Annotated in this window: 49 protein-coding genes and 2 pseudogenes (1 of these 51 only partly in view); 10 read left to right on the forward strand and 41 right to left on the reverse strand. The window is 42.5% G+C overall.

Annotated elements, in window-relative coordinates; all coding sequences use genetic code 11:
- The 6 genes from T357_RS0106485 to T357_RS0106510 form a co-directional block, all read right to left on the reverse strand.
- Positions 1 to 398 carry the beginning of an SLC13 family permease gene (locus T357_RS0106485; protein WP_049962314.1) on the reverse strand. The gene continues 925 nt to the left of window position 1, outside the view, so 398 of the gene's 1,323 nt are visible here — the first part of the coding sequence; the start codon lies at positions 396 to 398; its stop codon lies beyond the left edge, outside the window.
- Positions 399 to 640: 242 nt separating this feature from the next.
- Positions 641 to 1,555, reverse strand: a complete 915-nt coding sequence (locus T357_RS0106490) for a LysR family transcriptional regulator (RefSeq protein WP_031549932.1) — start codon at positions 1,553 to 1,555, stop codon at positions 641 to 643.
- 198 nt (positions 1,556 to 1,753) lie between these two features.
- Complete coding sequence (locus T357_RS0106495; protein ID WP_031549934.1) at positions 1,754 to 2,686, reverse strand: alpha/beta hydrolase; 933 nt, start codon at positions 2,684 to 2,686, stop codon at positions 1,754 to 1,756.
- 105 nt (positions 2,687 to 2,791) lie between these two features.
- The gene (locus T357_RS0106500) at positions 2,792 to 4,282 is read right to left on the reverse strand and encodes a tripartite tricarboxylate transporter permease (protein ID WP_031549936.1); all 1,491 of its coding nucleotides are present in this window, start codon (positions 4,280 to 4,282) and stop codon (positions 2,792 to 2,794) included.
- 99 nt (positions 4,283 to 4,381) lie between these two features.
- Entirely contained in the window at positions 4,382 to 4,867 is a 486-nt protein-coding gene (locus T357_RS0106505; RefSeq protein ID WP_031549938.1) for a tripartite tricarboxylate transporter TctB family protein, read from the reverse strand.
- Between the two features lie 102 nt (positions 4,868 to 4,969).
- Complete coding sequence (locus tag T357_RS0106510) at positions 4,970 to 6,103, reverse strand: Bug family tripartite tricarboxylate transporter substrate binding protein (RefSeq protein WP_031549940.1); 1,134 nt, start codon at positions 6,101 to 6,103, stop codon at positions 4,970 to 4,972.
- A 330-nt stretch (positions 6,104 to 6,433) separates the two neighbouring features.
- Here T357_RS0106510 and T357_RS0106515 point away from each other — a divergent pair, with 330 nt between their 5' ends.
- Positions 6,434 to 7,417 (forward strand): LysR family transcriptional regulator, encoded by a 984-nt coding sequence (locus T357_RS0106515; protein ID WP_049962315.1) that lies wholly within the window; start codon positions 6,434 to 6,436, stop codon positions 7,415 to 7,417.
- A 151-nt stretch (positions 7,418 to 7,568) separates the two neighbouring features.
- Here the strand turns inward: T357_RS0106515 and T357_RS0106520 are convergent, their stop codons facing one another.
- From T357_RS0106520 to T357_RS0106550, 7 genes and pseudogenes are all read right to left on the reverse strand, one after another.
- Positions 7,569 to 8,492: a LysR family transcriptional regulator gene (locus tag T357_RS0106520; protein ID WP_031549944.1), complete on the reverse strand. Its 924-nt coding sequence runs from the start codon at positions 8,490 to 8,492 to the stop codon at positions 7,569 to 7,571.
- Positions 8,493 to 8,808: 316 nt separating this feature from the next.
- Complete coding sequence (locus T357_RS0106525; protein WP_081828077.1) at positions 8,809 to 9,957, reverse strand: Fic family protein; 1,149 nt, start codon at positions 9,955 to 9,957, stop codon at positions 8,809 to 8,811.
- Between the two features lie 32 nt (positions 9,958 to 9,989).
- Complete coding sequence (locus T357_RS0106530) at positions 9,990 to 10,766, reverse strand: MmcQ/YjbR family DNA-binding protein (protein ID WP_334290920.1); 777 nt, start codon at positions 10,764 to 10,766, stop codon at positions 9,990 to 9,992.
- Positions 10,743 to 11,138 (reverse strand): annotated as a pseudogene (locus T357_RS22145) (DUF1349 domain-containing protein); the annotation flags it as partial. The pseudogene T357_RS22145 and the gene T357_RS0106530, both read right to left, overlap by 24 nt.
- 33 nt (positions 11,139 to 11,171) lie before the next feature.
- The gene (locus tag T357_RS21125; protein ID WP_155991283.1) at positions 11,172 to 11,309 is read right to left on the reverse strand and encodes a hypothetical protein; all 138 of its coding nucleotides are present in this window, start codon (positions 11,307 to 11,309) and stop codon (positions 11,172 to 11,174) included.
- Positions 11,310 to 11,391: 82 nt separating this feature from the next.
- Complete coding sequence (locus T357_RS0106545; RefSeq protein WP_031549948.1) at positions 11,392 to 11,598, reverse strand: helix-turn-helix domain-containing protein; 207 nt, start codon at positions 11,596 to 11,598, stop codon at positions 11,392 to 11,394.
- A gap of 386 nt (positions 11,599 to 11,984) precedes the next feature.
- Positions 11,985 to 12,389 carry a hypothetical protein gene (locus T357_RS0106550; RefSeq protein WP_155991286.1) on the reverse strand — a complete coding sequence of 135 codons (405 nt, stop codon included), beginning with the start codon at positions 12,387 to 12,389 and terminating at the stop codon, positions 11,985 to 11,987.
- A gap of 105 nt (positions 12,390 to 12,494) precedes the next feature.
- Here T357_RS0106550 and T357_RS20110 point away from each other — a divergent pair, with 105 nt between their 5' ends.
- From T357_RS20110 to T357_RS20115, 3 genes are all read left to right on the forward strand, one after another.
- Entirely contained in the window at positions 12,495 to 13,217 is a 723-nt protein-coding gene (locus T357_RS20110) for a hypothetical protein (RefSeq protein WP_049962316.1), read from the forward strand.
- Between the two features lie 124 nt (positions 13,218 to 13,341).
- On the forward strand, positions 13,342 to 14,472 hold the full coding sequence (locus tag T357_RS22000; RefSeq protein ID WP_031549954.1) for a transglutaminase domain-containing protein: 1,131 nt from the start codon (positions 13,342 to 13,344) through the stop codon (positions 14,470 to 14,472).
- 320 nt (positions 14,473 to 14,792) lie between these two features.
- Complete coding sequence (locus T357_RS20115) at positions 14,793 to 15,515, forward strand: hypothetical protein (RefSeq protein ID WP_049962317.1); 723 nt, start codon at positions 14,793 to 14,795, stop codon at positions 15,513 to 15,515.
- Between the two features lie 79 nt (positions 15,516 to 15,594).
- On the opposite strand, the gene T357_RS0106570 is transcribed toward T357_RS20115, so the two are convergent.
- The 7 genes from T357_RS0106570 to T357_RS0106600 all read right to left on the reverse strand — a co-directional run bounded on the left by T357_RS0106570 (position 15,595) and on the right by T357_RS0106600 (position 23,159).
- A complete protein-coding gene (locus tag T357_RS0106570) occupies positions 15,595 to 16,449 on the reverse strand; it encodes an aldo/keto reductase (RefSeq protein WP_031549959.1) in 855 nt (284 codons plus the stop codon).
- A 279-nt stretch (positions 16,450 to 16,728) separates the two neighbouring features.
- Entirely contained in the window at positions 16,729 to 17,628 is a 900-nt protein-coding gene (locus T357_RS0106575) for a dihydrodipicolinate synthase family protein (RefSeq protein ID WP_031549961.1), read from the reverse strand.
- A 70-nt stretch (positions 17,629 to 17,698) separates the two neighbouring features.
- Positions 17,699 to 18,586 (reverse strand): 2-hydroxy-3-oxopropionate reductase, encoded by an 888-nt coding sequence (gene garR, locus T357_RS0106580; protein WP_031549963.1) that lies wholly within the window; start codon positions 18,584 to 18,586, stop codon positions 17,699 to 17,701.
- A 437-nt stretch (positions 18,587 to 19,023) separates the two neighbouring features.
- Positions 19,024 to 19,860, reverse strand: a complete 837-nt coding sequence (locus tag T357_RS0106585) for an MBL fold metallo-hydrolase (RefSeq protein WP_031549965.1) — start codon at positions 19,858 to 19,860, stop codon at positions 19,024 to 19,026.
- Positions 19,861 to 20,053: 193 nt separating this feature from the next.
- The gene (locus tag T357_RS0106590; protein ID WP_031549967.1) at positions 20,054 to 21,547 is read right to left on the reverse strand and encodes a tripartite tricarboxylate transporter permease; all 1,494 of its coding nucleotides are present in this window, start codon (positions 21,545 to 21,547) and stop codon (positions 20,054 to 20,056) included.
- A 13-nt stretch (positions 21,548 to 21,560) separates the two neighbouring features.
- Complete coding sequence (locus T357_RS20120) at positions 21,561 to 22,019, reverse strand: tripartite tricarboxylate transporter TctB family protein (RefSeq protein ID WP_049962318.1); 459 nt, start codon at positions 22,017 to 22,019, stop codon at positions 21,561 to 21,563.
- A gap of 144 nt (positions 22,020 to 22,163) precedes the next feature.
- On the reverse strand, positions 22,164 to 23,159 hold the full coding sequence (locus tag T357_RS0106600; RefSeq protein ID WP_031549972.1) for a Bug family tripartite tricarboxylate transporter substrate binding protein: 996 nt from the start codon (positions 23,157 to 23,159) through the stop codon (positions 22,164 to 22,166).
- A gap of 410 nt (positions 23,160 to 23,569) precedes the next feature.
- On the opposite strand from T357_RS0106600, the gene T357_RS0106605 reads away from it, so the two are divergent.
- A complete protein-coding gene (locus tag T357_RS0106605) occupies positions 23,570 to 24,499 on the forward strand; it encodes a LysR family transcriptional regulator (protein ID WP_031549973.1) in 930 nt (309 codons plus the stop codon).
- Positions 24,500 to 24,644: 145 nt separating this feature from the next.
- Here T357_RS0106605 and T357_RS0106610 read toward each other — a convergent pair whose 3' ends face one another.
- Entirely contained in the window at positions 24,645 to 25,904 is a 1,260-nt protein-coding gene (locus T357_RS0106610; protein WP_031549974.1) for a 6-phosphofructokinase, read from the reverse strand.
- A gap of 238 nt (positions 25,905 to 26,142) precedes the next feature.
- On the reverse strand, positions 26,143 to 27,078 hold the full coding sequence (locus T357_RS0106615; RefSeq protein WP_031549975.1) for a phosphatase PAP2 family protein: 936 nt from the start codon (positions 27,076 to 27,078) through the stop codon (positions 26,143 to 26,145).
- 190 nt (positions 27,079 to 27,268) lie between these two features.
- On the opposite strand from T357_RS0106615, the gene T357_RS0106620 reads away from it, so the two are divergent.
- A complete protein-coding gene (locus T357_RS0106620) occupies positions 27,269 to 27,841 on the forward strand; it encodes a hypothetical protein (protein ID WP_031549977.1) in 573 nt (190 codons plus the stop codon).
- A gap of 50 nt (positions 27,842 to 27,891) precedes the next feature.
- On the opposite strand, the gene T357_RS0106625 is transcribed toward T357_RS0106620, so the two are convergent.
- From T357_RS0106625 to T357_RS0106650, 6 genes and pseudogenes are all read right to left on the reverse strand, one after another.
- Positions 27,892 to 29,241: an enolase C-terminal domain-like protein gene (locus T357_RS0106625; protein WP_031549978.1), complete on the reverse strand. Its 1,350-nt coding sequence runs from the start codon at positions 29,239 to 29,241 to the stop codon at positions 27,892 to 27,894.
- Positions 29,242 to 29,461: 220 nt separating this feature from the next.
- Positions 29,462 to 30,445 carry a hypothetical protein gene (locus tag T357_RS0106630; protein WP_031549980.1) on the reverse strand — a complete coding sequence of 328 codons (984 nt, stop codon included), beginning with the start codon at positions 30,443 to 30,445 and terminating at the stop codon, positions 29,462 to 29,464.
- Positions 30,446 to 30,784: 339 nt separating this feature from the next.
- Positions 30,785 to 32,260, reverse strand: a pseudogene (locus tag T357_RS19095) (tripartite tricarboxylate transporter permease).
- A 14-nt stretch (positions 32,261 to 32,274) separates the two neighbouring features.
- Positions 32,275 to 32,712 carry a tripartite tricarboxylate transporter TctB family protein gene (locus T357_RS0106640; RefSeq protein WP_031549982.1) on the reverse strand — a complete coding sequence of 146 codons (438 nt, stop codon included), beginning with the start codon at positions 32,710 to 32,712 and terminating at the stop codon, positions 32,275 to 32,277.
- 117 nt (positions 32,713 to 32,829) lie between these two features.
- Positions 32,830 to 33,933 (reverse strand): type 2 periplasmic-binding domain-containing protein, encoded by a 1,104-nt coding sequence (locus T357_RS0106645; RefSeq protein WP_242840070.1) that lies wholly within the window; start codon positions 33,931 to 33,933, stop codon positions 32,830 to 32,832.
- A gap of 164 nt (positions 33,934 to 34,097) precedes the next feature.
- A complete protein-coding gene (locus T357_RS0106650; RefSeq protein ID WP_031549985.1) occupies positions 34,098 to 35,429 on the reverse strand; it encodes an enolase C-terminal domain-like protein in 1,332 nt (443 codons plus the stop codon).
- Between the two features lie 457 nt (positions 35,430 to 35,886).
- Here T357_RS0106650 and T357_RS0106655 point away from each other — a divergent pair, with 457 nt between their 5' ends.
- Positions 35,887 to 36,816, forward strand: coding sequence for a LysR family transcriptional regulator (locus T357_RS0106655; RefSeq protein ID WP_031549987.1), 930 nt, complete (start codon positions 35,887 to 35,889; stop codon positions 36,814 to 36,816).
- 190 nt (positions 36,817 to 37,006) lie between these two features.
- On the opposite strand, the gene T357_RS0106660 is transcribed toward T357_RS0106655, so the two are convergent.
- Complete coding sequence (locus tag T357_RS0106660) at positions 37,007 to 38,530, reverse strand: UxaA family hydrolase (RefSeq protein ID WP_029201983.1); 1,524 nt, start codon at positions 38,528 to 38,530, stop codon at positions 37,007 to 37,009.
- Between the two features lie 192 nt (positions 38,531 to 38,722).
- On the opposite strand from T357_RS0106660, the gene T357_RS0106665 reads away from it, so the two are divergent.
- Positions 38,723 to 39,631, forward strand: a complete 909-nt coding sequence (locus T357_RS0106665) for a LysR family transcriptional regulator (RefSeq protein ID WP_031549989.1) — start codon at positions 38,723 to 38,725, stop codon at positions 39,629 to 39,631.
- Between the two features lie 110 nt (positions 39,632 to 39,741).
- On the opposite strand, the gene T357_RS0106670 is transcribed toward T357_RS0106665, so the two are convergent.
- The 3 genes from T357_RS0106670 to T357_RS0106680 all read right to left on the reverse strand — a co-directional run bounded on the left by T357_RS0106670 (position 39,742) and on the right by T357_RS0106680 (position 44,280).
- Positions 39,742 to 40,170, reverse strand: a complete 429-nt coding sequence (locus tag T357_RS0106670; protein WP_044916329.1) for a DUF3237 family protein — start codon at positions 40,168 to 40,170, stop codon at positions 39,742 to 39,744.
- 197 nt (positions 40,171 to 40,367) lie between these two features.
- Positions 40,368 to 42,104: an ABC-F family ATP-binding cassette domain-containing protein gene (locus T357_RS0106675; protein ID WP_031549993.1), complete on the reverse strand. Its 1,737-nt coding sequence runs from the start codon at positions 42,102 to 42,104 to the stop codon at positions 40,368 to 40,370.
- A 1-nt stretch (position 42,105) separates the two neighbouring features.
- Positions 42,106 to 44,280 carry a Tex family protein gene (locus T357_RS0106680; RefSeq protein WP_031549995.1) on the reverse strand — a complete coding sequence of 725 codons (2,175 nt, stop codon included), beginning with the start codon at positions 44,278 to 44,280 and terminating at the stop codon, positions 42,106 to 42,108.
- A 91-nt stretch (positions 44,281 to 44,371) separates the two neighbouring features.
- Here T357_RS0106680 and T357_RS0106685 point away from each other — a divergent pair, with 91 nt between their 5' ends.
- Positions 44,372 to 44,992 (forward strand): nucleoside/nucleotide kinase family protein, encoded by a 621-nt coding sequence (locus T357_RS0106685; RefSeq protein ID WP_044916331.1) that lies wholly within the window; start codon positions 44,372 to 44,374, stop codon positions 44,990 to 44,992.
- Between the two features lie 65 nt (positions 44,993 to 45,057).
- Here the strand turns inward: T357_RS0106685 and T357_RS0106690 are convergent, their stop codons facing one another.
- Both T357_RS0106690 and T357_RS0106695 read right to left on the reverse strand, forming a co-directional pair.
- Entirely contained in the window at positions 45,058 to 45,285 is a 228-nt protein-coding gene (locus T357_RS0106690; RefSeq protein ID WP_029201977.1) for a hypothetical protein, read from the reverse strand.
- A 581-nt stretch (positions 45,286 to 45,866) separates the two neighbouring features.
- Entirely contained in the window at positions 45,867 to 46,184 is a 318-nt protein-coding gene (locus T357_RS0106695; RefSeq protein WP_031550004.1) for a hypothetical protein, read from the reverse strand.
- Positions 46,185 to 46,480: 296 nt separating this feature from the next.
- Between T357_RS0106695 and T357_RS20125 the strand changes: the two genes are divergently transcribed.
- Positions 46,481 to 47,407 carry a CAP domain-containing protein gene (locus T357_RS20125; protein ID WP_049962319.1) on the forward strand — a complete coding sequence of 309 codons (927 nt, stop codon included), beginning with the start codon at positions 46,481 to 46,483 and terminating at the stop codon, positions 47,405 to 47,407.
- A gap of 179 nt (positions 47,408 to 47,586) precedes the next feature.
- On the opposite strand, the gene T357_RS0106705 is transcribed toward T357_RS20125, so the two are convergent.
- The 7 genes from T357_RS0106705 to scfB form a co-directional block, all read right to left on the reverse strand.
- Positions 47,587 to 47,904, reverse strand: a complete 318-nt coding sequence (locus T357_RS0106705; protein ID WP_031550008.1) for a hypothetical protein — start codon at positions 47,902 to 47,904, stop codon at positions 47,587 to 47,589.
- A 314-nt stretch (positions 47,905 to 48,218) separates the two neighbouring features.
- Positions 48,219 to 50,255: a PTS fructose transporter subunit IIABC gene (locus T357_RS0106710; RefSeq protein ID WP_031550010.1), complete on the reverse strand. Its 2,037-nt coding sequence runs from the start codon at positions 50,253 to 50,255 to the stop codon at positions 48,219 to 48,221.
- 18 nt (positions 50,256 to 50,273) lie between these two features.
- Positions 50,274 to 51,197 (reverse strand): 1-phosphofructokinase, encoded by a 924-nt coding sequence (gene pfkB / locus T357_RS0106715; RefSeq protein ID WP_031550013.1) that lies wholly within the window; start codon positions 51,195 to 51,197, stop codon positions 50,274 to 50,276.
- A gap of 3 nt (positions 51,198 to 51,200) precedes the next feature.
- Complete coding sequence (locus T357_RS0106720) at positions 51,201 to 51,941, reverse strand: DeoR/GlpR family DNA-binding transcription regulator (protein ID WP_031550016.1); 741 nt, start codon at positions 51,939 to 51,941, stop codon at positions 51,201 to 51,203.
- A gap of 409 nt (positions 51,942 to 52,350) precedes the next feature.
- Positions 52,351 to 53,574 (reverse strand): NAD(P)-dependent oxidoreductase, encoded by a 1,224-nt coding sequence (locus T357_RS0106725; RefSeq protein WP_031550019.1) that lies wholly within the window; start codon positions 53,572 to 53,574, stop codon positions 52,351 to 52,353.
- A gap of 747 nt (positions 53,575 to 54,321) precedes the next feature.
- On the reverse strand, positions 54,322 to 56,220 hold the full coding sequence (locus T357_RS0106735) for an aminotransferase class I/II-fold pyridoxal phosphate-dependent enzyme (RefSeq protein ID WP_049962320.1): 1,899 nt from the start codon (positions 56,218 to 56,220) through the stop codon (positions 54,322 to 54,324).
- Complete coding sequence (gene scfB / locus T357_RS0106740; RefSeq protein WP_044916335.1) at positions 56,195 to 57,604, reverse strand: thioether cross-link-forming SCIFF peptide maturase; 1,410 nt, start codon at positions 57,602 to 57,604, stop codon at positions 56,195 to 56,197. Before scfB ends, T357_RS0106735 begins: the two co-directional genes overlap by 26 nt.
- Positions 57,605 to 57,671: the final 67 nt, after the last annotated feature.

Raw genomic sequence — 57,671 nt, forward strand, 5'->3', positions numbered from 1 at the left:
AAATCATCACAACAACATACTGCCAATGGTCCAACGATAGCAAATGCCGTTGTAGGAAGAAGTCCAAGGTTGACAAGCGCAAATGTCAAAATCGCATATCCCGCAAGCATGACAGTAAATCTACCACCACTTACTTTATATACAAGTTGAGTTACTTTCTTTACAGCCTGAGTTCTGCTAAAACCTGCGGCTATAATAAACATACATATGATTTGAATCGAATTAGACGTGAGAATATCCGCCACTATAGTTTTTGACGGCAATATACCAGTTATATCAATCATAAGAATTGCCATCATAGCAACTGCGCCGTTGGATATTTTGAATTTTTTTCCAAACACATAGCCCAACATCATAAATATCAAAATCGCCAGACATAGTATCATTTGAATAGTCATTATTACTTGTTCTCCTTTTTCTTTTTTAATCGCATGCAGGTTTTTGTACAAGTCAAGACTGCCTTTAAATATTATTTTTGGTACCTTTGATGAGATTATTCTAATTAGTCGTACCTCAATGTGTCCAATATCACATAACGTGAAACTCATAGCTATTTGGCATGAGTATGCACCTGATTGTATACATTTTTTGTACCAAAAAGCTCGCTACTTTGTAGCGAGCTTTTCATGTCATCTGGAGTCTACTGCATAAAAACGGCCTTTACCACATTAATGAGACGTATATATGACGCTGTATTGTAAAATTCATTTAAACATACCAAGTATACCTGATAATTTATATTTTGTTCCGGATGTATCAAATAGAGATTCTCTTTCTTGTCAGAACTATTCCAACCATTCTTTTCTACAGGAACAAAAGTACTGGCTATCCCGGACTTAACCATAGCAGCTCGGCTTTGACTGTTTGTAACATCCATTATTTCCAGAGACACCTCATTCTGCTTTAGCATACTTTCAACTATATTTCTGCTGGAACTACCAGGCGCATTAACCGTGAATGTTTCATTCTTGAGATCTTCAAGACGCAATACAGGGTATTTTATCCCATCCACAAAACAAGCTTTTTTAGCCAGTGGACTCCCTGTACGTAGTCTGACTCCAACACAAATGTCTTGCAGAGGCTCATAATGCATATAATCCTCTCTATCTAATGTTGCAAGGATTACTGCATCCAAAGATTGATCCAACAATCCATATTTCAAACTTTGAGTGTCTCTGGTTTGAATTTGTAATATCTGTTGCGGATTTTCTCTGTAGAATTTTTCTAAAATGGTTCCCGCTAAGCATACTGTTCTCTGATATGTCAATCCCAAAACCAACGTATCTCTCTGTTGTTTAAGCCTTCTTAGTTGTTCTTCAAACCTAGAATGAGATATTACTATATCTCTCGCCATTTCCAAAAAAAATTCTCCTTCTTTTGTCAACTTGACTGATACTCCCTTAACACGCTTGAACAACGAAATATCATATTCCTTCTCTACTTTTTTCACACACTTGCTAAGGGATGGCTGCGCAACAAAAAGTTTCTCAGCTGCTTTTCCAATACTGCCTGCTTCTGCAATAGACGTAATATATATAATATCCCTTATGTTCATTGATTAAAATCCTCGTTCTTCAGTAATGGCAAATCCGGAAGCTGAAAAGTCTACCTGTTACTGAAAATATTTTAACACAGAACACTCTGATTTGCAGAATATAACCTACTGAAATATAACTTCAGCGGACTTCCTCCGCAATAGTCCATCCGAGGCATGAGCTATTGCGGAGGAAGTCCGCTGAAGTTATGTTACGATTTATTCACCTTTCAGATGTCTGTCAAAGAACTCCGCGATGAGATCCTTTGTGGAATCCTGGAAGAAATCCTTTGTGCCGTGACCGGCGTTATGAAGGATATAAAGATCTGCCTTGTCACCCTGACCGGCATCAATTATCTTCTGATAAAAATCTTCACTTACATCCACCGGTACCAGCTTGTCAATGTCTCCGTGCATGATCATCACAGGACACATCTTATCACTGATGAGATATGGAGGGCTCACCTTCTTTGAACGCTCTATCATATCTTCATTATACTCTCCACCCATAACGGCTCCGCCATGGGAGGCTGCAACATTTTCCCAACGATAGTTTGCTGGATCAGCTTTATAAAGGCTTTCCTCGAATTTAAGGAGCCAGGGAATGTCTACCGGACCGAACATATCAACGCAGGCCTGCACTTCGTCAGACTCTGATGCCCACTCACTTCCGTGGAAATCATCAACATTCATTCCTGCAAGGGATGCCAGATGTCCGCCTGCTGAGCGGCCGATGATTCCAATACGGTTCGGGTCAATCTCATATTCTGCTGCATGAGCTCTTAAAAATCTTATTGCGGTTTTGACATCGATAATCTGATCCGGCATATGTCCTTCTGCAGAGCTTCTGTAGTAAATGGATGCAACCACATATCCCCGGTCTGCAAGAAATGCCATCTCAGCCACCATGAGATTTTTGTCGCAGCCTCTGTAGCCGCCACCGGGAACCCAAACTATGCAGGGCTTCGGGGTCTTGTCCTCTTCATCTACGATACCTGCCGCAAATCTCATCTCACTGTTTCCGTTCTGCAGCATTACAGACATCTCCAGTTTCATAGGATTTCCGTTAAGGTCTTTCACTTCGCTATAAACTATACTATCCAGGAAATTGATACTCTTTCTTTTCTTTCCGGGTTCTATTACTGTTCTCATACTATACCTGCTTTCATTTCAAAATTGTCACCGATGTCCGGCTGTACTTTCTAAGTCTCATCGATTTTTTCTCAATACTATTTTTCTGAATTTATGCTGCCTTCGCTAATTTCTCTGCGCTGTTTTTTTTAACGCTTTCCGGATCATAGGTCCGAATAAGCTGTAAACAGTTATAAGAATAAAGATAAGTGATATAGGTCTTATGAAGAAAAGTGAGTAATCTCCCTTACCATAAGAAACACCCATTCTGAAGTAGCTCTCAATCTTTCCGCCCAGGATAAATGCAAGCATAAGCGGAGTCATGGGAAGTCCAAAGTAATCCATCACTATACCAACCAGTCCGAAGAAAAGTACCAGATAAACTGAGAACATGGAGGTTGTCGATGAAAATGCTCCCATAAATGCAATCATAAGGATCGCACTGTAAAGGTAGTGATATGGTGCTTTAAGGAGCAATGGGAAATACTTCTTTGTAAGGAGCTCAGTTACAAAAATAAGGATTGCAGAAACAAGTACAGTTGCAAATATAAGATCAGCCAGTACAGGATTTGTTCTTATGAACATAGGTCCCGGCTGAAGACCATGGATGGTCATGGCGGACATAAGTAGTACGGTTGTGGCATCTCCGGGGATACCAAGAGATATCATAGGAATGATAGCACCGCCGACACCGGCATTGTTTGATACCTCTGTGGCCCATACACCCTCATCCACACCGGTTCCGAAAAGCTCCGGATGCTTTGACATTTTCTTAGCCTGACCGTATGCAAGGATGTTCGAAATACCTGAACCCATGCCGGGAAGGAATCCTATCCAGAGCCCGATGAACAATGAAACCACAATTACCTTAATGTTATCTGTAAAGTCCTTAAGTGTAAGTCCGATTCCGCCGAGAGCGCCCTCGTCAACCTTTGGCATCTCCTGATTGCCCTTTGCATAACTTGTAGCCACCTGCTGAAGAGCGAAGGTTCCCATGAGGAGGCAGACAACATTGATACCGCCGAAAAGGTTATAGTTATTGAATGTAAATCTCATCTGGTTTGTAACGGAATCAGTCCCGACGCAGGCAAGCCAGAGGCCAAGGAAAGCTGCTGTCATACCCTTGAAAACCGAACCGTTTGAAAGTCCTACAACCATGGTGATGGCCATGAGGCAGAGGCTGAAATACTCCCATGGTCCCAGTTTTAATGCTATCTCCGCAATGTAGGTGGAGCAGAGAGTTGCAACGATGATGGAAATGAAAGTTCCTATGAAGGAACCTGTGATGCCGATGGAAAGTGCCTTTGCAGCCTTTCCTTTTTTAGTCATGGGATAACCGTCGTAGCAGGTTGCGATGGATGCAGCCGAACCGGGAATTCCAACGAGAACCGCTGCGATAAAGGAACCCGAAACACCACCGACATACATACCGACAAGCATTGAGAAGCTGAGCTCAGTGCTCATTGCAAATGTCAAAGGAAGTATAAGTGTGATACCAAGTCCTCCGGAAAGTCCAGGTATGGCACCGAGAACTGCCCCCACCAGTGTACATAAGTACATCATTATGAAGTTCATGGGCTGGAGCAGTGTCAAAAGCGCTGTCATATAATCTGCCATTTTTAATGTCTCCTTATTTCAATACTAAGTCCCTTTTATAATTCTCTTCGGGACTTGAGTTGTTTTTCTGTCTAATGTAATCAGACTGTATCTTTTGCATCAGATCATCTTGATTCCGAGGCTGCTCCAAAGTGTTCCCTTCGGAAGGGGGATATTGAAGCCCTTTGTAAATCCAAAGTAGCAAATGCTTCCCAGCAGCATGCAGAAAATGATGCAAAATATTACATTGAACTTCTTCTCACCCTTTAGTGTGAATATGAACAGGAAAAGTCCTGCCATGGAAGTGATCCAGAAACCTATGAAGTTCATAAGGAATGCGAACAGAAGACATTCAGCTATGATGATGGCAAGACGTGTGTAACCTGCCTTATCCAGATACTCTTTGTTTTCATCCTTTTTTCCGTCAAACACCATAGAAAGGATAGCGAATACCGCTATGCCTATTGCAGAGATAAACGGAAAGAGTCTGGGACCCGGCTCGTTGGAAACAAGCAATTCAGGGATGTGGGCACTCTCAAATGCGATCCATGCGGAAAACAGCACCATGAAAATCCCCATAACATATGTACGGTTAAGTTTTTTCATAAAAGGTTGCTCCTTTAAATGTTTTATTTAGAGATGATTTTCAGAGAGGTTGTGCCCGGCAGAGTCAACATACCGGGCACTGAAAACTATGAAAAAATATTATTATTTTTTGAGACCCATTGATGTTACAAGAGCATCAAGATTTGACCACTCATCATCGAGACCCTTCTGAGAATCAGCAAGGTTTGTAGGCTCTGCAAAGGTTGCCATCTTGTTCATGCCGTCAACATAGGAAGTCTGCTCTTCTGCCTTTACGATAGCCTGGTTGATAGCCTCAGCAGCTTCATCTGAAACACCTGCAGGAGCAAGTACATAGTAGTTTGAATCCCATGTGGTTTCTACGCCCTGCTCTAAAGTTGAAGCAAACTTCTGATCAAGCTCTGAACCGAGAAGCTTGCCCATAGACTCAAGAGTAGATGCTTTTGGTCCGAGAGTTCCGAGAACTGTAAGCTTTCCGTCAGCGTCATAATCCTGAGCATTAGGAATTGAGCAGTTTGCAATGTTGATTGCATTTGAAGCTACGTTTGTAAGCTTGTCAGCCTCTGATGAGCACTGTACGTAGTTTACAAGTGAAGCATCACCCACAAGTGCATCCATAAATGAAGTGAAAAGGATCTGTGTTGTTCCGCCAAGTGAGCATCCTACAGTAAGCTCGCCCGGATGAGCCTTGATATACTCAGCAAGCTCTGTGAAGTTTGTGTAAGGTGCTCCGGGATTTGTGATGATAGCCTGTGGACCGCCCTGATTGAGAAGACCTACCGCTCTCATATCATCCTTTACGGAAACGCCTGATGCACCTGTCAGGAACTTGATAACAGCACCGCCGTGGCAGGTAAGAAGTGTTGTTCCGTCTGCCTGAGCGTTCTTGGCATGCTGCATTCCGACTTCTTCTGTGTCGTAGTTTGTAACTACGAAATTAACATTAGGACAAACCTCTGTAAGTGCCTGGGTAAGATAACGTGTGTAAAGGTCGGTTCCGCCGCCTGCCTTTGCAGGAACATCTACATAAACTGTGGTTCCATCAGGCCAAACTGAGCTTACATCTACTGCTCCTGCTGATCCTGTATCGGCAGCTGCGGCAGTTGTTTCGCTACCTGCTTCCTGCTTTGCTGCGGCGGTTGTTTCGGCTGCCTTTGCTGCAGTTGTTGCAGCTGTGTTTGATGAAGATCCGCAGCCTGTGAGCAAGCTAAGTGCCATTGCTGCTGTGATTACTGTTGCCATAAACTTCTTTCTCATAAATCCTCCTAACAGACTGTATTTCTCATTAGTACAGGTTATTTTTGAGCAGACCCGTCCCTCTTAATTAAATTTAAATTTTGCGGGTTTATAATTTTCAAAAATCAGGATATACTTATGCAGAAATACATAAATCTTATTGATTTGTCTTGCGACCTTTCTTAATATGGTTCGATTATAGGGATTTTTAAGTTTTGTATCAATCTTGAAATAGTTATCCGATTTATTAGTAAAAGTTATATATAATAGATATGTTGGTTTAATTATCTTATTCGTATTAGTTTAATGAAAAAGCATTATCCTGATGTATAACAACAGGGAGAAATAGTCATGAATATAAAGGCGTGTACCTACCTAGTAACAATAGAAGAATGTAAATCCCTTTCAAAGGCAGCATCGCAGCTTGGCATCTCACAGCCTGCGCTTTCCAAATTTCTGGCAAATATGGAAAGCACCTTGGGACACCGGCTTTTCATTAAAAGTCAGAAATCACTGATACCTACGGATGCCGGAGAAGTATACCTCGAATCCTGTAGAAACATCATAAACATTAAACAGCGAACCTATGCTTCCATTTTGCAGCTTTCCCAGGCGCCTTCAAGTACCATAACCATCGGTCTTACGCCCTACAGAGGCGCACAGTTTTTCAGTGATATTTATCCTGCCTTTTCCGAACGGTTTCCAATCATACAGGTCAAAACCAAAGAAGGATATATGTCTGAACTCAAAGAAGCTGCTAAGAAATCCGAGGTAGATGTAGTTATAGGTACTGTCACTCCCTCCGATGAAAAAGACTTTACTTTTGCATCCGTAAGCTACGAACAATTGTGTCTGGCAGTTCCCCTCTCTCATCCTGCGGCTTCAAAAAGTGATGATTCAGGAAACTACTTTCCGACCATAGACATTAAAGAATTTTCAGATGCTCCGTTTGTTATGTGGGGTTCCAGCACAACCAATGCAAAGAATATAGAAGAATATATGGCGCGCAACAACTTTACTCCTACGGTGGTTCAAAGAAGTAACAATGCTCTCATGATGAACGAAATGCTGAAGACCGGTGTAGGTGTCGGCTTCCTGCCACGCTCTTTCTGCAAGGCTAAACAGGGCAGAGTTTACTTCTCCACCTGGCCTCCTGTCCAGACATTTAACGGAGTTTTCTATCTTAAAGAAAAACAGCTATCAGAAGCAGAACGCTATTTTGTTTATCTCATGATCAGAAATTCTGTCAGGTCTGAAATCCTTACCGGCACCAATGTTTACTTCAACAAAACGTCACGAGCCATAATAAATGAATTTGGTGGGTTTGAGATGTAAGTTCAGTACATAAACAGTTCAGGGCCGGCATGCATACCTTCAAATACAAATCGCTGTATCTTTGAAATCCATAACAGCTGAATGTATCAAAATGGATGTACGTCGGCCCTGAACTATATGCCTTGCTTTTAAAAAACCGGGTTCGATTTAATCAGGCTATAAAATAACGTTTCAGTTCTTTTACTGCCGCATCAATGATCGGAGAGGCAGTTGTTTTTTTATGTATGGCGGTGAGATAAAAATAGCAGGGATCTCTGAAAGACTCTATGCGAAGTCCATCCTCATTTACCAGAGATCTGGGAATGACAGCCTTACACTCACCGTTTTTCACCAGAGACAGGGAAATGTTAAAGTCATTTGTTTCTGTGTATATCTCCGGAATATTGTTTTCCTCTGAAAATATCCTGTCCAGAATTTCTCTTAAATATGAGTCCTCTGTAGGGATTATGACCGGAAGCTTATCAGAAGCACTTGAATGTTCATCTGCTTCTGTTTTAATAACAGCCCCGGAAAATTCCATATTCGAATCAGTACTTATATCCGCTGTCTGATCATTCCCGCCCGGGGAAATCATAACAAGCTCATCCTTAAAGATGTGAATGTAGTCAAAAAAATCCCTCTGCTGATATATATCCGGAATGAATGCCATGTCAATGCTTCCGTTCTCAAGAGCCTCACGGGTATTCATGGTATTGTTGGTATGAACTCTGACAGAAACCTTCGGAAACTGTTTTTTAAGCTTAGGAAGTATATTTATATAAACCACCGATTGAAGATATGGGGCTACAGTAAAATCAAAAACCACCTTATCTTCATCATTCAGACTGTTAAGCTTCTTCTGTGCCAATGCTTCCTCACGAAGTATCGCACGTGCCCCGTTAAGATAAATCTTTCCCGCATCCGTCAGCACCATCTTTTTCTTCTCTTCCCGGAAAAGAGGCGGAACCCCCTCCTGCTTCAGCTTCGCAAGCTGCTGGGAAAGTGCCGACTGGGTGATATACATCTTCTCCGCCGCAAGAGACAGATTCCCAGTCTCCGCAATGGCAACAATATATTCAAGCTGTTTCAGATTCATAACGAATCCCCCTACTGGTAAATATCTCATACATCATATAGCCGAATACATTTTACAGCAAGAATTATTAACAGTTCAGCCAGAGATCTTTAATATTGATTGAGTTCCTTTCAGAAGCCTGCTCCTTCATCATCAGTTTTGCATCCTGAATTTACAAAATTGATAAAAACAATATTGATTATATTTGTGGGAAATTGAATTTACAAATACAAAAAGCACGAGTGGATGTAGGTCCATCTCGTGCTGTAGATCATCTGCTTTGATCAAAGCGATTTAGTCTTTCGCACCGCCCTTATCTTTTATATTAGTTTTAACATCACACAATGAACCGATATTTCCCCTTTCCTGCCCCGGTTATTTTCTCAGTTAATCCCAGAGAATACATCTTTCCAAGCAGTGTAGAAGCAGGTCTTTCAGTTATTCCAAGTACCTCTATCACATCACTTCTTCCAAATATCTTTTCCATCCTAAAAGCTTCATACAACTTTGTAATATTGCTCTTCATCTTAGATGAGATTTCTTTGGTATCCAACAGATTCAAAATGCTGTTTTGTTCTGGAATGTGTTGTCCAATGTGCTGTTCAATGTGCCGTTTTGATGCTGAATGTGTTGTTTCTTCCCATCTGATATGCATATATCTGTTTTTAAGCTCGTTATGCTCCCCCATAAGGAGATTCCTAAGAAATGTCTCCAAAAATGACATATCCTCATATATGCCATTTTTTACATCCCTGTAATTTGCCCTTACAAGTGAATTTCTGAAATACCAGGCATTCTTAGCAAATACATCATTGGTCACATCAAAGCCCATTGACCTTAGGTATTTTATAAAAAAAACGGCTGTTGTCCTCGTATTTCCTTCGCAAAAGATATGAATCTGCCAAAGGCGTGAAACAAAGCGGGCTAAATGCTTTATGATCTCGCTCATAGTCAGATCCACATAGGAAAATTCCTGCTCAGTTTTAAAGTCATACTCTAAAGTCTCACGAAGCTCCAGTGCTCCTCCATACATTACAGATGCACCATCCAACACCCATTCATCTTTACGGATGTTATAGTCTCTGATCTTCCCTGCATGTGAATAAACTCCTGTAAAAAGCCTACGATGAATGGAAATATACTGTGCCGGTGAAAATACAAAGGAACTGTCAGATAAAATCTCTGCAATATGCACTGCTACCTTATCAGCCTCTTCTGTGCCTTCTGGAACATGATTAGCTGATTCACTGTAATAGCTGTCAATCCTCTTTTTTACCTCGTCAATACTGATGTTACCATCAATATTTTCTTTCGCAGTATTCAAAAGATATTCAGATGGTTGTAGTCTATCTACATCCTGCAAACCTACAGCGGTCTGCCACGCATAAGCCTTATCAGCTTTATCCGGTTCCCCTAATCTGATATATTCCTCAAAAGGGTCTTCATTAATCTCATTAATTTTCCCTGTTTTTTTGCTATCTTTCATATATCCAAATGCTCCTTAGGAAATGTGTTTCTTTATTTCAAAGCTGAGCTTAGGCTGTTAGCGATTCCCCTCGGTCCTCGCACAGCATATATTCCATACTCAGATTTCAGTCTGTCAAAAGTAAACTTATCAGGCTTATATCTCTTTTGTAGTTTTATCTTCATAAGTGCCGTAATCTTAAGATTCTTATCCTCATACTCATAAGGAATATCGACCTCTGTAACCTTACACTTATAGAGAATTGCAGATACAGGTGCGCCTACATACATAAACACTGTATCGCCTTTTATAATCCCTGCGCCCTGCTTCCAGTCTATTTCATCAACATTATCAAAGGCATGTTCAATGTCATAGTATTTTGGATTTGCAGGCACTATCCATTCCTTAGGCTGACGGAACTTATCCTTTTTCTTCTTAGATGCAGTATCTAAAAAACTGGCATCAACCATATTGCAGATTTCATCAAGACTAACTGTGCCATCAATCAAAATTGTGATCCAGCTGGTCTTATTCATATGATATCCAGGAAAAAATCCCGGTTGCTGCAAAAGTATATCCCTCAGCATCAAATCATCAATTTTAACATTTATGACATCAGCTTCCTCAGATGATGCCATGCCTAACTTATCCATGCTTATAGTGGCTGTAAGCGCAAACCATTTACGATTATCTTCATGTCTGAATATCGCAAAGCTTGGATATTTTTTCCAAAGATATTCCGGAGATGCTTTGTATTTTTCCTTTATGTATTTGGATACATCATCCCTTATGGATGTCATGACATGCCTCCTACTAAGTCTATACCACATCTGCTTTACATCTGCTGAAATAGCCGTAGTTGCCCAATCAGAATACCCATGATTTGTAACAACAGAGCCAAGATGCTGGAACTTTTCGTTTTCATACTCAACAGAAGCCTTGAGCCAGTTCTCTGAATCAAGATACATGACAATCCCACACTGATCAAAACGATGATGGCTGTTAGTAAAGTCTGTCTTTACCATAAAGGAGAAGAATTTATCATCTGTTTCCATCTGCAATACAGGAGCATTGTCATTCCTAAAATGATAGTAGGTTCTCTGCCACAAATCTGTGTGCGGCATCGTTGTTACCTCAATGCATTTTTCTGTGATTTTATAATCCTCCGGCTCCCTGAGCCATTTCATTTTTTTAATCATCATTATCACCCCTGTATTTTGTATAGTCGCACTCTCTCAAAACTGTAGGTTATTCTTTTCTATATATTCCTGAAGCTTATCATTCACTATATTGATTACAGCATTACACTTACTGCCTAATACATCATTTATTTTCTTTATCATTTGCTCATTTGTACTAATGCTATCTGCCATTGTATAACTCTCCTCGGTCATTAATAATGCTACTCAACCTTATCTGTAATTATAACTAATATGCTGTCCAAAAAAGCGGACTTCAATCATCAAAACTCACTTCTGCTATATCGCTAAGCTGACAATTGAACTCTTTACAGATTTTCTCCAATACATCCATCTGCACATTCTCGCCTTTTTCCAGTTTGGCAATAGTACCATAGCTAAGTCCGGTCTTCTCCTTGAGATCCTTCCTCTTCATGTCGTGGTCAATCATTAGCTTAAACATTTTTTTGTATGAAACTGCCATGCATCGCTCCTATCCGCTTGTTTCCTAACGAAATCAATAACAACAGTTGAAATAAGTATACCCTATTACTACTTCGTTTTAAATAAAAATTCACACGTTCTTGTTAATTTCTGACAATTCCATTTAGCAGCAAAATGACCTATAGCAACTAAGTTTTTTCATTTTCGCAAGCAGGGCACCGAGGACCCTCGTCACGTTTTTGCTTGTTGGTGGTCATTTCCCAATCCCCCTGAACCTCGTTATCACTCGGAGCTATGCATCAGATAAACTGACGCTGAGTGCATTTGCCTATAACGCAAAAAAGAGGGAGACTCCACTATATCATCACAATGAAATCTCCCAAATTTTTATCGAGTCTGTTCAGTTGTCTTCTGCTTTTCAGCCTGCTATTTCTGCTCCTCAAATTTGAGGAACAGATCTACATTGTATTTTGCCATCTGTATATCTTTCATATCCTGCTTAGCCTGCCGGTAGTCGGCATAGGTCTTTTTCTTTTCCTGAAGGACTTCGCTGTATTCCTGATTCAGTTCTTTGATCTTAGGAAGTTTACCCTCGATTTTGGAAAAGGCTTCCTTTGCAGCTTTGCAAAGAGTGATAGCTTCCCTGTGCTCTTCAAAGAACTTTTTGCTATAACCGCTCTTGCGATATTCGGCATAAGTGTCCTTAGTTTTGGAATAGTTTATGATATGCTTTTTCAGCGCAGCTATCTCAACAAGCCTTGCCTCCACATTGGGGTCTGACCCCATTACAGCCGGAAGTTGCACAACAAAGGTTGAAAAAAATCGTATCAAGAATACAATCAATATTATAGTTTATTCCGGAGCATATGAAATTTGGTTTCGATAATAAAAAATGAATCGAGATTTTTGGTCCGGACAATTGAAAAAGGAGAAAAAATGAAAAAGCTTACACTAATCATAGCCGCAGCAGTTATGAGCATCAACATTTGCGCATCAGCATTTGCCGGAAGCTGGCAGGGCAGTAATGAGACAGGATGGATGTGGATCCGGGACGACGGCACATCCATGACAAACGGCTGGACATGGGCAGACGGGGACGGTGACGGAATTGCCGAGAGTTATTATTTTGATGCGGCAGGTATCTGCCTGACAGGCGGAGGCACGGCACCTGACGGATATACGATCAATGAAACAGGCGCCTGGGTGCAAAACGGTGCGGTGATGCACAAGAATCTGGGCACCGGTGAGGTCTATTCGGATAACAGTGCATCGGCAGCCAAAACCGGAAGCAGCACCGGAGCGCCTGTTCCTGCCAATTCCGGCCTAACGCAAAGCATGAACCTGGAGGATTATCAGGGAACGTACGAGGCAAAATTTTCCTATGGTCTGTATGACTCAAGCATAGACTATTTATACGGCTGGCTCGAAATCGATGGGAATCGTGTAACTCTGATCAACTATGATGGAGAGGTAGTAAGAACAGTATCTTTCAATCCTGATGGCTCTTTAGCATCCAAAGGTAAACAGATCGTATGGAAATCCGGCTTAAAAAACGTTTATTTGATAAAAAGATATGTTGAAATAGGCGGAACCGAATATGAAGTGATAGGACTCTTGTTAGATTCAGACATTGATCATTTGCTGTGTTTTATGAAATAGGTATATGCCCCAATCCTTAATTGCAAAGCTTTGACACAATGACTGCTTTGATACATTTCCATTTGCATTCATAGCAATTAAAGATAAATGTCAGATTTTATAAAGGAGATTTCAAACAGAGGGTATGAAAAAGAATATAAAATTAATTGCAGCATCTGTTGCGTTATGTATCATAACCGGTATTTCTGCCTGTCCTGCACACGCAGAAGGAACAGGATGGCAGAATGTTAACGGCGGTTGGTACTATATAAGCCCTGATACTCTGACAAACGCAACCGGTTGGATTAAGGACGATGAAAAGTGGTACTATCTTGATCCCGCTACCGGGCTCATGCAAACCGGATGGACCTATGTAGATGACGGATGGTATTATCTTAACCCGAACGCCGGTGGCAGCGCTGCCATTGGCGGATGGGTTCAGTCGGGCAGTGACTGGTATTATCTGGGTGCTGACGGAAAAATGTTAACCTCCACTACTACCCCTGATGGATATTATGTAGACGACAGAGGTGTCAGACAGGAATATACCGGTGACTCTGCTGAAGATCTGGATGGCGTTGACAACGACCAGTTGAAAAAGAACACATGGTATCAGCCTGAGAATACAAATTTTTCCGGTTCATATAGGTTTGCAGTAACAGATGAGCAGAAAGCCCAGGAAGAACTGGTTGTGAAGAATTTTCTTAAAAAGAATATCAAGGCAGATATGAATGATTTCGAAAAAGAAATGGCTGTCGCAAGATATCTTCAGAAGAAATGTAAGTATGATTATTCCGCTTACAGAGGAAAGTTCGAGAATCATAAACTGTCCTACTGCTCTTACAATGCTCTTGTTAATGGCAAAGCCGTCTGTCAGGGCTATGCAGAGGCATTTCAGGAGCTATGCGAATCTGCAGGTCTTTCAACCCGCATAGTATCAAATTCCAATCATGCTTGGAATCTTGTTAAACTGGACGGACAATGGTATCACGTAGATATAACCTGGGCTGATGATGACACAAAGGGTTACAAAGGTCTTGACAAAGGCTATATCAATCTCACAGATGATCAGGTCTCAAATATTGAGTCTCATCATACCTGGTCAGGAAGCTGCTATGATATACATGGAACAGCCGATATTCCTACAGCAGACGGTGATATGTATGATGTTTATTATACCAATGATTACATAGAGGAAAAAAGCTGGTACAGCGGATATGATGCGACATATAAAAGTGAATCTGAATATGATGACTACGATTATGATTATGACTAATGAAATTCCGTAAGGTTTTTGTACGTGGGTCTGACCCCCTTACACGGACAGCCCAAACTGTCTATTCATAATATAAAAGACAGTATCCAGATTTGATTTGTAATAAGGCATTCCCTTTCATGTTTCATATTGTATCTCCAATAAAAGATGATCAGTTTCTGGCAGAAAAAATCTTTGAGTAAGTGTACGGCAAACGTTGTAAGAAAACCGTATAAAGAGTATACTTATGATTAATTGATACCTCGCAGCATACGGGATTTGGTTCAAAAAAGGCAGAATCGGGATTTTCGATTCTGACATTAAAGAAAAGAGGAATAATCATGAAAAAACTTACTATGATCGCAGCCGCAGCAGTAATGAGTATCGGCATGTGCACAGCGGCATTTGCCGGTAATTGGCAGGGTAGCAATGAGACAGGATGGATGTGGATCCAAGACGATGGCACAGCCAAGACAAACGGCTGGGCCTGGGCAGACAGTGACGGTGACGGAATCGCAGAGAGCTATTATTTTAATGCGGCTGGCATCTGTCAGACAGGCGGAGGCACAACACCGGACGGATATACTATCAATAGCGCAGGCGCCTGGGTACAAAACGGTGCTGTGATGCACAAGAATCTGAGCACAGGAGATATCTATTCTGATAACGGTGCATCAGCAGCTAACACCGGAAGCAGCACCGGATCGTTTGCATATAGCACTTCAGACCGGGCGTCAAGTACTAACTTGGGGGATTATCAGGGAAGGCACCAAGGTGTATTTGTCATGGGTATTACTGACGGAAGCCAGAAAGCTATATCCGCATGGCTCGATATCAGCGGGAATTGTGCATCTTTATATTCTTCAGGGGGAGAGCTTTTAGCGACTCATTATTTCAATCCAAATGGTGAATTGTTATCTGATGGCAAGCAGGTTGCATGGGTAGGGATTTCCGAAGACGCCATAATGACACAAAGATATTTTAATATCGATGGAACCGAGACGGGTGTAATTGGAATTACCATTTCTGAATTACCTGGTTATATGTTGTTCTTTTTAATGTAAGCAATTAACTTTAACACAAGCAGCAAAGTGCCGGCATGCATCTTTTTCAACACAGATGCATACCGGCCCTTTATGACTTTTACTGCATATCCAGATATTCCTTACGTGTTGGCTTCGGATAAGCCATATCGATCATAGCAAGTTCTTCCGCAGTTAATTCAATGCTATCAGCGTTGGCATTGGATAAAGTATGCTCAGGCTTAGAGCTTCTTGGAATTGCAATGGTATGTCCGTTTCTTATATTCCAGGCAAGCATGATCTCAGGGACAGTAACTCCATGCTTGGCTGCCAGCTCCTGAAGAGTCTTATTCTGGAAAAGACCACGTCTCAGAGAACCAGCCTGAGCCAGTGGACAGTATGACATAAGCGCAACGTCATGCTCCACCATCCAGGGAAGAAGTGAAAACTCAATGCCTCTGGAACCTGTGTGATAAAGCACCTGATTCACAAGACAGTTTCTTCCCTCAGGAATCCTCCAAAGCTCCTCCATATCATCGATATCAAAATTGGAAACGCCCCATGCCTTAATGAGGCCCTCAGCCTTTAACTCTTCAAGTCTTGAAACAGTCTCATACAAAGGATATGAACCTCTCCAGTGATAAAGATAAAGGTCAAGATAATCGACTCCCATACGTGAAAGACTGCCCTTCAGAGCCTGACGCATCCGGCTTCCGCCCGCATTATTGGGAAGCACCTTGGAAACAAGATATAGCTCGTTCCTGTCAAGAGTGCTGATAGCTTCACCCAGCATGTCTTCCGCTGCTCCGCTACCGTACATCTCTGCAGTATCGATCAGAGTCATTCCTGCTTCAACGCCCTTTCTGATGCCTTCAATCTCCCTCTTTCTCGTCAGTCTACTCTCCCCCAGATACCAGGTTCCCTGCCCCAGCGCCGGAACCGTCACCCCATTCGCTAACTTCACTTCGTGCTTCATATCAAACCTCCACTAAAGACGAATATTTTTTGCCGTTAATTTCCGATATACTGATACATGTCTAATCGACCCATTGATTTTTACTACAGAATCTGCAAGTAAATTTTACCATAACGTGAGAAAAATCAAGGGACGGGTGCCAAGGCTTGCGAGTTGAAAAGACAGACGGTCAGTTCTGTCCGACCACAGCACACGTCAGTGTGTAGTGGGCGAACAGAACTGACCGTCTGTCTTTTCAATCGAGTGGGCCGGCGCCCATCCCTTGATTTTTCGTATTATTTAAATAAGTCCAGCTTCCTTCATAACCTTCTTGAAAAGATCAAGCGTCGCCGCATTAGTTGTCGGAAGTGACGGCAGGTACGGATCTCCAACATTCTCGCCGCGGATATTAGCCATATCCTTTGCAGCTACAGGGAATGAAGCCTTATCCATAGCAAGTCTTACAGGATTAAGCTTGAACTGAGCCTCACGAGAACCCTCGAAATCACCTGCAACATACTTCTCATAAACTGCACCGATAAGCTCAGGCATGAAGTTTCCTGCTGTACATACACCGCCAACTGCACCAACGCACATTGATGCAAAAAGAAGTGTGTCCTTGCCGCCGAATACCTTGAAGTTTACATCACGGTTTCTGCGAATGCATTCCTCTGTAAGAGTGATATCTCCTGAAGTATCCTTCATACCAACGATGTTGGGAACTGCATGAGCGATCTCTGTTACGAAATCAGCAGTCATACCGTAGCCAACACGGCCAGGGTTATTGTAAAGGAGAACCGGAGTCTCAGGAATAGCCTCAGCTATAGCCTTGAAGTGATTGAAAAGCTCGTCATGTGTCGGCTTCAGAAACATTGGCTGAAGAATAGATACACATGCAGCGCCGTTTGCTACTGCCATCTTTGCAAGACGGATGCACTTCTTTGTATTGATAGCGCCGATACCGAAGTAAACAGGAACTCTTCCTGCGGCCTGATCAACCATGATCTTAAGGCCTCTCTCCATCTCGTCTTCCTCGAGCTGATAGAACTCACCGTTTGAACCGAAAGCAAGAATTCCATGCATTCCACCGTTGATAACATAATCAACCTGCTTACGCATTCCTGCCTCATCGATCTTTTCATCCTTATCGATTACTGTGATGATAGGCACCACTACGCCCTTTATAAAATCTGTATTCATCTATAGACCTTTCCTTAAAAGAATGTCAGCCCATGTTTGTTATTCAAAAGGGCTGACATCAGATATTTATTTACTTAACGATTGATGTTCCTGAGATTCTCTCGTAGTATCTTACGATATCGTCATGATCGCATGAACCCTCATCGTGATTCTTAAGCTCCTGCATAACTTCCATCATCTGAGCTGTCATAGGAACAGGCATGTTGATAGCGTGTGCAGCGTTAAGAGCATTGGTAAGATCCTTAATGTGAAGGTCGATTCTGAAACCGGGCTTGTAGTTACCTGCAAGCATCATAGGAGCCTTTGCATCAAGTACGGTTGAACCTGCAAGACCGCCGCGGATAGCCTGATATACGAGTTCAGGATCTGTTCCGGCCTTCTTTGCAAATGTAAGAGCCTCTGCAACGATACCGATGTTTGCAGCTACAACCATCTGGTTAGCAAGCTTAGCAACGTTTCCGGAACCGATAGGTCCTACATAAACTACTGAACCTGCCATAACCATGAGCATGTCATAGTACTTATCAAATGTCTCCTTCTTGCCACCAACCATTACAGAAAGTGTTCCGTCGATAGCCTTTGGCTCTCCACCTGATACAGGAGCATCAAGCATATCTACGCCAAGCTTCTCAAGATCAGCAGAAATCTTCTTTGACTCAACCGGGTCGATAGATGACATATCGATAAGAACTGACTCACCCTTACGGAAGCCCTCAGCAAGACCCTTCTCGTTAAATACAGCTGCACGAACATGAGGTGAGTTAGGAACCATAGTGATAACTACGTCAGCAAACTCAGCAAGATCCTTACCGCATGTACCGGCCTTAGCACCACAGGCAACAACATCATTTACTGCCTCCTGGTTGAAGTCGAAAACCATAAGCTCGTGACCGGCCTTTACAAGATTCTTTGCCATCGGGCGTCCCATGATACCAAGTCCAAGAAAACCAACTTTCATTACTAAATCCTCCTATAATGTATGATTGTTTCATAAATACCTTTTTTCAATCGAGTTATTTTCAACTCGCAAAGTCATGATATTAAATTGACGAATTATTCTCAATTTGTAAAATGGCCAAAATAATCTTCAATTATATCGCTTTCGTCAATTGCAAAAATCCCAACTCATTCCATTCCATTTCATTTCATTAGTATTCATGACATTTCATTTATATTACTCATAATCGTACCCAATACTCTAAGTTTATACTTTTTTTATATATCAGCTGATAGTTTGGAATATTAGAAGCTCAGAACCGACAGGCATCCATTGTAATCCGTTAAACTACGGCATGAAGTCACATGTTATGAGTCATATTGGCTGTTTTTTTAAGATACCCAGGAAACGTAAAGAAGCCGGTGGAATCCACCGGCTCCGTGTGAAAGGCTTACATATCACTTCATGAGCACCTTAACCTGTCTCACTCTCTCATCAATGAAATCAGCCCAAACCGTATCGTCAAGATATGGCTGGTTCTCATGAGTATAGGTTCCGGCCTTATCAAGAATCTCAATCTGATTCGGATGAGAAGGAAGTGCGATATCCACATGAATCTTCTTAATCTTCTCCGCATCATTCAGGAACCTCTCCCTGTGTGCCGGAGTAAGCATCTTGCTTGTCTTATAGTACTCATCATTCATGGTATTGGCACCAACGCCTCCATGCATGGCTACGGTATAAGTTTCACCTGTCACAGGATTCTTCTCATCCCAGAAGAAGCTGGTACAGCCCAGAGTGTGTCCCGGTGTAAGCAGAGTTCTGATGGAAATGTCTCCGAGTGTGATGGCAACATTATCATCATAATGTCGATCCACCTTTATATGCTGAACGTGCCAGATATCATGTGGCAGCTCAGTTTCCTCCGGATCCTTCTGCATGAATTCATCGTCTTCCTTTGACATGTAGATAGGTGCTCCTGTAAGAGCATGCATGATAGCCGCTCCCCCAAAGTGATCAAGGTGCGCGTGACTTATAAGTATCATCTTGATATCTGTCGGCTTGTGACCAAGCTTATAAATGGAATCCACCAACATATAAGCGCTCTCTGCGATTCCTGTATCAAGAAGTATTAGGCCTGCTCCTGTATCTATGATATATGCACCAACCCAGGTCTGGCCTGCAACATACCAGGTTCTGGGTGACACCTGGAAGGGATCAATGGCAAGCTTCCAGGGTTCCGCACATAGTGTTTCCACAGGATGAGGTATAGATTTTGAAACTCTAAATGGCATTATTCTTCCCGCCTTTCATTTAATGTATTAAATATTTCAAAAAAGATTCGTTCAGACGTTCATTGCTACATTTTTGAATCGTTCAGCTGTTCGTTATTACAATTTTGATTCGTCCAAACATTCATTGCTACATATTTGGATATTTCTTATTTTTTTCCAAATATGTATTTCTGTATTCCGGCCAATGCTTACCTTATGCGCTCTTCTTCACATACTTCGCATAAAGCGCCTTCAGTATCGGTGAGAAAATACATGCTATGGCAATAAGGTTAAATACACAGGAAATAGGACGTGTAAAGAAGGTTGTTACTGTCTCTGTGTTCTGGAAGGCCTTAAGCATGTTACTTTCCATGGTAGGTCCAAGGATAAATGCAAGGATAAGCGGTGACTGTGGAAGTCCGCCGTATGCCATGAGGCATCCTATAACTGCGAAGAAAAGCATCATTCCGCACTTATAAAGGCTTGAAGAATCAACGTAAGCGCTGATAAGAGAAACCACGATAAGAGCAGGATACATGTAGTGATATGGCACCTTCAGAATCTGAGGGAATACTCTCATTCCGATTGCCTGAAGTACGAAACAAACTGCCGCACAAATTGCAACTACTACGAACATTAGGTAAACGATATGACCACTGTTCTTAAATACCATGGGACCCATTTCAAGACCGTGTATAGTAAGTGCTCCGATAAGAAGCGCAGTACTTGAATCTCCCGGGATACCGAGTGCTGCCATAGGGATCATTGCACCGCCGATTGAAGCATTGTTGGAAGCCTCAGATGCCCATACGCCCTCAGGATTACCTGTTCCGAAGGTTTCAGGATGCTTTGAATTGTTCTTGGCAACAGAATATGCCACAAGGTTTGAGAGACCTGCTCCCATGCCTGGAAGGAAACCGATTCCGAGACCGATAAGGAAGGAACGGCAAATGTTTACGAGATTTTCCCGAATATCAGAGAACTTGATTCCGATTCCCTTTATCATATTTGTGTCTACTTCAGGAAGCGGGTCAAAGCCTTTGGCGTGGGCAAGGATCATCATACTTACACCGAAGATACCGATAAGTACGACTGTCATTCCCAGACCGCCCATAAGGTACATATTGTCAAATGTGAATCTTGCCTGGGCATCGATAGGTGAGTAACCAACGGATGCGAGAAGAAGTCCGATACACGCGCTGGTAAGACCCTTCAGCATATTGCCCTTTGAAATTGCAAGTACCATGGTGATAGCCATGAAGCAGAGACCGAAATATTCCCATGGACCGATGGCGAAGGCAATGTTTGCAACTGACTGCGCAAGAAAAGCACCGGCAATGGCGCTGAAGAAGGTTCCGATAAAGGAAGCTGTCATACCGATGGCAAGAGCTCTTCCTGCCTGACCCTTCTTAGCCATGGGATGGCCGTCGAAACATGTGGCAACCGATGAAGGTGAACCCGGAATACCCAGAAGAACGGATCCGATGAATCCGCCGGAGCATCCGCCGATCCAGAGGGAAAGAAGGAACATGATGGCCGGGCCTGTTTCCATACCATAGGTAAGCGGCATGAAAAGCATTACCGCCATGGTTCCGTTAAGTCCCGGGATGGCACCGAAGATGATGCCGATGACATTACCCACAAGTAAAAGCAAAAGATTAAACGGGTTTGTGACCTGTGTGATTATAAATCCTGCATTCTCAACCATTTCTCATCCCTCCTTATCCGAATATGCCCATAGGCAGCTGGTATCCAAAGGCAACCTGATAAGCCAGGAAGATAACAAGTGTCATGGCTGCAGAAAATATGATCCTGGAAACCGGTTTTGTTACATAACCCTTTGCATACCATGTGGACAGGCAGTAAAGGTAAATCGGTGTTGAAATAAAGAATCCGATAAACTGCATTGCAAGAATGTATAAAGCGATGGCAGCGATATTGATGATAAGCTTGATCCAGCCCTCCTTTATGAGAAAGGTCTTCTGATCTTTATTCTTGCAGCCCTCCAGAAAAATGCCTGCACCGCAGATAACGAAACCAACGGCTGCCAGTCCCGGTAATGCTTTCGGTCCGGGATAACTTGCTGTAAACGGAACCTTAAAAGTGCTTATCATTGCAAACACAAATATTCCCAATGTAACGATCACTGCACCTGTGATCTGATCTCTTGAAACTTTCATTTTTGTCTCCTGATTATTGCCGATTTATCCATAAATAGAGCCCACATCGTCTCATGGTTCATATGAGCAATGCGGGCTAATGTTTCGATTCAAAACCTTTGTCCCGTATCCGGTCAGGGCCTGAACCTTTATAACGTGGCTTGATTATTTCTGAACAAGTCCAAGCTCTTCAACTACAGAGTTGATGTCTGCCTGCTGTTCTGCAAGCTTTTTGGGGCCTTCCTCATATGAAAGGAATTCCATTGCCATACCTGCAGGTTCGAGTACTTCGTTAACAGCATCTGCCTTTGCAGCCTCTGCATATGCATCATAAAGCTTCTTGGCAATGTCCTCGTTCATGTCTTTAGGACCTGCGAAAATGTTGTAGGAAGCCCATGAGCAGTCAATTCCGGACTCGGTCATTGAAGGAACATCAGGAAGAACTGAAGATCTTGCGCCCTCTTCGCCGTTTGTGATAACTGCGAGTGCATTAGCCTTGCCGGACTCAACATACTGCTTAGCCTGGTTAACGTTTACAATGCAGGCATCGATTGTGTTTCCGACAAGAGCTGTAAGCTTCTCTGTATCTGAACCAGCTTCAACATACTTAACCTGAACGCCCGAAGCCTTAGCCATAAGACCTGTGATAACGTGTGTTGTTCCGCCGGTCTCGATACCCATCTTGATCTCTGCTGACTTACCCTTGTTTACGAAATCCTCAATTGTCTTCATATCTGAATCAGCTGAAGTAACAAGAACGTACTGTCCCTTCTCTGTACCCTGGCTTACGCCCCATACCTTGAAGTCGTCATTTGCTGTCTTGTCATAAACCTTTGTAGCTGACTTGATAAGCATTGATGTGTGATACTGAAGGATCTTGGCTCCGTCGCCCTTCGCTGTACGAACTGTCTCCATGGCAACAACTCCGCCGCCATCAGTATTGTTTACGATAGTAACATTGGAACCTGTCTTTGCGGCAACCTCCTGACCAAGGGTTCTTGCCATAACATCGGTTCCGCCGCCGGCCTTTGCAGGTACCTGAACTTCGATGCTCTTTGGAAGTTCGCTTGAAGCCTTAGCTCCGCCTGAAGCGCCGCAGCCCATAAGTGCTGCTGACATTGCTGCGATTACGATGCCGGTTAATAATGTTTTCTTATTCATTTTCTCCTCCTGAAATCCATGAAGCCTTTAACAATTTATTTACTTTTCAAGATGATCATTTTGTATGACCACCCTGAATCCTCATGCATTTAGGGCAATGCTGAGATTAGTTATTATTAACAACTTGATGCTTCATTTTTTTATTGACATCAGTATATTTCGAAATTAAACTTAGTAAAACTTAACCAGGATAGGTTGTAAGACTTAATTATATTAAGTTTACATTCAGTATTAAAAATCCTAGGGAATGTATTGTTTTTAATGACAAATTAATATCAATGCCTTTGTGCAAGATGTTTATTTATTGCTTATTTTTCATGTCTCTTATGACATGAATCAGCTAATTGCATAAACCTTTACATGTAATTTGTAATGTCAAAGCAAACCAAAAAGATAAGGAAATGAATTGAATGGATCTGAAACCTTTAGAAAACATCATTGCAATTTATAACGAAGAAAGTATCGCAAAAGCGGCTGAAAAAATGTATATGACACAGTCGGCACTTAACCAGCAGCTTCTGAAACTGGAGGCAGAACTGGGCACTCCTCTTTTTGAAAGGCGCTATCATAAGCTGATTCCGACTTTTGCAGGACGTATATATGTGAATGCTGCCAAAAATGTTTTAAAGATAAAAAGTGATACATTTAAAATAATTCGAGACAGTGCAAAAAACTCTGTGGGAGAGATTTCAATTGCATGTACACCGGAGAGGGGTGCGTCTACATTTTCGGATATATATCCTCAGTTTCATCAGGAATATCCTGAATTCACTATAAATCTTTCCTGTGCAAGAGTTCCAAAAATGGAGCAGATGCTCCTTCACCGTGAAACAGAATATGCTTTTCTGAGTTATTCCAAGGAACGTCCCTTAAATTCTTCATTTGAACATATAGACTTAGCTCCCGAACATGTGGTATTGGGTCTTCCATCTTCACATCCCCTGGCTCATCTTGCAGGAAACGAAAGCTGGAAAACTCTGCCTCTTATAGACCTTAACCTTATTAAAGATGAAAATTTCATCATGCCTTCCAATGAAACCATGCTCCGGGGAATGCTTGATAAGGTTTTCAACGAATATAACATCCATCCGAAAATCCTTTTTGAGTCCAGCAGTTCTGTCACGGTGCTTAAGATGGCAATAAATCAGATGGGGCCTGCTTTCTTTCCTCAGTCCTATGTGAATGAGAATTTTCCTCTTGTCTACTTCCGGATAAAAGAGGATCTCAATTGGATGAGGTGTGTGGCCTATCTGAAGGGAACGTATATCACCACACCTGAAAGGCGGCTCTTCGAGCTTTGGAAGCAGGTAATTTCCAGTCCGTCTATAATCATGGTATAAAAGGGTGCGGAGTCCGAAAGCGGCTGCCATTCAGCCATCTGGGACGGTTCTCGCCGGCGAGAACCGTCCCAGATGGCTTCGATGGTCAAAAAAACGGTACTTGATATTCACTATCAAGTACCGTGTCAAAATGCTTGTTAAACTATTACAGAAGCTCCTGATATCCAGGCACATAAAGGTGTCTTGGAATTCCGTCTACCATTACGGCTCCCACATCACCCTGGATAAGAGGACGAACATAAGTGATGAACTCATTGGTTACGTATGTTCCGTCTGCAGTGATCCAGTTTCTGGGAACGAGACGCTCGTCATTAGCGATCTTGTGAACATCCTTAACTTCTGTTCCTGCCTGATATGGATCATCGGAAAGTCTCTGGATAACAACCATCTTTCCGCTGTCGCCTTCGTCTGCGGCCTTCATTGCGGCACCGCCAACCTCATAAGCTTCAAGAATATCAACTCTGGAAGCGCAGTGGCTTGCTGCTCTCTGAAGTGTTGAAAGCTCGATAGAACGTGTCTTGCAGCCGATTTCCTGTGAAAGAACGTTGCAGAGGTATCTTGCTGTTCCTGTAAGCTGCTTGTGTCCGAATGCATCTACATACTCTGTAGCATTTCCAAGCTCACTGATATAGGTTCCGTCTGCTGTATGAATTCCTTCAGATACTGCAATTACAACAGAACGTTTCTTTGCAAGCAGATCTTTACACTTCTGAACAAATGTAGGCACATCAAACGGTAACTCAGGAAGATAGATAGCATCAGGTCCGTCACAGTCCTCACCCTTTGAAAGTGCTGCAGCACCTGTGAGCCAGCCTGCATTTCTTCCCATGATCTCAACAACGATTACCTGTCCCTTGCTGGTCTCAAGGCTCCATCCGTCACGGATGATTTCCTTTACAGAGGTTCCGATGTACTTGGCTGCTGAACCATAACCCGGAGTATGATCTGTCAAAGCAAGATCATTATCAATAGTCTTTGGACATCCGACAAAGCGAACGTCTGAACCTGTTACGATTGCGTAATCTGAAAGTTTCTTGATGGTATCCATAGAGTCATTACCACCGATATAAATGAAGCAGTCGATCTCAAGGTCTTCGAGAATCTTGAAGATCTTCTCATATACTTCCTTGTTCTCATAGATATCCGGAAGCTTATATCTGCAGGATCCAAGATATGCTGATGGAGTTCTTTTCAAAAGCTCTGCATCAAGACCTGTACGAATATGATCTGAGAGATCAATGTATCTTCCTTCCAAAAGTCCCTGAACACCGTGAAGCATTCCGTATACCTTATTGTAACCTCTGTCCTTAGCTGTTCTGAAAACGCCTGCCAGAGATGAATTGATGGCCGCTGTTGGGCCTCCGGACTGTCCAACTATAACATTTCTCTTTACTTTTTTGCTCATATGGTATCCCCAACCTTTCCTGCACTCCCCTGGTGCAAATTATTATTGGTACATTATACCATAAAATTTACCGATTTCGAAAAATAATAGGATATTTTTTCCAATTTTCTCCGAAAAAGAGACAGATCAGCCCGGCCCTGACAGGCCAATACATGAACTCCGGTCTTTTTTCTCAAACGGAAAGACAGGTCAGCCAAATGCCAACCTGTCCCTGAGCTTTTATGATCAGTAAATTGCATTAATCTGCATTCTTTGTTATAACAATTGGCCAGACAGCCACAACGAAAAACCACATTAGAAATCGTGCAATAAAGTGTCCCCAATGACCGCCAAGGGCAGCTACGATTGTAGCCGGTGCAAAGAATTCTTTCCAGGAATATGTAATCAAGAATCCAACGAATCCTAAAATCGGCAGATTCTTTGACCCTTCCGGTATTTCGTATTTTATAAAATGTCTTTCAAAATAGCTACCTGCCAAAAAGCCGGTAAATGCGCCGCAGGCCTTAAATGTATCATTCATCATCTTGGCCGGATCCACCAGAAGCTTCCCGTCTACATAATCCATGGGGTACGGCTTCACCATGATATAAATCAATGCAGCTATAACCACCAAAAGACCAATAAAGGACAACCCGTCAAGCTTCTTTTCATCACCATCTATTTTCTCATTAGCTTTATCAACTGCAATGATAATGATCAATGTAGAAGCAAATCCAACAACAACATCCTGCGGAGTATGTACACCGAGAAAATTTCGCGAAAAACCGGTCAATGCTATAAGAACACCGCCCAATATGGCAAGCCACCTGCGTACGTCTTTTTGCCATAAAGTAATGGTTCCGTATACAGCCGTCGCCTCAGTAGTATGTCCACTGGGAAAGGAGTATCCCGTGGCGGCAACCTTGGAATCTCCCGCCGGTTCTATGAGATCGGAACGTATCCAGGGACGGTACGCACATACAGTCAGTTTGAGGATTCCATTCAAAAGTCCCGCCAAACCGAAGGTAGTGATAAACCTATATCCCCATTTCTTGTCAACACACCAGAAAATAAAAAACGGCAAAAACGGCATCAGATCCACCGCCACCTTTGAAATACCGTTAAAAAACTCATCAAACACTCCGCCGGAAGCATTTCTTAGTTCCTGAAGCCATAACAGATACTGTATATCCATTGATTTCCCTCCTTATAGATGGTCTTTTCTATGTGCTTACTTCGACAAATTTCCAAAAGATTATAAACATTTAATCATTGGAAAACCATCGGTGACGGTTCTCATCGGCGAGAACCGTCACCATTGGCACTACAATATGGTATAATCTAATTCAGTTATTAAGTTATTGTTTAAATAAAGGAGGGCTTCCATGAAAACCGACGTGATCACAGTAGACAACAAAGGTGATTCTCTTCAACTTGCACTGAACAGGATTGAAGGTCTTGCAAATGCCGTTACCAAATCAGATAAAAACGGTCATTACCTGAGACTCATGGCAGAAGAACTCTTTGGTATAGTAAGTGCAAATGCCGGCGATTTTACCGCCAAGTTCTGGGCAGAAAACCAAAACAGGGATTTCCGTATAGTACTTGAGGCTGATGCAAAAGAGCTCCCGGATGAAGCAAAAAAAGACCTCCTGTCTATTTCTTCCACCGGTGAGAACTCCGAAGACTCCGGCATCATGGACAAGATTGGTTCCCTCTTTTGTTTCTTTGCAAAAGGCGGCAATGCAGATAATGTCAAAACCTTCGACTACGGCTACATTGAGTCCTCCGGTGATATTTCCTGGTCCCTCAAAGACTACAAATCCACAATAAAAAACAAGAACCTTGACGCATCCCTTGAGGAATTGTCAAAGTCCGTAATCGCCAACATCGTAGATGACATCAAAGTCGGAGTGAAAGATAAAAAGGTTAAAATCGAAATCTTCAAAACATTTTGATTGATTAAAAAAGAGTGTTCATGTTAAGACATGAACACTCTTTTATTGCATCATCTCACGAGACAAGGCTTCTTATGATCGTATTTCCATCCGGGAATCAAATACTGCATTGACTTCGCATCATCTCTGTCATGGCTTGGAAGACTGTTGTACAGCTTGTTAGCCTCCATAACCCTCTCCATGTTGAGATGAACTCCGAGACCCGGTGCCTCAGGAACCTGAAGCTTACCGTCAACGATCTGCGGTGTATCATACAGGAGATTCTGGCCATCCTGCCAGATCCAGTGAGTATCCAGAGGAGCAGGTGCACCAACCGCTGCAGCACCAACCTGTGCAAATGCAGCAAGGGTGATATCAAAGTGATTGTTTGAATGAACACCCCATGTAAGTCCCCAGGAATCCAGAAGCTGTGACATACGGATAGCACCGTCAAAACCCCAGAAATGAGGATCCGCAAGGATGATGTCGCAGGCATTGAGACTTACGGTGTGATAGAACTGACGCCAGTCGGTAGCAATCATGTTCGTAGCCACCTGGAATTGTGTTGCATTCTTAAACTCACGCATGATCTCACGGCTTGAGTAACCTGCCTCAGGACCGCAAGGGTCTTCCATATAGGTGATGACATTATGCATATCCTTACAAAGGTCTATAGCCTCCTTAAGGCTCCATGCACCATTCGGGTCAATGTTTATACGTGCATTCGGAAAACGCTTCTTAAGTGCTCTGCAGGCCTCCATTTCATCAGCGCCTGCCAGAACTCCGCCCTTAAGCTTGAAGTTCTTGAAGCCATACTTCTCTGTAAGAGCTTCTGCCTCTTCAACGATTCTTTCGGGAGTAAGTATCTCTTCTCTTCTTAAACGGAACCAGGGATCCAGACTGCTGCTCTCATCAAGATACTGCATATCTCTTGCAGGAACCTTCTTCTTGTCGGAAACATAGAAAAGATATCCAAGCATCTCAACTTCCTTACGCTGCTGGCCTTCGCCCATAAGATCGCACATGGGGACATTGAGATACTGTCCCATAAGGTCAAGCATAGCACACTCGATGGCCCACTCACTCTTTACTACAAACTTAAGCTTTGAAATATCCAGTGTCTGTATGCCCTCTCCGTCATCAGCGGCAGAAGGATTTGCAGCCTTATGAATCTTCTGAAGTATCTGACGGTACTTTGCTATGGGCTGTCCCTCAACCAGCGGTCTTACAGCATTTAAACATTCACAGGTATAGTCACCTCCATGGATTTCGCCGATACCCTGATGTCCGGCATTATCCTCAAGGATAACCAGGTTTCTGGTAAAGCATGGAGCATGACATCCTGATAATGTCATCATCATGCTGTCATATCCCGCAACAGGAATCACCTGCATTTTGGTAATAATTGGTGAATCAGTCATTGTAATAGCCCCCTCTATAAACGCATTATTATCGTCGTTTATTTCTGAATAACATATGTAGAAATGGTCGGCTCCATGTATTGAGATCATCGATTCCTTTGAATATACTAATCTGAATACCGGTGCAGTTTTAGAATAAAAAAAACAAAACCCGATGTAAAACTCTTAATACTAATACATGATTAAGCAGTTCTTATATACGGGTTTTGTTTTAAATGATTTAACTCAGAATCCCGGTAAGTTCCAGAATCATTTTAAGTTCCGGATACGGATCAAAAGTTATGCTCTTTTCTGTAGGTGCGGCACTTGTAGATACTGCCATCGCAAGGAATCTGCTGCGAATGTAAACGTCCATAACATTACCACGTACACTTACAGCTGTATTACCGGGAGTATATTTGTCAAGATCTTCATATCTCACGATAAATTTTTCAGGAGGCATTTTTTCTGATTTTATCAATGTTGTTTCATCTTCTATAGCATTATTTTTATTGTCAGCATTATCTTCATCGGTATCTCCCACAGCTTTATCACAGCTTCCGACATACAGATAATAGTTTCCTGCAAGACCAACATCCCCGGAAGGTATCTTATTCAGATTATTCTGTTCTTCATAGAATTTCTGCTGCATAACAGTTGGTACGGCATTGTCTTCAAACAATCTAAAATTAAATCCGGTATCCTTCGGAAGCTCAATATGTGTCCAGCATCCGCAATTCTGGAATACTCTGTTCCTGCCCTTTGTACCGTTATCCTTTAGTTTAAAATCTTCGCTAATGACTACATCTGAAACAGTAACCTTCATTCCATGATATTCTCCATGTACCGATTCATAGAATGATACTCCGTCCTCTCTCTGAAGTACAGGAACAAGCTGTGCCTCTTCAAGCTCCTTTCTTGTCAGATGTTCAGTCCCTTTATTCTTTACCTCTTCGGTTCCCAGAAACCTCCCGACAGTAAAAAGAATATTGGCTTCATTTACGTTGGATATATACTGTTTTTCAAAGGGTCTTAAATAAAAAAGGTGATAAGCAACAGCTGCAACCAGAAGACCGAAGCTCACGTAGTATTTCTTTACTATTATGGCTATTACAGCGATAATGAGAATTCCGATAAGTCCGAAGGCTCTGAACTTAAAATTCCTATGCTGTTCCTGCAGATCTTTTACAGTATCCGTTAATGTTTCAAACTTTACTCTTTTCATTATTTCTCCTGATATCCCACCGGAAAACGGTTTTTTCTACTTTGAATGACATACTTTTGAATATATCAGCTTATCTGACAGTCACTTATCAATTATACTCATTAAAGTCTGCAATAAAACAACTTTTTGTTTCTTGTACGATTATTGATATAACAAATTCGTGACAATTCAACCAGTGGTACATTGGTGTGTTGGTAAAGGTAAGACGGGGCAGGGGCTCATGTATGTCTATAAAAAATCGGGGATACGCCCTAAGCGCATCCCCTAATTAATCAAAAGCATTTTTTAAATAATTGTATGCACTAAGGCATTATTTCAAATAGCCTGCAGTCCGCATTATCAGCCTGCTGCTTCAGCCTTTTTCCTTGCCTTCTGCTTACGGTCATCCATAACTGCATAAACGATGGATGCGATTATAAGTACCCAGATAACCCAGCCGATAGGTCTTGAGAAGAATACAAGAAGTGATCCCTTTGATGCGGATACTGCCTGGATGAAATAGTTCTCAAGGTCCTTACCAAGGATAAATCCGATAAGGAAGCAGGTCTTTGGAATACGGATCTTTCCGAAAAGATATCCTACAACACCGGCAAAGAGAAGTGACCATACATCAAACATTCTTCCGTTCTTTGCAGCATAAGCACCAACAACACAGATCATGATGATAACAGGATACAGTCTCTGTCTCGGGATATAAATAATCTTTGATATCCACTTGATAGGATAGAACATGCAAAGGAACATTATGATGTTGCAGAGAAGCATTGCAATAAGGATCTGATGCCATGTTTCTGTATTCTGTGTGATAAACAGAGGTCCAACCTGAATACCCTGAAGCATAAATGCTGAAATAAGGACAGCTGTTGTTGAGTCACCGGGGATACCAAGTGAAAGAAGCGGGATCATGGCTCCACCTGTAAGACCATTGTTTTAACTCTCAGATGCTACAAGTCCTTCAGCAACACCTGTACCCAGAAGCTCCGGATGCTTTGACCAGCTCTTAGCCTGTGAGTATGCAAGGATTGATGCTGCGGATCCTCCAACTCCGGGAAGTACTCCCATAAAGGTTCCAATCAGTGCAGAACGAACAACATTTACACCCTGTCCCTTGAAATCAGCCATTGAGAACTTTGTTCCGGAATTGTTTCCGTCAACTTTCTCAATCTTAAACCTCATGCCCTCTTCGGCTTCCTCAAATATCTGAGATATAGCAAAGAGTCCGATAAGAACAGGCAGGAGCTGAAAACCGTCTGACAGGTATGGCTTTAATGAAAGAGGAACCATACGATAATTGTTGTTTACGCTGAACATTCCAATGAGGGAAACAAGCACTCCCAAAAATCCCGAAAATACACCTCTCAGCATCTGTCCGTTTGAAAGAGCTGCGATAACTGTAAGTGCAAAAAGGATGATAAGGAACTTTTCAACTGCAGAAAACTTCAAAGCAGCGGCAGAAAGAAGCGGTGTGAAAAGAGCAAGAGCAAGAAGAGAAATGATTCCTCCGAAGAAGGATGAAACGATACCTACTTTAAGGGCTCTCTCACCTTCGCCACGTTTCGCCATAGGATATCCGTCAAATGTAGTTGTAATTGATGACGGAGTTCCCGGAATATTGATAAGGATAGCAGGTACAAGTCCGCCTGAGATACCGCCTACATAAAGACCTAAAAGAAGATATAAGGCAGGTACAAGGTCATAAGCATAAGTCATAGGCAGGAATACCGCTACCGCCATAGTTGCTGTCATACCCGGAATGGCACCAAAAATGATTCCGGCAATGACACCAAGTACTGCAAGTAAAATATTAGTAATCATTGTTTGCCACTCCTTTAGTAAATAGTGAATCCATAATCCACGAATGTTATCGTGAACATACCGTTTGGAAGAGTTATCTTGAAAAATACACCGAACGCAATGCTGACTATCAAAGAAGCCACTACCGCGATCAAAAGGCTGATTCCTATTGATTTAGGACTTGTTCCGGCATAAAGAATATTGAAAAGAAATACAAAAATTATACTGGTAAGTGTAAATCCGATGATATCAAGAGTAATGATATAACCTGCAAAAAGGATCAATGTACCAAATAGTTTTATAAAATCAGGATTTTCTTTAAAGAACTTCTTCGGCATTGTGAAAAATGCTTCACCCTTTGCCAGCCGCGCACGTCCTTCAGTTATAATGATAGCTGCAAGCAGAACGATCAGAATACCTATGACGATCCTTGGAACTATCCAGTGCTCGGTAGAATAAACTACATTTATCATATATTTTCCCCTTATATGTAAGTTGCCTTTTCACATATTTTATTTGCTGGTGAAAAGGCAACTCTGCAATATTTTATCTCATAGGTAACCGCGACTATAGCATTACCCAAATTTCAATTAAGCTGTGATTTCGTCAAGGTTTGGAGCCTGCGCGATGATCTCTGCACACATGTCACGCTTATCAAGGATGAACTGCTGTGAAGCCTCTAAGCCTACCTCATCCTCAGAAAGAACTGTGTAGTAAAGCTTCTTCATATCAGCCTGGAAATCAGGATCATTTACAACCTTCTTCATAGCTGCTTCGTACTCAGCAAGTACGTTTGCATCTGTATCCTTAGGGAAGTACATTGCAAAATCCTTAGGGAAGTCAAATGGCTTTCCGTTAAATTCAACACCGTCATCTGCCATAGACTGAATTTCAACGCCTTCTACAGTTGAACCTGAATCAAACATATTCATAGCAAGCTGTGCTTCAACACCGTCAAGTGTATACTGCTCAAATGCTGATGTATCGCCATAGATTACGTCTGCATTTCTGTCCCAAAGTCTCTGAAGCTTCTCAGCTGTTGTACCACCAACGATTGCCTTGATTCTGCTTGCAACCTCATCTCCCTCTTTTGCCTTAACATCAAGGTAGTAAGCTGCAAATGCAATATGTGATGTTCCACCTGCTTCAATATTGAAAGAAACAGTCTTGTCAGGATTTGCCTTAAGATACTCTGTTACATCCTTAAGTGATGTCCATCCGCTTTCCTTTGCTGCACCGAAACAAGCTCCCGGGTTACGACCGAAACGTGGTCCGATTGTCATATTCTCAAGAGAATATTTCTCATCAACTGCTCCGAAAAGAACTGACATATATGTCATATCATGGAACATCATAACAGTCTTTCCATCGCCCTTTGCTGTCTGCATCTCCTCAAGAGCTGCTGCATTTCCGATGGCATCAACTTTACCGTTGAAGCCCATATACTTTGAAAGATATCTTGTAACAACATCAGCCATCATGTATGAATCACCGGATGTAGATGTTGAACCGATAACTACTCTTACATTCTGTCCCTTTAATGATGATTCTCCATCTGCACTCGCTGCAGGAGCTGCTGACTCACCGGATCCTGCTGCCTGTGTTGCTGCTGCGGCTGCAGTGGTTTCTGTTGATGAAGATCCTCCACCAACCTGGATTCCACCGGATGATCCGCAACCGGCAAGAATGCTCATAGCCATAGCACCGGCCAATACTACTGATAATAATTTTTTAATCCTCCTTATAAACAAGACCTTGTACTCAGGTCAAAATATACTTTGTTTCCATTTGTCTTCAACGAAACAGATTTCCCAATCCAGCATCTGAGCTATTTCATTATGAATATTTAAATCCCCGATTATCTAACCATGCAGGGGCGCTTGTTGTCGAACTTCCATCCCGGAATGAGATACTGCATTCCGATGGCATCATCACGTGCTCCGAGGCAGTTATCAGTATAAAGCTTGTTTGCCTTCATGATCTGGTCACGATCAACCTCGATGCCGAGACCTACAGTCTTGTCGATATCGTTAATGCATCCGCCTACGATCTGCATAGGGTTCTTTGTAAGGCGCTCTCTGCCTTCCTGCCAGATCCAGTGAGTATCGATACCGTTAAGCTTGCCCGGAACTGCAGCTGCACACTGCGCTACCATTGCAAGTGAAATATCGAAGTGGTTGTTGGAGTGGCAGCCCCACATAAGACCGAAGTCGTTGCAAAGCTGACCTACACGTACAGATCCTTCCATGGTCCAGAAGTGAGGATCTGCAAGAGGGATGTCTACGCTTTTGAGCTGGATGCAGTGTCTCATCTGTCTCCAGTCTGTATCGATCATGTTTGTGGCAGTCGGCATACCTGTCTCCTGCTTGAACTCAGCCATGATCTCACGTCCTGAGAAACCGTTCTCGGCACCGCAGGGATCTTCGATATAAGCAAGAACCTTCTTGAGGGCAGGGGCTACACGTACTGCCTCTGCAAGGCTCCAGCAGCCATTAGGATCAAGATCTACTCTCGCATCAGGGAACGCTTCCTTGATGGCAGTTACAGCCTTAACTTCCTCATCCGGCTGAAGAACACCGCCCTTAAGCTTGAAATCTTCAAAGCCGTACTTCTCATGGGTTGCCTTTGCAAGAGCTACGATATGCTCGGGATCCATAGCCTCCTCATGACGGAGTCTGTACCAGTCACAGTCTGAATCAGGCTCTTCCTCATAAGGAAGGTCTGTCTTCTTTCTGTCTCCTACATAGAAAAGATATGAAAGGAATCTTACAGATGTTCTCTGGATTCCGTCACCCATAAGGGATGCTGCGGGAACCTCCAGGAACTTACCCATAAGATCAAGGAAAGGAGCTTCGATAGCAGTAACAACATGTACTCCTGTACGAAGATCGAAGGTCTGAAGACCTCTTACGTCATCCTTGATGTTTTCATCAAGCCATGCTCTTACCTTGTTAAGAGTGTTTTTGTAATCAGAAATCTTTGTTCCGATTACCAGATCCTTAACTGCCTCAAGAGCATTTGTGATCTTCTGTCCACCGGGAACCTCACCAACACCTTCAACACCATTTGAATCTGTAAGGATAACAATGTTTCTTGTAAAGTATGGTGCGTGAGCTCCTGAAAGATTAAGCTCCATACAATCGTGTCCTGCTACTGGAAATACTTCCATTTTTGTAATTGTTGGAATCATTTTTACTCTCCTTGTTTATCTATAAAACTCTGCGTTTGTTTCGCGCTTTCTTATTTATGATTGAAGTTTAACTTATGGATAAGTCTAAGTAAAACGGGAAAAACTGATAGTTCAATAAGCTATACTTATGGATAGTGTTTGTTCAATAAGTATTACTATTAGTTAATCTAATAACAATATTAGAAAAACTTAAATTTAACTCGATGACATTATTATTACTTATGTATTATTTAAAGCCTATTTGATTTTGACCATATAATGCTTAAATGATAAACTCAATTAAAGGATCCCGGTCTGTCAAATCAATAAACGTAACCGGGTTTTTATCGTACAGATTGACATCTGAATGACGGCTATAAACAGCGAAAAACCTGCATCAGTATAGAAGCCAATTAGCTCTGCAACTTTATGTCAGATATTAAAGCTCCCAAAAGCAGCATTAATAGAGGAGAATAGTATGGATTTCAGAATTTGCGAATATATTGTGGAAATCGAAAAAGAAGAGAATATTACAAGAGCTGCCAAGAATTTGTTCATTTCACAGTCAGCACTTAATCAGCAATTACTAAAGTTAGAAAAGGACCTTGGAACCCAGCTTTTCTTCCGTTCAAGGACTGACTGGCATCCTACAGAAGCCGGGAAGATTTATCTGGAGGGAGCCAAAAAGGCTTTACTGATAAAGCGGGAAACCTACAAAAAAATCCATGATATCACAAATGCCGGTGAATCCGACCTGAAAATAGGACTCACAACAGGAAGAGGTATCCGTATGTTTACCTCCATTTATCCTGAACTTCACTCAAAATTTTCAAATCTTATTTTTACCCCAATAGAAATGGGAGTATATAAACAAAGAGAAGCACTAAAGAACGGTGACATCGACATAGGCTTCGTGACACTCAGATACGATCAGCGTGGTAATTTTGATTATACATTAATTGGCAAAGAAGAAATGGTTGTTTTGGTTCCTTCTGTGCATCCTATATGTTACGATTACATATGCGTTGACGGGCAACTTCCTATCATTAATCTAAAATCCCTTGAGTACGAACCTTTTACTCTTATGTCTTCTAAATCCAGTAACCGTCAGATAGTGGATGACATTTTCAGTCGCAGCGGATTTATACCTTCCATAATGATGGAAACTAACAATACAGCCAGCATTACTTCCCTCGTTGAGACTTCACTATGCTGTGCTATCATTCCAAGGTATTATGCAGATACTGAGAGTGATAAATATAAATGCTTCGCTCTCCCAAGCCACCCCTCCTGGGATTTGTGTATAGCCACCCGTAAGGGTTCCTACCTTACAGATGCTGAGAAAGAATTCATTAAACTATCGAAGCAATATTGGAAAGAACATCTTATACCGATTCAGTCGAATTAATTTAATATAGTTAACTATACTCGATTTTACAATACCTGTCTCGGCTCCGTTTAAGCAAATACTTTACCCGAGTATCGATTTCAATACTAAAATAGCCCATCAATGCTTAGTACCTACCCCAAAATGTCAGACCAAAATCTAACAATTGGAGGTCGGCACATAAGCATCGATGGGCTTATATATTTTATAATCAGGTTATTGGAGCCGGATTGAATACGCAGAGGTCATTAGCAAAACCATACTGCTCGGTGTAAGGCTTCTTGATTCCTGATGCAACATCCAGGATGAAATCCAGGAGTTCTTCGCCCTGCTCTGCGATGGTCTTGTCACCAACTGCAGCGGGACCTGCATTGAAATCAATGATATCAAACCACTGATCCTTCATTTCATTTCTGGAGCAAAGCTTGATAACCGGTGCAGCAGCAAGACCGTAAGGTGTGCCGCGGCCTGTCATAAATACCTCAAGTCCCATTCCGGATGCAAGCTGTGAAGGACCGCATACGAGATCTGACGCAGGGGTAGCTGCAAAAATCTCACCATGCTTTGTGGGACGATCTCCGGGTGAAAGTACTTCAACGATAGGTGAAGAACCGGACTTGGCGATGGATCCCATGGACTTCTCGATGATATTGGAAAGACCACCCTTCTTGTTTCCCGGTGTGGTATTGGCCCCACGGTCAACTCCGCCGTTTCTCAGGTAGCTGTCGTACCACTTCATTTCCTCTACAAGTCTCTTGCCGACTTCTTCATTTATACATCTCTCAGCTATAAACTGAACTCCGTCTCTTACCTCAGTTACCTCTGAGAACATAACTGTTCCGCCGCCGGAAACTATGAGATCTGCTGCATAGCCGGCTGTAGGGTTTGCTGTGATTCCTGAGAATGCATCCGAACCTCCGCACTGCATACCAACCAGAAGATCTGACAGAGGAAGCTCCTCTCTCTTTCTTTCATTAAGGATCTTAAGCTTCTTTTCCGCCATTTCAATGATGGCATCCATCATAGCCTGATAACCTTTGTGTTCCTGGAGGACAACAACATTATCCTTATTGTTAAGCTCAGGCCACCACTCACAGAAACGGTCAACTGTGAACTTCTCGCAACCGAGACCTACAAGCATAAATACACCGCCGAAATTCGGGTGCATGGCAATGTTTCTGATAATCTTCTGTGGAATGTAGGCATCGGGTGCATCAATGGCAACACCGCAGCCGTAGGGATGATTGATAGCCACAACGTCGTCAACATTAGGATACTTGGGAAGGATCTCAGCCTTGATCTTTTTAATGGCAACGTTGAGAACTCCGGCAACGCACTGTACTGTGGTGTTGATGCCGAGAATGTTTCTGGTTCCGGCATAGAAACCGTTAGGATTCTTATATCCCATCCAGGTAGTTCTCTTGGGCTTCGGAAGATCTGTCCTTAGGTTTGTGGCAAACTTCATGCTGTCAAGATCCGGGGCCGGAGCCATAATGAGATTTTTCTCATTTACCCATCCGCCAACGGGTATATCCTCTGAGGTGGTTCCGAGGCAGACACCGTATCTTATAACCTCAGTGCCTTTCTTTAATTCCTTTAATGCTATTTTATGTGCCTGAGGAATATCAACCGCAGTTACAACACCCGGCATAACCTCTGTTCCCTTAGGCAGGTCATTAATTGCAATGGCAACATTATCCTTTTCTGTTATCTGGATACATAATCTTTTGGCCATATGAACCTCCGTATCTATTATCATTTACAAAACTTTTCGTTCCGTGTAGAATAAGTATAATTTCATCGATAAGATAAGTAAAATTAATTAATGTGAATCTTCTATAAGTTTTGCTAATTTGCAATCAGTGGCCGCTCTACCTGAAATCTGTATACCTGATATCAGGATATAACGGCTCTCATCGAGGAGATAATGGATACTAAATTAATTGAGTATATAATCAAGATAGCCGATGAAGGCTCCATAACAAAAGCGGCTGAGAAGCTTTTCATCACTCAGTCAGCATTATCGCAGCAGCTTCAGAAGCTGGAGAAGGAAGTCGGCACTCCCCTTTTTGTCAGAAGCAAAGCTGCCTGGGCACCAACCCCTGAAGGTCAGATATATTTGGATAATGCAAGGGAAATGCTTAGGATCAAGCAAAAGACCTACACCATCATTGCCGATATGGTTAATAAACACAATGGCTATCTCTCCGTAGGTATGACTCCGGGAAGAGGCTTCGATATGTTTTCCTATGTTTATCCCATATTCCATGATATGTACCCGGAATTTACTGTCGAGCCAAGGGAGCTTAGCGTTAAGCAGCAGCAGGATGCCGTTCATAAGGGAGAGCTGGATATCGGCTTCGTTACTCTGACCGATGGACAGAAAACCGGGGACGAATACATAGATCTGTTTAAGGAAGAAATATATCTCGCCTTACCTGCGGATTATCCGCTAAGTAAAGAGTATCTTCAGTCAGAGGAAAAGTATCCCACTGTTCCTCTCACAGCTCTGCAGTATGAACCTTTCGTTATGATGTACAAGGAATCCACCATCCGTAAGATGGTGGACCAGATATTCCGTGATGCGGGCTTTACACCAACGGTGCTTTTTGAGACTTCAAGTAATATGACTATACTTTCGATGATAAAGGCTCATCTCGCCTGTGGTCTCCTGCCTTACCATTACGTAAAACAAAAACCGGAGGGAGTGCGTTTTCTCAGATTGCCTTTCCGCCCTACCTGGAAGGTATGTGTGACCTATCATAAAAATGCATACCTCAGTAAAGCAGCAAAGGACTTTATTGACCTTGTAACGGAGTACTGGCAAAAGGAATAAACATCACTATAAACAATTCAAGTTATAGCAAGAGGGCATCCATTTAAAAAGGATGCCCTCTCTATATCAAAAAAATACCGGTTTAGATTTCACAGGCTCAGCCTTCACTTTTATCTGACTACCTCATAGTAGCGGATGCGAAGCCCTTCCTCTACTCTCATGCCTTCACCTATAAAGCGGTCTGCGTGAAGGTATGGTGCCAGCTTTTTGGAATCGGTTATGAATTTAGGCGTACTGATCCACGGCTTTGGTCTTTCCCCATTGGTGAACCAGGCATTGTTTTCAAGGTAGATATGACAGTCGTTGCCGTCGGCATCTTTTCCTGTCAGCATATATCTTGCAGACATATGTCTTACACCCGCCTGATTTGTGACCTGGGTATCTACACCGCAGGGCTCAATTATCCCGTTAAAGATATCACCCTTTACTGTGCCGCCGAAGGGTATCATCTTGACATGACCTATCTCGCTGTCAAGCTCCACAGTCTTTTCCGGAAATGTCTGAACCATAAGTTCCATTACAAGTTTGCCTTTTTCCATATTGCTTCTCACTTTCTAACCATAAAGGTTTAATTCTTAAAATACCTACAACTGATTATTCTAATGCCAAATATATCCCAAAGTAAAAGTGAAGAAACTACTGCAACAATTATTTTTTCTAATCAAAGAGAATCATTATCCGTAAGGACCAGATTTTTAAAGGCATAGACTTTCACCCATGCCTTTATTTTATATCATCACTTTATTTCCGAAAGTTCTTCAGATGTGGTTTCCCATATCTCGTACAGCTCTTCCAGTCTCGCATCGTTCTTCTCGTGCTCCTTGTGGAGTTCCATTAGTTTTCCTACATCCGCTGCGATATCCGGATTCTGGTATTCATCATCCAGCACCTGATTTCTTGCTTCCAGCCTCTGGATCTCATCCTCTGTAGATTTGAGTGTTCTCTCAAGTCTCTGAAGATTCTTTTTGAGCTCCTTCTGCTGAAGCCAGTCTGTTTTCTGCTCGGATTCCTGAACGGTCACAGGCTGAACCGGGACTGCACCCTTATTGTCGGCATTGTCAGTTCCTGCAGCTCCGTATCTTCTCACATCCTCTTTCTTTTCGAGGTAGTAGTCATAGTTTCCGATGTAATTGTCAAAGCGGTTCTCGAAAAGCTCCAGTATACGGCTTGAAGTTTTGTTTATGAAATATCGGTCATGCGATACGTAAAGTACCGTTCCCTCATAATTGTTTATGGCATCCTCCAGAACCTCTCTGCCCTGAATATCAAGATGGTTGGTAGGCTCGTCCAGTATCAGGAAATTGGCATTACTCAGCATAAGCTTTGCAAGTGATACACGTCCCTGCTCACCACCGCTGAGATCCCCTATACGCTTATATACGTCATCCCCACGGAACAGAAAAGCTGCAAGAACATTACGAACCTTTGTGTTATTGAGATACGGATACTCATCCTGAATTTCATCAAAGATGGTCTTATCCATATGAAGTACTGCATGTTCCTGATCGTAGTAACCGATCTCAACATTGGTGCCCAGCTTAAAGGAGCCTGTATCTGCATCCACCTGCTGGTTTAAAATTTTAAGCAGCGTTGTCTTTCCGGTTCCGTTGGCGCCGATCACAGCCACATGTTCCCCACGCTTTATCTCAAAAGAAATATTTGAGAACAATGTCTTATCATCAAATGCCTTGCTAAGATCCTTCACGGAAAGAACATCATTTCCTGACTGAACGCTTGGTGTAAGGGCAAGCCTCATCTCATTATCAAGCTCTTCAGGCTTATCAAGAAGTTCTACCTTGGCTAATGCCTTCTCCCTGGACTCTGCTCTCTTTATAGACTTTTCTCTGTTGAACTGTTTAAGCTTGTCTATAACCGCCTGCTGGTGCTGTATCTCCTGTTGCTGATTGAGGTAAGCCTTAAGCTCAGCATCACGGATCTGCTTTTTCTTAACGGCATGCTCTGAATAATTTCCCTTATACATGCGGGCTTTTCCGTTATCCAGGTCAATGATCTTGGTTACCACATGATCAAGGAAATATCGGTCGTGGGATACCAGGAGAACAGCTCCGTCATAACGCTTAAGCACTTTTTCCAGCCACTGTATGGATTCGATATCCAGATGGTTTGTGGGCTCATCCAGGATAAGAAGATCCGGCTTATCCTGAAGTATCTCTTCCAGTCTTTTTCTGGTTTTCTGACCTCCGGAAAGAGTATCGAAATCATCTACGCCGGTTTCTATGTCGGCATGCTGCTGTGCAAGATAACCTATCTTCTTGTCTTTAGAGAAGGCAATGACAGTTTCGGAATCGTCAGGTTCCTCCACTCCCAATATACAACGAATAAGCGTCGTCTTGCCGGAACCGTTGATTCCGACAATCGCCGCTTTTTCTTTGTCCTCAAGATGGAAGGTTACGCCTTTGAGGATCTGTTTTCCTATATAGGTTTTATTTAAATTGGCAATATTAAGTATCATATTATTTCTGCGGAACGCCCTTCATTGAAAGGGATATCTTTTTGCGGTCTTTGTCAACGGAAAGGACTTTTACATTTACGATGTCTCCGACTTTCACTACGTCAAGGGGGTGCTTGACGAATTTATCGGCGATCTGGGAGATATGTACGAGGCCGTCCTGATGAACTCCGATATCTACGAATGCTCCAAAGTCAATGACGTTACGGACTGTTCCGGCAAGTACCATGCCCGGGGTGAGGTCATCAAAATCAAGGACATCGGATCTTAATACAGGAGCCGGTACATCCTCACGGGGATCACGTCCAGGTTTTGCAAGTTCTTTTACTATATCCTGAAGTGTATATTCTCCGATACTCATCTTCTTTGCAAGCTCCGGTATGGATGCCTTTGCCTCTTTGAGTTTTTTCTCAATGTCTCTGGTATTACCGTTCTTAACGTCTTCGGCGGTAAATCCCAAAAGCTTCAAAAGTTCCCTGGCTGCTTCGTAACTCTCCGGATGTACCGAAGTCATATCAAGAACGTCCTCGCCGTCACGGATACGGAGGAAACCTGCACACTGCTCATAGGCTTTTGGTCCAAGCTTGGGAACCTTCAGAAGATCTTTTCTGGAGGTGAAAGCACCGTTCTCTTCACGATATGCAACGATATTCTTTGCGATATTCTTGTTTATACCTGAAACATATTCAAGGAGTGAGAATGAAGCTGTATTAACATCTACACCTACCTTGTTTACACAGTCTTCCACAACGTTTCCGAGCTGCTCTCCCAGCTTTGACTGGTTCATATCATGCTGATACTGGCCGACACCGATGGACTTGGGATCGATCTTAACAAGCTCTGCCAGAGGATCCTGTAAACGTCTAGCCATGGAGGTTGCGGATCTTTGTCCAACATCAAAATTCGGGAACTCCTCTGTAGCAAGCTTTGATGCGGAATAAACTGAGGCTCCGGCTTCGTTTACGATCACATATTTCACAGGCAGCTTACTCTTCTTTATGAAATCAGCTATAATCTGCTCTGATTCTCTGGAAGCTGTTCCGTTTCCCAGAGAAATGATGTCAACATTATACTTACGGATAAGTCCTTCGATAACGTGCATAGCCTCAGCCACCTTATTTTGTGGTGCTGTAGGGAATATAACTGTTGTGTCAAGCACCTTTCCGGTGGGATCAACAACAGAAATCTTACAGCCGGTTCTGAAAGCAGGATCCCATCCAAGAACAGTCTTTCCGATAATTGGCGGCTGCATGAGAAGCTGACCCAGATTCTCGCCAAATACCTTTATGGCTCCGTCCTCAGCCTTTTCGGTAAGATCATTTCGTATCTCTGTCTCAATTGACGGACTGATCAGTCTCTTATATGCATCTATGGCTGTCTCTTCAAGATAAGGTGTTGTTTCCTTATTCCTTCCGGCACCTATATGACGCTTCATGAAACTGATTATCTCCTCCTCCGGAGCCTCGATCTTAACTGTAAGGATCTTTTCACTTTCTCCTCTGTTAAGAGCAAGGATACGATGCCCCGGAATCTTTTTAATGGGTTCCTGATAATCATAATAGTTGTCATATACAGTTTTCTCTTCAGCCTGAGCCTTGGTCTTTGCGGCAGACACTATGAGACCTTCGGCATAGGTCTTTTTACGTATCCACTCTCTGAGACTTGCACTGTCTGCCAATGTCTCCGCGATGATATCTTCTGCACCTGCAATGGCCGTCTTAACATCAGGAACTTCCTTTTCTTCATTTACATACTTAAGAGCTTCCTCTGTAACAGAAACAGAGGATTTTCCTGAGAAAATGAATACAGCCAGGGGTTCGAGACCTCTTTCCTTAGCGATCATGGCTCTGGTGCGGCGCTTCGGTTTATAAGGACGATAGATATCCTCAAGCTTTACCGCAGTCTCAGCTTCGTCAATCTGCTTTCTCAATTCATCGGTAAGCTTACCCTGTTCTTCTATGGAAGCAAGGATAGTATTCTTTCTGTCCTCCAGGTTACGGAGATATTTTAAACGTTCATCAAAAGTACGGAGAACATCATCGTGCATTGCACCGGTTGCTTCCTTACGATAACGGGCTATGAACGGAATGGTATTCCCCTCATCTATAAGCTTGATCACAGCTTCAGTCTGTGTCTTTTTGATTCCAAGTTCTTTAGTAATGATTTCAACAATATCCATATAAATCTCCATATAAAAGCTTTTTAAAAAATCCCGTATATTATATCATGATAGAAGGCATAAAAGAAACATAAGAGTAAGGAGATAACCTATGGATACTATCGATATAAAAGAACGCCGCTTTGCACCTGCCGTTGAAGCTATAAATGATCTTCTGAGTGATGAAGAATATATGGATGAAGAAGTAATCCTAATCGCCATAGATGGCCGTTCCGGCAGCGGAAAAACAAGACTATCTGCCTTCCTGGCCGGAAAGTATGATGCCAATGTCTTCCACATGGATGATTTCTTCCTGCAGGAATCCCAGCGAACACCTGAACGCATGTCTGAAATCGGCGGCAATGTAGACTACGAAAGATTCCGTGAAGAAGTCCTTATCCCCTTATGGTACGGCGATGATGTGGTCTACCGTCCGTTTAACTGCAGGACTATGAAAATCGAAAAAGAAAAAGAACAGGTCATAAAACATAAACGCATCAATATCGTAGAAGGTTCCTACAGCCTGCATCCCTACTTTGGAGAACCCTACCAGTTAAAAATCTTCTGCGACATCGATCCCGAAAGTCAGCTTACAAACATCTCAACACGTATAGGCGATAATCCCGAAATGCTGTCAAAATTCAAAGATATCTGGATCCCAAAAGAAAATGAATACTTTGAGAAAAATAAAACCTCCGAAAACTCCGATGTCTATATAGACTGGAATGATTGAAATTAACAAGTGATGTGCAAAGTGTATTGTTTCCTACACCAAGCGCATCACTTTTTTAATGTCTCTTATGAATAAAGCTTCTGCTCCACCAGCTTATATATACGTCTGTAATATCTCGCCCTGTGACGCTGACGTTCTATCTCCCTGTCAATCTGATAAAAAAGATAAACACTTCCAAGACTTATGCCATACCCAAGATATCGAACTTCCCTGAACTCACAAAGAGATGCTATAAGGCCCAGCACTAATAAAAATCCAACTACAAACTGAAATGTTCTGATATTGATTCTCATGTCATGATCCCCCTTTTGTTTTTTTAAACATCCGCCTTCAGTACCCACTCCCGAAAGCCTCCAATCTGCAAAACCCGATGCCATCCCTCTTACAACATCCACAGTATAACACTGTACAAACGTTTTGTAAACAGCCGTTCGCAAAATATTTGTTTTGTGAATACCCGTTCCGCAAATCATTGTTTGTTTTTACCTACACAAGAATAATAACCAATCACCACGACAAAAAAATGTACATATAAATCAAAACGTTTATTCGTTTCAATATTAAGTTATCGTAATGTGAAAACTTAACTTCCATTTTTTTTGACCGACAATCACCAAATGTAGAAGTTACTCTTGCACAGCCACTTTCTTATATGTAAGTTGATTAAGCCACCATGGACGCACTACACGGTACCGCTAATTGCAAAAATACCTCCAAAGTAGCCTTTGGTTATTCAACCCATCTACTTTGGAGGTATCATATCATTTGGTACGGCAGCCTCTTTGTAACGTATTTATAGATACATCATTTCAGAACGTTCTGAACTGATTTATGCATCTTGCCTGCAAATTAACCATCTGTCCGGACCGGTTGTTTAGATTGTATCAACAACACCTTCTTCTAAAATATTTCCATTTTCATCTACATAACAACCGTTTATTTCTGTATATACTACCATGTATCCATCAGACCCAAAATAACACTTTTCTTTTTTTCCGTCTCCATCAGTGTCAACCCATGTCCATAGATCTTTTAACGCTTCTCCGGTGTTATTATCTGTCCAGCATGTTCCAACAGAGTCATGCTTTAATGTTCCTTCACTTGGGTTGTTTCTTACACAGGCTGCAAATGTTGTAAGGCTCATTGCTGTGACTGCCACCATTGTAGCAATCAGTATTCTTATCTTATTCATATATCCCTCCTTGGCGTATTTATTATTTTTTCAACATCCAATCACAATATAATTATGCCACGAATTATTTGAAAAATATATAGTTTCAATAAATTTTCTGTTTTTAAGGGATTTTTTAAGAATACGTCCAATACCTGGGTACACATGTTTATAAAAATTTTATGGTACACGGTATACAGGTACCCGACCTCAGGTGTGAGTTTTATTACTTACTTTTAAAAATGAGGTGTTGAAAAAACTTTCAAGATGTGATAATTATATTATTAATTAAATTTGCAATCGAAAGGTTAATCTATATGTGTTTTTTTAAGTTTTTGAGAAAGTTCGCAGGTATCTTTACCGCTCTGCTTGCCGTTGGCAGCATTTCAACGATTACATCACTCGCAGACTGGGAGCAGACAGAAAATGGCTGGATGTATTTCGAGTCAACCACAGGAATGATGGCAACAGGCTGGAAACAGATCGACGGTAAATGGTACTGCTTAAATGATTCCGGTATTCTCTACACAAATTGTACAACACCTGACGGATACTATGTGGATGCTAATGGTGTATGGGTTGATAATGCCGGATACTCATCATATAACGCAGCATCAAACAGCGTAACAGCATGCTCTACTTCTGGTCAGAAGACACTGAATGAGCTCTATCAAGAGAATTTTGATAACGGCACATTCATCAATTATGGTGCTTCAACAACCTTCATCGATTATGGTTCAAGTGGTAACAGCTCTAATGATAGTGATGAGTCAGCAAAGTCTCTTGATGAGCTTTCAAATTCAGAAATCTACAAGCTGATCACAGGTTCATACAATTCAGCGTCTGACCCTACAAAGGGATTAAGCGATGATGAAGCTATCGATGCAGTGGTATATCTTGTAAATGTTCTTAGAGATAAGAAGGGTCTTGATCAAGTAGTTATCGACGATACCGTACAGGAAGCGGCCGAGATAAGAGCAGAAGAGGCAAGTGAGAAGTTCTCACATACAAGACCAGATGGGAGCGACTGTTTCACAGCCCTTGACGAGTTAGGATGGCCAATGGATACCCACGCGGCAGAGAACCTTGCTCAGGGACAGAAGACAGCCCTTCAGGTAGTTAATGCATGGTGGCATAGTTCTGGTCACAAGCATAACATGATGCACGAAAAGAACAACTACATCGGTGTTGGAATCTCCGGAAGCGGATATTCAAAAACATGGGCACAGATGTTCTCATCTTAACGAAACACAAAAATACCTCCAAAGTAGCCTTTGGTTATTCAACCCATCTACTTTGGAGGTATCATATTATTTGGTGCAGCAGCATCTTTGTAACGTATTAAAATATACATCATTCCAAAACGTTCTGAACTGATTTATTAATCTTTCCTGCAAATCAACCATCTGTCCGGACCGGTTGTTTAGATCGTATCAACAACACCTTCTTCTAAAATATTTCCATTTTCATCTACATAACAACCGTTTATTTCTGTATATACTACCATGTATCCATCAGACCCAAAATAACACTTTTCTTTTTTTCCGTCTCCATCAGTGTCAACCCATGTCCATAGATCTTTTAACGCTTCTCCGGTGTTATTATCTGTCCAGCATGTTCCAACAGAGTCATGCTTTAACGTTCCTTCACTTGGGTTGTTTCTTACACAGGCTGCAAATGTTGTAAGGCTCATTGCTGTGACTGCCACCATTGTAGCAACCAATATTCTTATCTTATTCATATATTCCTCCTTGGCGTATTTATTATTTTTTCAACATCCAATCACAATATAATTATGCCACGAATCATTTGAAAAATATATAGTTTCAATAAATTTTCTGTTTTTAAGGGTATTTTTAAGAGTTTAAGGAATGCTGCCTTAATACTTTACCCACGGCTGCATCCTTAAATAATTCTGTTCTTCTGTTGCCTCTGCTCATCAGAAGTTACTTTTGCAAAGTATAATTTAGCTGCTTTTTATAGTGGAATACTCCATTTCAAAAGCCCCCGAGAGTCATAACTCCCAGGGGCCCAATACCTAAATTCAGATTGTTATTATTCAACATCCTTCTTGAGGATTCCAAGAAGTGCACATGTTACTGCAGAACCTGCAAGCCATGCAACGATATACATTACAGGGTTACCAACAGTTGCGAAAACGAAGATTCCGCCGTGAGGAGCTCTGAGTGTGCATCCGAAGAGAGCTGAAAGAAGTCCGGCAACACCTGCACCTGCCATTGTTGCAGGGATAACATGTCCCGGATCAGCAGCTGCAAACGGGATAGCACCCTCTGTAATGAATGAAGCACCCATGATGATATTTGAGATCCATGATGACTTTTCTGCTGCTGTGAACTTCTTAGGGAAAAGCTTACATGCAAGTGCGATACCTACAGGAGGAACCATACCACCGGCCATAACTGCTGCCATGGAGATAAATGCTGCGCTCTCAAGTGAAGGATCAACAGCTGCCTGAGCAAGCATACCTGAACCGAAAACATATGCTGCCTTGTTGATAGGACCACCCATATCGATAGCCATCATCGCACCAAGGAGAAGACCTAAAAGCCAGATTTGACCGCTTGCATAGATACCATTAAGAGCTGCTGAAAGAGCTGTATTGATGAAACCGATGATAGGGTTGAAAATGAAGCACATCAGTACACCTACGATAAATACACCGCAAAGTGGATAGATGAGGATCGGACGGATACCAGCAAGTGACTGAGGAAGCTTCTCTGTTGACTTCTTAAGCCAGTTTACAACATAACCTGAAATGAAACCGATTACGATAGCACCAAGGAAACCTGATACAGTATTTACACCGTCTGCTGAAAATGCAAACTTTGAAATAAACTGACTGAATCCGTCACCATTGCTTCCGAGATTTGTCCAGGTATCCATATATCCGCCGATGGCTGCATTACCGGAAGCGGCAAGCATACCACCTGTGAAACCAACCGCAAGACCAGGACGATCAGCGATAGAGTAAGCTATGTAACCTGCAAGAACAGGGATCATGAGACCCATTGCCTGTCCGCCGACATACTTCAGGAATGCTGCAAGAGGTGTAGCCGAACCGAAGCTTCCGCGTGCTGTTGCTCCATATCCTGCAAGAGTATCCACAAGGAATGCGATAGCCACAAGGATACCGCCGCCGATAACGAACGGAAGCATGTGTGAAACACCGCTCATAAGATGCTTATAAGCCTGATGTCCTGCATTACCCTGTGCCTTATCTGAAGCCTCGTTCTCTGATGCGCCTGAACCCGAGAATACAGGAACTGTTCCACTGAGAGCCTTATTGATAAGCTCCTTAGGCTTATTGATTCCCTCTGCAACGTGAGCTTCAAGAACAGGCTTTCCTGCAAAACGGTCAACCGGAACCTTAGCGTCAGCCGCAATGATGATAGCCTTTGCTGCCTTTATCTCATCAGCTGTGACCACATTCTTAGCTCCGCCGCTGCCTCGTGTCTCAACCTTGATCTTAACACCCATTTCCTTGCCGGCCTTTTCAAGAGCCTCAGCTGCCATGTAGGTATGAGCAATACCTGTAGGGCAGGAAGTAACTGCAAGAATCTCATAGCCGTCGCTTGATGCAGATGCAGAAGCCTTTGCAGCTTCCTCTGCATCCTTGGCATCCTCAGCCTTTTCAATAATATTGAGGAACTCCTCAGGGCTCTTTGCAGCACGAAGATCGCTTACGAATTTCTCATCCATAAGTAATGTAGAAAGACGTGAAAGAACATCGAGGTGAACATTATCCTTAGTGTTTGGTGCAGCGATAAGGAAAATCAGATTAACAGGTTCTCCGTCAAGGGCATCATATTCAACTCCCTCAGGAAGAACCATTGCAGCAAGACCGGGTCTCTTAACAGAATCAGACTTGCAGTGAGGAATTGCGATACCTTCTCCGATACCTGTTGTAGACTCCTCTTCACGTGCGAAAACGCCTTTCTTGTAAACTTCCTTGTCAGAAAGATTCTGGCGTTTGTCCATAAGGTCAACCATCTTATCGATGGCATCTGTCTTGCTTGATGCTATTCCATTAAGATCAATGCATGACGGGGATAATAAATCTCTTACTCTCATTTTTACACTCCTTCTCCTTCAACTTATATATGACTCTTTGTTGAATTGCTTTAATAACTCTCTTACTTCTTCCTTTGTTGCCAGATTGTCGGAAAAAGCAGATGCGCTTCCGGTGCAGACACCCATGTAGAATGCCTCTTCATAGCTTCCGCTGTGGAGATAACCGGCCAGGAATCCGGCAACCATTGAATCTCCTGCTCCAACGGAATTTTTAACTTTACCCTTTGGCGGATTGCTTTCATAAATCTCTCCGGTCTCAGTTACAAGAACTGCGCCCTCTCCCGCCATGGAAATAAGAACATTTCTTGCACCCATTTCCTGTATCTTCTTAGCATAAGGAATGACTTCTTCCTTCTTGCTGAGAGTTACTCCAAATATCTCACCAAGCTCATGATTATTGGGTTTGATGAGGAACGGATGATACTTAAGAACATTAACAAGAAGATCTCTAGTTGCATCAACAACTATCTTCAGATTCTTTTCCTTTAAGTAATCCATGATATCGCTGTACATTGACTCCGGCATTACCGAAGGAATGCTTCCGGCGAGTACAAGGATGTCTCCCTCTGTAAGCTTATCCAGCTGCTTGTAAAGTTTGTCGATCTCATCCTTTCCGATGGCCGGTCCCATACCGTTTATCTCCGACTCTTCGTTGCTGCGGAGCTTAACATTGATTCTGGAAATACCGCTTGCTACCTCAATGAAATCGGACTTGACATTTTTAACTGCCAGAAGTCTCTCGATCTCACGACCTGTAAAGCCTGCCATAAATCCCAGGGCCATACTCTCAAGTCCCAGATTCTGAAGAACCATGGAAACATTGATGCCCTTGCCGCCCGGGAACATTAACTCGGTGTTGGTCCGGTTGGTCATTCCAACCTTGAAGTCCTCTACCGAAACTATGTAGTCCAGAGACGGATTAAAAGTAACCGTATAGATCACTGCTTATACCTCCATAACATTCTTTTTGTCTTTATATTTTTTCGGTGCATGATCGGTTATTACCGTTGCACTTTCAAAGGTTCCGAAGGTGATGGATGCAATGTTGTCAAATTTGCTTTTGTCACACAGTACATAGGATGTTCTGCACTGGCGCATGGCAGCACGTTTGACCATTGCTTCTTTCAGTTCCGGTGTTGTAAAGCCCTTGTCAAGGCTTACGCCATTGGCTCCGAAAAAACCTTTTGTAAAGTTGTACTTAAGAAGTGATTCGATGGCTTCCTCGCCAACTATCGCTTCAGTCAGGTTCTTGAACTCTCCTCCTAATATAGAGACTCTGAAACCATTTGCCGAAAGCTGCATCGCAAGAGGAAGTGAATTCGTTACATAAATGCTGCTCCGGTTAGCAAGATAAGGAAGCATTCTTGCAGTAGTTGTTCCTGCGTCAATGTAGACGAAATCATTGTCGGTGATTAGTGATGCAGCATAGGCTCCCACCTTTTGTTTGGCGTCAACATTAAGCTCCATTCTGTTGCTTACGCTGTCGTCATGGGTAAAAAGTGAACCCTTAAGACTGGTTGCACCTCCACGAACGCGTTTCAAAAGTCCGTCCTTGTCAAGCAGTGACAGATCTCTTTTGATGGTCGATTCTGACACGTTCAATTGTTCCATCAGTTCAGCAATAGTGGCTGTTCCCGCCGAATCCACCACGGAAAGAATCCTCACAAATCTTTCCTCGGCCAGCATTTTTTCACCTCCATTCTTATCCGAAAACCTGTAAATCTTTATTTATGTTATATGGATTTCAGGTCATCCGACTCTATACTGTTTGATTGATTTTCGTTCAACTTCGTTCAACTGAGGTTATTATAAATCACGCACTCGGTCATCATCAATCATTTTCGTTCAGTTCCGCTAACGAAAAATTGTACGTGTTTTTGTGCAATTTGACGAAAGATTAACAAAGTGGATTTAATGGGTGTTTGTACATTCACAATTTGTTTTTATTGCATTGAAAAAGGAGAGGCATTTGCCCCTCCTCGCAGGAATTAAATTCAACTGATATATTTTGAAATAAAGACAGTTGACTAAAGGTATTTCAAATCAACACCCTTTGTTTCTGTCATGCACGGTACCGACCAAATTATTTCTTTCCTCAGTCAGGAAGTCCCTGCATATATTTGTCCATATCTTCTGCAATCTGCTTTGATACATTTACTGCTGCAACTACTGTCTTCGCACCGGTAACAACATCGCCTGAAGCAAATACACCGGGCATCGTTGTCTCACCGTTCTCATCGGTCTGAAGAGTTCCCTTATCATTAAGCTTGAGTTCCTGATCTCTTGTTACCAGGCGATCCTTCGGAACCTGGGAAACAGAGATGATAACGAAATCACAGGGAACTTCAACAGCCTGATCTTCATGTACGGTACCCTTGCCCTCCTCATCATAGGTAACAGGAGCCATGACAATGCAATCATCCTTTATCTCGAGAGGTGACTGGCAGTACTCAAACTTAACTCCGTCAAGCTTTGCATACTCAAGCTCCTTGGGTGATGCAGAAGCTGTATCTCTTCTTACATATACAGTTACATTTCTTGCGCCCTTGCGGATGGCTGTTCGGGCTGCATCCATAGCTGCATTACCGGCACCGATGATGGCAACAGTCTCTCCGATGTAGTAAACATCAGGATTGTTGAGGTAATTGATAGCGTAGGCTACATTACCAAAGGACTCACCGGGAATACGAAGGTGCTTGGGACGCCATGCACCGGTTCCGATAAATACCGACTTATATCCATCAGCAAAAAGATCCTTTATGCTGGTTGAGCCACCGATGTTGTAGTTGGGACGGAACAGAATTCCGAGCTCATGAAGTCTCTTTGCATATCTGTCAAGTATTGTTCTAGGAAGACGGAACTCAGGAATACCGTATCTCATGACACCACCGAGCTTCTCACGACCCTCGAAGATAGTGATCTTATAACCCTTCTGTGCCAGAAGAACTGCGATGGTGATTCCTGCAGGGCCTCCACCGATAACTGCAACCTTCTTGCCGTTGTATGGCTTCTTCTCAAGCTTGATGCGCTCGAAGCAGGAGTCTGAAATGTAATTCTCTATAGCGGAGATATGAACCGGAGTTTCCTTGATTCCGCGAACACAGTGACCTTCGCACTGTTTCTCATGATCGCATACCAGTGAACATACGATTGAAAGCGGATTGTTATTGAAAAGCATTACCGCAGCGTCCATCATCTGCTCTTCCTTGAGAAGTCTGATCATCTCCGGAATATTTGTGTTGATAGGGCAACCGGTACGACAACGTGGGTTCTTGCACTGAAGGCAACGCTTAGCTTCGTCTAAAACATGTACAGCCATAAATATCTCCTCCCTTTACATTAAACGTTAAATCTTTTCTACTTTTTTATGTTCGTAGATAACCTTAATCACAAAGGGAGTCATAGTCAACAAAAGTTAATTTATTGACATTGATTTTTGGTTTTAATACAAGGCGGGCCAAGCAGGCGGCAGAGTAGATGATGATCTATTCATATTTGAAATAAATCTGTGATGGATCAAAATCAGACTAGAACAAGCCGGCAGGCATTCATTTTGAAAAGAGACACCGTGGCGAAAAAATCACATCTTAACCCCTAAAAGGCTCTGGGTTTTCTATTTTAGTCTGCAAATTTGACCCAGATTATTGATTATAAAATTATGAATCATTCTGATAAACTCGACGTATGACTCCACAGAGGATATCTTGAAATGAGGTCAACAATATCTAGCTCCGAGTTTGACTCTTATAAGTTATTACCTGGTTTGAAGTCAAAAACATTACCATCCGGGTTTGACCCATATCGGTCATTACTGGGTTTGAAGTCAACAACATTACCATCCGGGCTTGACCCATATCGGTCATTACTGGATTTAAAGTCAACAATATTAAGCTCCGGGCTTGACCCATATCAGTCATTACCGGGTTTGAAGTCAAAAACATTACCATCCGGGCTTGACCCATATCGGTCATTACTGGATTTAAAGTCAACAATATTAAGCTCCGGGCTTGACTCATATCGGATATTATCGGATATGAAGTCAAGCCCGGAGCTCGATATTTTTGACTTATGAAGAAAAACTCTTGTCCTGTTGATCTTTTGTGCAATAAATAACACCTTGGCTCTTTGATGATCCTGTGTGATGCAGTTCATATCCTTTCCGGCTAAAATTTTTAATTCTATCTATCTTCTCTGCTGTCAATCTTTCCCCCGGAACTATAATGGGTATACCCGGCGGGTAGCAATAAACATATTCCGCTGAAATTCTGTTTACGGCGTTTGGAAATGAAATCTCCTCAGATTCTGCCTCAGTTGCTTGTTGCAGGGTGATGACCTGTTCTGATACTGTAAGCCAGGAAAATTCTGAGTTCGATTCAGAAACTGTCGGACAAAAGGTAGAAGGATCTTCATGTGAACATGTCGGTAAACAGGTAGAAGAATCCTCATGAGACCCCGTCAGCAAACAGGTTGAAGAATTTGCTTCAGAATCCGATATACTACCATGTTTATAACTATATTCATTTTCTATTCCGCCTTTTTGGTTTAATTCATAATGTTTCTGCTTACATTCATTTTCGATCCTTTTTCTGCGTTCATGTTTTAAACCATGAAATTTCTGCCTGAAATCGTCTTCTTCCCTATCCAGTTCTTTTAATGCTTTCGCAAGTCGAATAAGGGCAGCTTCTTCGTCGCCGGGGCCCGTCATGGCGAGAAGGCTTTTACCTTGCTGCATTTCGAATTCAAAATGATACTTCTTTCGCAAAAGTTCTGTAAGGCTGTCTCCGGAAAAATGTGTGTCACTAAAATTTATGAGTATCTTGCTTTTATCGAAAGAAAAGAAATCATGATCGTTCAACCGGTCATCTCTGTGACAAAGAGCTTTGATATGTCTGAGTTTTTCATCTCCGTGGCAAAGTACTTTGAAATGTCTAAGTCCTTTTATGCCTTCATCAAAAGCGGCCAGCATTCGTGACCATCCGGAGAATACTTCTTCACCTTTTTCAAGAATCATTTCCGTGCAGGCATCCAGGGACAACATCAGGATGTATGAAGGCGAAGAGGTTTCGAATATATCAAGATTTCTTTCGATGGTTTTGGGATTTATGAGTTCACCTTTCAGATGAAGTAATGCTGTCTGATTAAGTCCTATGAGTGTTTTGTGCGCTGACTGAACCACCAAATCTGCGCCGCATCTTATGGCGCTGTCCGGAAAACCCGCTGACTCCACAAGTCCCAAATGAGCTCCGTGGGCTTCGTCCACAAAGAGTGGAACTCCGTGGGTGTGGCAGATTTCCGCTATGGCTTTGATGTCTGACACAACGCCCTCATAGGTGGGGCTGGTAATTACTACTCCGCGGCTTTCGGGGTACTTTTCTAAAAGTTCTTTCACAGAATCAGGGGCAATATCTGTGAGTATCCCAAATTCCTTATCAAACTTTGGATAGACCCAGTGTGGCGTAATGTTTCTAAGCTCTAATGCATGAAAAACTGACCTATGGCAATTTCTCGCCACGATCAGTTCTCCGTTCAAAGGGCAAATGCTGCCTATGCCCGCAAGGTTTCCGCAGGTACTGCCGTTTACCATATACCAGGTTCTGTCTGCACCGAAAACCCGGGCTGTACGCTCCATGGATGCCTTCAGGATGCCTTCAGGATGATGGAGATCATCAGTCCCCTGCACTTCGGTCAGATCAAAAGAAATCGGATTTCTTCCGAAATCCGATAGTTCTTCTTTACGCTTACCCGATGTGATTCCCAGGATGTCTGAAACTGTATTATTCTCTGTTCGAACACGAGAATTAAAGGTTTCCTGATCAGACACCTTGACGACCCGGTCAAGCTCCGTATCCTTCACGGAAACCCCGGGTATCTCCACATTCCTCTTGTGCCCGGGCATATGAAAGGGATACAACCCCTTTTCAAGATATTGACATAGATCCTTATACAGATTCTGCCTCTTCTCCATTCTTCTGCTCCTGCATCATCTCTGCTTCAGCAATCTTCAGCATAAGTGCACATTCCATACGCTTACGGAACAGCTTGCAGCCGTACTCGTATACACCCTTAATATCTCCTGTTGCGTGGAGCGCATTTGCGGAACATCCGCCTGCACAGTACATTCTTGCCCAGCACTTTCTGCATTCGGGGCGGGAATAAACATTGCACTCCTTAAATACACTTACAAGGTCCTGACGATCTACGCCGTCGAAGACATTACCAAGCTTGTACTCAGGATCGTTTACAAACTGGTGGCATGGATAAAGATCGCCCCAGGCAGTTACAGCCATATACTCTGTTCCTGAACCGCAGCCGGATACTCTCTTGTAGATACATGGGCCGTGCTCAAGGTCTATCATATAGTGGTAGAATGTTATCGGCTTGCCATCCTTCTCTCTGCGGATCATATCCTTTGCAAGAAGCTCGTACTGCTCGTAAAGAACCGGAAGATCTTCCTCTGTAAGAGCACTTGGGCTTGAAGGATCCGTAACAACAGGCTCCATGGAAAGCTCAGTGAAACCAAGGTCATCTGCCATGTGGAAGATGTCATTGGTAAAATCTGTATTGAAGTGAGAGAAGGTGCCTCTCATGTAGTAGTTCTTGTCACCTCTTGCCTTAACAAACTTCTGGAAGTTCGGAACGATGCGGTCATAGGAGCCCTTTCCGGCAAGGTTCACGCGGAATCTGTCATTAACCTCCTTGCGGCCGTCGAGAGAAAGTACCACGTTGTAGCACTCCTTGTTGGCCCACTCGATAACCTCGTCAGTAACATTGACACCGTTGGTTGTAAGAGTGAAACGGAAATTCTTGTTGTGCTGCTTCTCGATGGATCTTGCATACTCAACAGTCTTCTTGCAGACATCGAAGTTCACAAGAGGCTCTCCGCCGAAGAAGTCAACCTCAAGGTTACGACGCTTTCCTGAATTCTCAACAAGGAAATCAATCGCCCTCTTGGCTGTCTCGAAACTCATAAGCCCTTCATCGCCCTTAAACTTTCCCTGGGAAGCGAAGCAATAGCTGCAGTTAAGGTTACAGGTATGTGCCACCAGAAGACAAAGTGCTTTTACAACCGTTGTCTGCTTTTTCAAATAGCCGGCAGCCTTTTCATAAACATCCTCAGTGAAAAGCTTGCCGTTGTCCTTTAACTCCCGGATATCTGAAAAAGTATCATCGATGTCTTCCTCAGAAGCTAACTGATGCATGGTCTTAAGCGAAGCTCTGGCTTCATCTTCAGACTTACCTTCATCCAAAAGCTTGATGGCATCATATGCAAGATCATCGGTTACATGTACGCTTGCGCTGTAAATATCAAGGACAATGTTGTAACCGTTCATTTTATACTGGTGAATCATTAATTTCTAAATCTCCTATAAATACTGTGTTTGGAACAATATCATCTGACATTCAGGCTCAGATCTA

Source organism: Oribacterium sp. FC2011 (genome assembly GCF_000701645.1).
Taxonomy (GTDB): domain Bacteria; phylum Bacillota; class Clostridia; order Lachnospirales; family Lachnospiraceae; genus Oribacterium.

What these genes read in the sequence shown, in the direction of transcription:
- T357_RS0106490 (WP_031549932.1), bottom strand. Translation starts at nt 1,555, where the DNA reads ATGAACATAAGGGATATTATATATATTACGTCTATTGCAGAAGCAGGC.
- T357_RS0106495 (WP_031549934.1), bottom strand. Translation starts at nt 2,686, where the DNA reads ATGAGAACAGTAATAGAACCCGGAAAGAAAAGAAAGAGTATCAATTTC.
- T357_RS0106500 (WP_031549936.1), bottom strand. Translation starts at nt 4,282, where the DNA reads ATGGCAGATTATATGACAGCGCTTTTGACACTGCTCCAGCCCATGAAC.
- T357_RS0106505 (WP_031549938.1), bottom strand. Translation starts at nt 4,867, where the DNA reads ATGAAAAAACTTAACCGTACATATGTTATGGGGATTTTCATGGTGCTG.
- T357_RS0106510 (WP_031549940.1), bottom strand. Translation starts at nt 6,103, where the DNA reads ATGAGAAAGAAGTTTATGGCAACAGTAATCACAGCAGCAATGGCACTT.
- T357_RS0106515 (WP_049962315.1), top strand. Translation starts at nt 6,434, where the DNA reads ATGAATATAAAGGCGTGTACCTACCTAGTAACAATAGAAGAATGTAAA.
- T357_RS0106520 (WP_031549944.1), bottom strand. Translation starts at nt 8,492, where the DNA reads ATGAATCTGAAACAGCTTGAATATATTGTTGCCATTGCGGAGACTGGG.
- T357_RS0106525 (WP_081828077.1), bottom strand. Translation starts at nt 9,957, where the DNA reads ATGAAAGATAGCAAAAAAACAGGGAAAATTAATGAGATTAATGAAGAC.
- T357_RS0106530 (WP_334290920.1), bottom strand. Translation starts at nt 10,766, where the DNA reads ATGTGGTATAGACTTAGTAGGAGGCATGTCATGACATCCATAAGGGAT.
- T357_RS21125 (WP_155991283.1), bottom strand. Translation starts at nt 11,309, where the DNA reads ATGGCAGATAGCATTAGTACAAATGAGCAAATGATAAAGAAAATAAAT.
- T357_RS0106545 (WP_031549948.1), bottom strand. Translation starts at nt 11,598, where the DNA reads ATGGCAGTTTCATACAAAAAAATGTTTAAGCTAATGATTGACCACGAC.
- T357_RS20110 (WP_049962316.1), top strand. Translation starts at nt 12,495, where the DNA reads ATGAAAAAGCTTACACTAATCATAGCCGCAGCAGTTATGAGCATCAAC.
- T357_RS22000 (WP_031549954.1), top strand. Translation starts at nt 13,342, where the DNA reads ATGAAAAAGAATATAAAATTAATTGCAGCATCTGTTGCGTTATGTATC.
- T357_RS20115 (WP_049962317.1), top strand. Translation starts at nt 14,793, where the DNA reads ATGAAAAAACTTACTATGATCGCAGCCGCAGCAGTAATGAGTATCGGC.
- T357_RS0106570 (WP_031549959.1), bottom strand. Translation starts at nt 16,449, where the DNA reads ATGAAGCACGAAGTGAAGTTAGCGAATGGGGTGACGGTTCCGGCGCTG.
- T357_RS0106575 (WP_031549961.1), bottom strand. Translation starts at nt 17,628, where the DNA reads ATGAATACAGATTTTATAAAGGGCGTAGTGGTGCCTATCATCACAGTA.
- garR (WP_031549963.1), bottom strand. Translation starts at nt 18,586, where the DNA reads ATGAAAGTTGGTTTTCTTGGACTTGGTATCATGGGACGCCCGATGGCA.
- T357_RS0106585 (WP_031549965.1), bottom strand. Translation starts at nt 19,860, where the DNA reads ATGCCATTTAGAGTTTCAAAATCTATACCTCATCCTGTGGAAACACTA.
- T357_RS0106590 (WP_031549967.1), bottom strand. Translation starts at nt 21,547, where the DNA reads ATGGTTGAGAATGCAGGATTTATAATCACACAGGTCACAAACCCGTTT.
- T357_RS20120 (WP_049962318.1), bottom strand. Translation starts at nt 22,019, where the DNA reads ATGAAAGTTTCAAGAGATCAGATCACAGGTGCAGTGATCGTTACATTG.
- T357_RS0106600 (WP_031549972.1), bottom strand. Translation starts at nt 23,159, where the DNA reads ATGAATAAGAAAACATTATTAACCGGCATCGTAATCGCAGCAATGTCA.
- T357_RS0106605 (WP_031549973.1), top strand. Translation starts at nt 23,570, where the DNA reads ATGGATCTGAAACCTTTAGAAAACATCATTGCAATTTATAACGAAGAA.
- T357_RS0106610 (WP_031549974.1), bottom strand. Translation starts at nt 25,904, where the DNA reads ATGAGCAAAAAAGTAAAGAGAAATGTTATAGTTGGACAGTCCGGAGGC.
- T357_RS0106615 (WP_031549975.1), bottom strand. Translation starts at nt 27,078, where the DNA reads ATGGATATACAGTATCTGTTATGGCTTCAGGAACTAAGAAATGCTTCC.
- T357_RS0106620 (WP_031549977.1), top strand. Translation starts at nt 27,269, where the DNA reads ATGAAAACCGACGTGATCACAGTAGACAACAAAGGTGATTCTCTTCAA.
- T357_RS0106625 (WP_031549978.1), bottom strand. Translation starts at nt 29,241, where the DNA reads ATGACTGATTCACCAATTATTACCAAAATGCAGGTGATTCCTGTTGCG.
- T357_RS0106630 (WP_031549980.1), bottom strand. Translation starts at nt 30,445, where the DNA reads ATGAAAAGAGTAAAGTTTGAAACATTAACGGATACTGTAAAAGATCTG.
- T357_RS0106640 (WP_031549982.1), bottom strand. Translation starts at nt 32,712, where the DNA reads ATGATAAATGTAGTTTATTCTACCGAGCACTGGATAGTTCCAAGGATC.
- T357_RS0106645 (WP_242840070.1), bottom strand. Translation starts at nt 33,933, where the DNA reads ATGAGCATTCTTGCCGGTTGCGGATCATCCGGTGGAATCCAGGTTGGT.
- T357_RS0106650 (WP_031549985.1), bottom strand. Translation starts at nt 35,429, where the DNA reads ATGATTCCAACAATTACAAAAATGGAAGTATTTCCAGTAGCAGGACAC.
- T357_RS0106655 (WP_031549987.1), top strand. Translation starts at nt 35,887, where the DNA reads ATGGATTTCAGAATTTGCGAATATATTGTGGAAATCGAAAAAGAAGAG.
- T357_RS0106660 (WP_029201983.1), bottom strand. Translation starts at nt 38,530, where the DNA reads ATGGCCAAAAGATTATGTATCCAGATAACAGAAAAGGATAATGTTGCC.
- T357_RS0106665 (WP_031549989.1), top strand. Translation starts at nt 38,723, where the DNA reads ATGGATACTAAATTAATTGAGTATATAATCAAGATAGCCGATGAAGGC.
- T357_RS0106670 (WP_044916329.1), bottom strand. Translation starts at nt 40,170, where the DNA reads ATGGAAAAAGGCAAACTTGTAATGGAACTTATGGTTCAGACATTTCCG.
- T357_RS0106675 (WP_031549993.1), bottom strand. Translation starts at nt 42,104, where the DNA reads ATGATACTTAATATTGCCAATTTAAATAAAACCTATATAGGAAAACAG.
- T357_RS0106680 (WP_031549995.1), bottom strand. Translation starts at nt 44,280, where the DNA reads ATGGATATTGTTGAAATCATTACTAAAGAACTTGGAATCAAAAAGACA.
- T357_RS0106685 (WP_044916331.1), top strand. Translation starts at nt 44,372, where the DNA reads ATGGATACTATCGATATAAAAGAACGCCGCTTTGCACCTGCCGTTGAA.
- T357_RS0106690 (WP_029201977.1), bottom strand. Translation starts at nt 45,285, where the DNA reads ATGAGAATCAATATCAGAACATTTCAGTTTGTAGTTGGATTTTTATTA.
- T357_RS0106695 (WP_031550004.1), bottom strand. Translation starts at nt 46,184, where the DNA reads ATGAATAAGATAAGAATACTGATTGCTACAATGGTGGCAGTCACAGCA.
- T357_RS20125 (WP_049962319.1), top strand. Translation starts at nt 46,481, where the DNA reads ATGTGTTTTTTTAAGTTTTTGAGAAAGTTCGCAGGTATCTTTACCGCT.
- T357_RS0106705 (WP_031550008.1), bottom strand. Translation starts at nt 47,904, where the DNA reads ATGAATAAGATAAGAATATTGGTTGCTACAATGGTGGCAGTCACAGCA.
- T357_RS0106710 (WP_031550010.1), bottom strand. Translation starts at nt 50,255, where the DNA reads ATGAGAGTAAGAGATTTATTATCCCCGTCATGCATTGATCTTAATGGA.
- T357_RS0106720 (WP_031550016.1), bottom strand. Translation starts at nt 51,941, where the DNA reads ATGCTGGCCGAGGAAAGATTTGTGAGGATTCTTTCCGTGGTGGATTCG.
- T357_RS0106725 (WP_031550019.1), bottom strand. Translation starts at nt 53,574, where the DNA reads ATGGCTGTACATGTTTTAGACGAAGCTAAGCGTTGCCTTCAGTGCAAG.
- T357_RS0106735 (WP_049962320.1), bottom strand. Translation starts at nt 56,220, where the DNA reads ATGGAGAAGAGGCAGAATCTGTATAAGGATCTATGTCAATATCTTGAA.
- scfB (WP_044916335.1), bottom strand. Translation starts at nt 57,604, where the DNA reads ATGATTCACCAGTATAAAATGAACGGTTACAACATTGTCCTTGATATT.